This window comes from Acetobacter fallax, assembly GCF_011516735.1.
Classification (GTDB): domain Bacteria; phylum Pseudomonadota; class Alphaproteobacteria; order Acetobacterales; family Acetobacteraceae; genus Acetobacter; species Acetobacter fallax.
The window spans coordinates 1-56,730 of the sequence record NZ_WOSX01000003.1 but is presented as its reverse complement, the minus strand read 5'-3'; the positions used below and the strand labels follow the sequence as shown (position 1 = coordinate 56,730).

At 58.5% G+C, this 56,730-nt stretch carries 55 protein-coding genes; 39 read left to right on the top strand and 16 right to left on the bottom strand.

From position 1 onward, the window contains the following. Positions 1 to 192: 192 nt before the first annotated feature. Positions 193 to 525 (bottom strand): ferredoxin FdxA, encoded by a 333-nt coding sequence (gene fdxA, locus GOB85_RS03050; protein ID WP_173576154.1) that lies wholly within the window; start codon positions 523 to 525, stop codon positions 193 to 195. Between the two features lie 492 nt (positions 526 to 1,017). Then, the gene (locus GOB85_RS03045) at positions 1,018 to 3,597 is read right to left on the bottom strand and encodes a helicase-related protein (RefSeq protein WP_173576153.1); all 2,580 of its coding nucleotides are present in this window, start codon (positions 3,595 to 3,597) and stop codon (positions 1,018 to 1,020) included. Positions 3,598 to 3,736: 139 nt separating this feature from the next. Between GOB85_RS03045 and GOB85_RS03040 the strand changes: the two genes are divergently transcribed. The 5 genes from GOB85_RS03040 to GOB85_RS03020 all read left to right on the top strand — a co-directional run bounded on the left by GOB85_RS03040 (position 3,737) and on the right by GOB85_RS03020 (position 7,931). Continuing rightward, a complete protein-coding gene (locus GOB85_RS03040) occupies positions 3,737 to 5,149 on the top strand; it encodes a leucyl aminopeptidase family protein (protein ID WP_173576152.1) in 1,413 nt (470 codons plus the stop codon). Between the two features lie 153 nt (positions 5,150 to 5,302). Then, positions 5,303 to 5,746 carry a MarR family transcriptional regulator gene (locus GOB85_RS03035; protein WP_173576151.1) on the top strand — a complete coding sequence of 148 codons (444 nt, stop codon included), beginning with the start codon at positions 5,303 to 5,305 and terminating at the stop codon, positions 5,744 to 5,746. A gap of 206 nt (positions 5,747 to 5,952) precedes the next feature. After that, positions 5,953 to 6,849 carry an NAD(P)-dependent oxidoreductase gene (locus GOB85_RS03030; protein WP_173576150.1) on the top strand — a complete coding sequence of 299 codons (897 nt, stop codon included), beginning with the start codon at positions 5,953 to 5,955 and terminating at the stop codon, positions 6,847 to 6,849. A gap of 13 nt (positions 6,850 to 6,862) precedes the next feature. Continuing rightward, entirely contained in the window at positions 6,863 to 7,297 is a 435-nt protein-coding gene (locus GOB85_RS03025) for a DUF4186 family protein (RefSeq protein ID WP_173576149.1), read from the top strand. Between the two features lie 337 nt (positions 7,298 to 7,634). Then, positions 7,635 to 7,931 carry a hypothetical protein gene (locus GOB85_RS03020; RefSeq protein ID WP_173576148.1) on the top strand — a complete coding sequence of 99 codons (297 nt, stop codon included), beginning with the start codon at positions 7,635 to 7,637 and terminating at the stop codon, positions 7,929 to 7,931. A 102-nt stretch (positions 7,932 to 8,033) separates the two neighbouring features. Here the strand turns inward: GOB85_RS03020 and GOB85_RS03015 are convergent, their stop codons facing one another. Next, positions 8,034 to 9,206 (bottom strand): PDZ domain-containing protein, encoded by a 1,173-nt coding sequence (locus tag GOB85_RS03015; protein ID WP_173576147.1) that lies wholly within the window; start codon positions 9,204 to 9,206, stop codon positions 8,034 to 8,036. Between the two features lie 263 nt (positions 9,207 to 9,469). Here GOB85_RS03015 and GOB85_RS03010 point away from each other — a divergent pair, with 263 nt between their 5' ends. Then, a complete protein-coding gene (locus tag GOB85_RS03010) occupies positions 9,470 to 9,913 on the top strand; it encodes a hypothetical protein (RefSeq protein ID WP_173576146.1) in 444 nt (147 codons plus the stop codon). 98 nt (positions 9,914 to 10,011) lie between these two features. On the opposite strand, the gene GOB85_RS03005 is transcribed toward GOB85_RS03010, so the two are convergent. Next, complete coding sequence (locus GOB85_RS03005) at positions 10,012 to 11,064, bottom strand: MraY family glycosyltransferase (protein ID WP_173576145.1); 1,053 nt, start codon at positions 11,062 to 11,064, stop codon at positions 10,012 to 10,014. Here GOB85_RS03005 and GOB85_RS03000 point away from each other — a divergent pair. From GOB85_RS03000 to GOB85_RS02970, 7 genes are all read left to right on the top strand, one after another. Next, on the top strand, positions 11,063 to 11,209 hold the full coding sequence (locus GOB85_RS03000) for a hypothetical protein (protein WP_173576144.1): 147 nt from the start codon (positions 11,063 to 11,065) through the stop codon (positions 11,207 to 11,209). The genes GOB85_RS03005 and GOB85_RS03000 overlap by 2 nt on opposite strands. Beyond that, a complete protein-coding gene (locus GOB85_RS02995) occupies positions 11,209 to 13,230 on the top strand; it encodes a polysaccharide biosynthesis protein (protein WP_173576143.1) in 2,022 nt (673 codons plus the stop codon). The genes GOB85_RS03000 and GOB85_RS02995 overlap by 1 nt, the downstream gene beginning before the upstream one ends. Further along, complete coding sequence (locus tag GOB85_RS02990) at positions 13,227 to 14,366, top strand: DegT/DnrJ/EryC1/StrS family aminotransferase (RefSeq protein ID WP_173576142.1); 1,140 nt, start codon at positions 13,227 to 13,229, stop codon at positions 14,364 to 14,366. Before GOB85_RS02995 ends, GOB85_RS02990 begins: the two co-directional genes overlap by 4 nt. A 14-nt stretch (positions 14,367 to 14,380) precedes the next feature. Next, complete coding sequence (locus tag GOB85_RS02985; protein ID WP_173576141.1) at positions 14,381 to 14,851, top strand: hypothetical protein; 471 nt, start codon at positions 14,381 to 14,383, stop codon at positions 14,849 to 14,851. Then, entirely contained in the window at positions 14,848 to 15,447 is a 600-nt protein-coding gene (locus tag GOB85_RS02980; RefSeq protein WP_338421633.1) for an HAD family hydrolase, read from the top strand. Before GOB85_RS02985 ends, GOB85_RS02980 begins: the two co-directional genes overlap by 4 nt. 486 nt (positions 15,448 to 15,933) lie before the next feature. Further along, positions 15,934 to 17,454 carry a CYTH and CHAD domain-containing protein gene (locus tag GOB85_RS02975; RefSeq protein ID WP_173576140.1) on the top strand — a complete coding sequence of 507 codons (1,521 nt, stop codon included), beginning with the start codon at positions 15,934 to 15,936 and terminating at the stop codon, positions 17,452 to 17,454. 506 nt (positions 17,455 to 17,960) lie between these two features. After that, positions 17,961 to 19,067 (top strand): Rieske 2Fe-2S domain-containing protein, encoded by a 1,107-nt coding sequence (locus GOB85_RS02970; RefSeq protein WP_173576139.1) that lies wholly within the window; start codon positions 17,961 to 17,963, stop codon positions 19,065 to 19,067. 181 nt (positions 19,068 to 19,248) lie between these two features. Here GOB85_RS02970 and GOB85_RS19000 read toward each other — a convergent pair whose 3' ends face one another. The 3 genes from GOB85_RS19000 to GOB85_RS02955 form a co-directional block, all read right to left on the bottom strand. Further along, positions 19,249 to 19,638 carry a hypothetical protein gene (locus GOB85_RS19000; protein ID WP_194298649.1) on the bottom strand — a complete coding sequence of 130 codons (390 nt, stop codon included), beginning with the start codon at positions 19,636 to 19,638 and terminating at the stop codon, positions 19,249 to 19,251. Next, positions 19,635 to 20,591 (bottom strand): VOC family protein, encoded by a 957-nt coding sequence (locus tag GOB85_RS02960; RefSeq protein ID WP_242011252.1) that lies wholly within the window; start codon positions 20,589 to 20,591, stop codon positions 19,635 to 19,637. The genes GOB85_RS19000 and GOB85_RS02960 overlap by 4 nt, the downstream gene beginning before the upstream one ends. A 280-nt stretch (positions 20,592 to 20,871) precedes the next feature. Further along, entirely contained in the window at positions 20,872 to 21,138 is a 267-nt protein-coding gene (locus GOB85_RS02955) for a sulfurtransferase TusA family protein (RefSeq protein ID WP_173576137.1), read from the bottom strand. Positions 21,139 to 21,434: 296 nt separating this feature from the next. Between GOB85_RS02955 and GOB85_RS02950 the strand changes: the two genes are divergently transcribed. The 4 genes from GOB85_RS02950 (at position 21,435) to GOB85_RS02935 (ending at position 24,995) form a co-directional block, all read left to right on the top strand. Continuing rightward, the gene (locus tag GOB85_RS02950; RefSeq protein ID WP_173576244.1) at positions 21,435 to 21,938 is read left to right on the top strand and encodes a Fur family transcriptional regulator; all 504 of its coding nucleotides are present in this window, start codon (positions 21,435 to 21,437) and stop codon (positions 21,936 to 21,938) included. Continuing rightward, positions 21,935 to 22,783 carry a GNAT family N-acetyltransferase gene (locus tag GOB85_RS02945; RefSeq protein WP_173576136.1) on the top strand — a complete coding sequence of 283 codons (849 nt, stop codon included), beginning with the start codon at positions 21,935 to 21,937 and terminating at the stop codon, positions 22,781 to 22,783. The genes GOB85_RS02950 and GOB85_RS02945 overlap by 4 nt, the downstream gene beginning before the upstream one ends. A 35-nt stretch (positions 22,784 to 22,818) precedes the next feature. After that, the gene (gene lnt, locus GOB85_RS02940; protein ID WP_242011251.1) at positions 22,819 to 24,414 is read left to right on the top strand and encodes an apolipoprotein N-acyltransferase; all 1,596 of its coding nucleotides are present in this window, start codon (positions 22,819 to 22,821) and stop codon (positions 24,412 to 24,414) included. A 92-nt stretch (positions 24,415 to 24,506) separates the two neighbouring features. Next, complete coding sequence (locus GOB85_RS02935) at positions 24,507 to 24,995, top strand: helix-turn-helix domain-containing protein (RefSeq protein ID WP_173576135.1); 489 nt, start codon at positions 24,507 to 24,509, stop codon at positions 24,993 to 24,995. A gap of 203 nt (positions 24,996 to 25,198) precedes the next feature. Here GOB85_RS02935 and GOB85_RS02930 read toward each other — a convergent pair whose 3' ends face one another. Next, positions 25,199 to 25,549: a hypothetical protein gene (locus GOB85_RS02930; RefSeq protein ID WP_173576134.1), complete on the bottom strand. Its 351-nt coding sequence runs from the start codon at positions 25,547 to 25,549 to the stop codon at positions 25,199 to 25,201. A gap of 390 nt (positions 25,550 to 25,939) precedes the next feature. On the opposite strand from GOB85_RS02930, the gene ssb reads away from it, so the two are divergent. Beyond that, positions 25,940 to 26,476 (top strand): single-stranded DNA-binding protein, encoded by a 537-nt coding sequence (ssb, locus tag GOB85_RS02925; RefSeq protein WP_173576133.1) that lies wholly within the window; start codon positions 25,940 to 25,942, stop codon positions 26,474 to 26,476. A 69-nt stretch (positions 26,477 to 26,545) separates the two neighbouring features. Here ssb and GOB85_RS02920 read toward each other — a convergent pair whose 3' ends face one another. Then, positions 26,546 to 27,952 carry an autotransporter strand-loop-strand O-heptosyltransferase gene (locus GOB85_RS02920; RefSeq protein ID WP_173576132.1) on the bottom strand — a complete coding sequence of 469 codons (1,407 nt, stop codon included), beginning with the start codon at positions 27,950 to 27,952 and terminating at the stop codon, positions 26,546 to 26,548. Positions 27,953 to 28,240: 288 nt separating this feature from the next. Beyond that, entirely contained in the window at positions 28,241 to 28,933 is a 693-nt protein-coding gene (locus GOB85_RS02915; RefSeq protein ID WP_173576131.1) for a hypothetical protein, read from the bottom strand. A 130-nt stretch (positions 28,934 to 29,063) separates the two neighbouring features. Here GOB85_RS02915 and GOB85_RS02910 point away from each other — a divergent pair, with 130 nt between their 5' ends. Beyond that, positions 29,064 to 29,924 (top strand): EcsC family protein, encoded by an 861-nt coding sequence (locus GOB85_RS02910; RefSeq protein WP_173576130.1) that lies wholly within the window; start codon positions 29,064 to 29,066, stop codon positions 29,922 to 29,924. Between the two features lie 56 nt (positions 29,925 to 29,980). Here GOB85_RS02910 and GOB85_RS02905 read toward each other — a convergent pair whose 3' ends face one another. Together GOB85_RS02905 and GOB85_RS02900 are read right to left on the bottom strand one after the other, a co-directional pair. Beyond that, entirely contained in the window at positions 29,981 to 30,142 is a 162-nt protein-coding gene (locus GOB85_RS02905) for a hypothetical protein (protein ID WP_173576129.1), read from the bottom strand. A gap of 32 nt (positions 30,143 to 30,174) precedes the next feature. Then, positions 30,175 to 31,149, bottom strand: a complete 975-nt coding sequence (locus tag GOB85_RS02900) for a 2-hydroxyacid dehydrogenase (RefSeq protein WP_173576128.1) — start codon at positions 31,147 to 31,149, stop codon at positions 30,175 to 30,177. A 169-nt stretch (positions 31,150 to 31,318) separates the two neighbouring features. Between GOB85_RS02900 and aat the strand changes: the two genes are divergently transcribed. The 3 genes from aat to GOB85_RS02885 all read left to right on the top strand — a co-directional run bounded on the left by aat (position 31,319) and on the right by GOB85_RS02885 (position 33,466). Further along, entirely contained in the window at positions 31,319 to 31,990 is a 672-nt protein-coding gene (gene aat / locus GOB85_RS02895; protein WP_173576127.1) for a leucyl/phenylalanyl-tRNA--protein transferase, read from the top strand. A gap of 140 nt (positions 31,991 to 32,130) precedes the next feature. After that, positions 32,131 to 32,844 carry a DUF4412 domain-containing protein gene (locus GOB85_RS02890; protein ID WP_173576126.1) on the top strand — a complete coding sequence of 238 codons (714 nt, stop codon included), beginning with the start codon at positions 32,131 to 32,133 and terminating at the stop codon, positions 32,842 to 32,844. A 10-nt stretch (positions 32,845 to 32,854) separates the two neighbouring features. Beyond that, entirely contained in the window at positions 32,855 to 33,466 is a 612-nt protein-coding gene (locus GOB85_RS02885; protein WP_242011250.1) for a hypothetical protein, read from the top strand. Between the two features lie 332 nt (positions 33,467 to 33,798). Here the strand turns inward: GOB85_RS02885 and GOB85_RS02880 are convergent, their stop codons facing one another. Next, the gene (locus GOB85_RS02880; protein WP_173576125.1) at positions 33,799 to 34,386 is read right to left on the bottom strand and encodes an SH3 domain-containing protein; all 588 of its coding nucleotides are present in this window, start codon (positions 34,384 to 34,386) and stop codon (positions 33,799 to 33,801) included. 235 nt (positions 34,387 to 34,621) lie between these two features. Here GOB85_RS02880 and GOB85_RS02875 point away from each other — a divergent pair, with 235 nt between their 5' ends. The 6 genes from GOB85_RS02875 to GOB85_RS02850 all read left to right on the top strand — a co-directional run bounded on the left by GOB85_RS02875 (position 34,622) and on the right by GOB85_RS02850 (position 43,099). Continuing rightward, positions 34,622 to 37,942, top strand: a complete 3,321-nt coding sequence (locus tag GOB85_RS02875; RefSeq protein ID WP_173576124.1) for an efflux RND transporter permease subunit — start codon at positions 34,622 to 34,624, stop codon at positions 37,940 to 37,942. 1,106 nt (positions 37,943 to 39,048) lie between these two features. After that, positions 39,049 to 39,528, top strand: a complete 480-nt coding sequence (locus tag GOB85_RS02870) for a MucR family transcriptional regulator (protein WP_173576123.1) — start codon at positions 39,049 to 39,051, stop codon at positions 39,526 to 39,528. 111 nt (positions 39,529 to 39,639) lie between these two features. Then, positions 39,640 to 40,602 carry a signal peptide peptidase SppA gene (gene sppA / locus GOB85_RS02865; RefSeq protein ID WP_173576122.1) on the top strand — a complete coding sequence of 321 codons (963 nt, stop codon included), beginning with the start codon at positions 39,640 to 39,642 and terminating at the stop codon, positions 40,600 to 40,602. Positions 40,603 to 40,622: 20 nt separating this feature from the next. Next, on the top strand, positions 40,623 to 40,919 hold the full coding sequence (gene ihfB / locus GOB85_RS02860; RefSeq protein ID WP_173576121.1) for an integration host factor subunit beta: 297 nt from the start codon (positions 40,623 to 40,625) through the stop codon (positions 40,917 to 40,919). 129 nt (positions 40,920 to 41,048) lie between these two features. Further along, complete coding sequence (locus GOB85_RS02855) at positions 41,049 to 41,420, top strand: hypothetical protein (RefSeq protein ID WP_173576120.1); 372 nt, start codon at positions 41,049 to 41,051, stop codon at positions 41,418 to 41,420. A gap of 200 nt (positions 41,421 to 41,620) precedes the next feature. Continuing rightward, positions 41,621 to 43,099 (top strand): mannose-1-phosphate guanylyltransferase/mannose-6-phosphate isomerase, encoded by a 1,479-nt coding sequence (locus tag GOB85_RS02850; protein ID WP_173576119.1) that lies wholly within the window; start codon positions 41,621 to 41,623, stop codon positions 43,097 to 43,099. A 125-nt stretch (positions 43,100 to 43,224) separates the two neighbouring features. Here the strand turns inward: GOB85_RS02850 and GOB85_RS02845 are convergent, their stop codons facing one another. Together GOB85_RS02845 and trxB are read right to left on the bottom strand one after the other, a co-directional pair. After that, positions 43,225 to 44,109 (bottom strand): LysR substrate-binding domain-containing protein, encoded by an 885-nt coding sequence (locus GOB85_RS02845; RefSeq protein WP_173576241.1) that lies wholly within the window; start codon positions 44,107 to 44,109, stop codon positions 43,225 to 43,227. Positions 44,110 to 44,187: 78 nt separating this feature from the next. Further along, positions 44,188 to 45,156 (bottom strand): thioredoxin-disulfide reductase, encoded by a 969-nt coding sequence (trxB, locus tag GOB85_RS02840; protein WP_173576118.1) that lies wholly within the window; start codon positions 45,154 to 45,156, stop codon positions 44,188 to 44,190. Between the two features lie 217 nt (positions 45,157 to 45,373). Between trxB and GOB85_RS02835 the strand changes: the two genes are divergently transcribed. The 7 genes from GOB85_RS02835 (at position 45,374) to gshB (ending at position 52,494) form a co-directional block, all read left to right on the top strand. Beyond that, the gene (locus GOB85_RS02835) at positions 45,374 to 45,862 is read left to right on the top strand and encodes an Lrp/AsnC family transcriptional regulator (protein ID WP_338421632.1); all 489 of its coding nucleotides are present in this window, start codon (positions 45,374 to 45,376) and stop codon (positions 45,860 to 45,862) included. A gap of 95 nt (positions 45,863 to 45,957) precedes the next feature. Continuing rightward, on the top strand, positions 45,958 to 47,085 hold the full coding sequence (locus GOB85_RS02830) for a glycosyltransferase (RefSeq protein WP_173576116.1): 1,128 nt from the start codon (positions 45,958 to 45,960) through the stop codon (positions 47,083 to 47,085). Between the two features lie 49 nt (positions 47,086 to 47,134). Continuing rightward, positions 47,135 to 48,616: an ArnT family glycosyltransferase gene (locus tag GOB85_RS02825; RefSeq protein WP_338421631.1), complete on the top strand. Its 1,482-nt coding sequence runs from the start codon at positions 47,135 to 47,137 to the stop codon at positions 48,614 to 48,616. Between the two features lie 62 nt (positions 48,617 to 48,678). Then, positions 48,679 to 49,893 carry a flagellar motor protein MotB gene (locus GOB85_RS02820; protein ID WP_173576115.1) on the top strand — a complete coding sequence of 405 codons (1,215 nt, stop codon included), beginning with the start codon at positions 48,679 to 48,681 and terminating at the stop codon, positions 49,891 to 49,893. A gap of 53 nt (positions 49,894 to 49,946) precedes the next feature. Beyond that, entirely contained in the window at positions 49,947 to 50,810 is an 864-nt protein-coding gene (gene motA / locus GOB85_RS02815) for a flagellar motor stator protein MotA (protein WP_173576114.1), read from the top strand. A gap of 26 nt (positions 50,811 to 50,836) precedes the next feature. Then, positions 50,837 to 51,340 carry a transcription elongation factor GreB gene (gene greB / locus GOB85_RS02810; RefSeq protein WP_338421630.1) on the top strand — a complete coding sequence of 168 codons (504 nt, stop codon included), beginning with the start codon at positions 50,837 to 50,839 and terminating at the stop codon, positions 51,338 to 51,340. Positions 51,341 to 51,495: 155 nt separating this feature from the next. Next, positions 51,496 to 52,494, top strand: a complete 999-nt coding sequence (gene gshB / locus GOB85_RS02805) for a glutathione synthase (RefSeq protein ID WP_173576113.1) — start codon at positions 51,496 to 51,498, stop codon at positions 52,492 to 52,494. Here the strand turns inward: gshB and GOB85_RS02800 are convergent. Further along, positions 52,491 to 52,694, bottom strand: coding sequence for a hypothetical protein (locus tag GOB85_RS02800; RefSeq protein ID WP_173576112.1), 204 nt, complete (start codon positions 52,692 to 52,694; stop codon positions 52,491 to 52,493). The genes gshB and GOB85_RS02800 overlap by 4 nt on opposite strands. A gap of 365 nt (positions 52,695 to 53,059) precedes the next feature. Here GOB85_RS02800 and GOB85_RS02795 point away from each other — a divergent pair, with 365 nt between their 5' ends. From GOB85_RS02795 to GOB85_RS02780, 4 genes are all read left to right on the top strand, one after another. Further along, positions 53,060 to 53,812, top strand: a complete 753-nt coding sequence (locus tag GOB85_RS02795; RefSeq protein ID WP_173576111.1) for a class I SAM-dependent methyltransferase — start codon at positions 53,060 to 53,062, stop codon at positions 53,810 to 53,812. Positions 53,813 to 54,030: 218 nt separating this feature from the next. Continuing rightward, positions 54,031 to 55,362: a heme-copper oxidase family protein gene (locus GOB85_RS02790; protein WP_173576110.1), complete on the top strand. Its 1,332-nt coding sequence runs from the start codon at positions 54,031 to 54,033 to the stop codon at positions 55,360 to 55,362. Next, positions 55,359 to 56,315, top strand: coding sequence for a heme o synthase (locus tag GOB85_RS02785; RefSeq protein WP_173576109.1), 957 nt, complete (start codon positions 55,359 to 55,361; stop codon positions 56,313 to 56,315). Before GOB85_RS02790 ends, GOB85_RS02785 begins: the two co-directional genes overlap by 4 nt. Then, positions 56,303 to 56,458: a hypothetical protein gene (locus GOB85_RS02780; RefSeq protein ID WP_173576108.1), complete on the top strand. Its 156-nt coding sequence runs from the start codon at positions 56,303 to 56,305 to the stop codon at positions 56,456 to 56,458. The genes GOB85_RS02785 and GOB85_RS02780 overlap by 13 nt, the downstream gene beginning before the upstream one ends. Positions 56,459 to 56,730 lie beyond the last annotated feature (272 nt).

Here is a 56,730-nt window from a genome sequence, read left to right as displayed (position 1 = left end):
GGACGCTACTTCGTAAGCACTGGTTTACACGCTTTGACGTGGGACAAAGCGTGCTCTGTTCCACGTCAAAAGCACGTCTTTGGAAACCTGTTTATTTTAATGAACAGGGGTGACGGAGTCTGTGATCGTTTCCGGGTGCCAGTGCTCTGAATGCTCTTAGTGCAGAACGAAGAGAATCCGGACGTTGCCGGATTAGTCTTTGTGGGGCTCACTGGAAAGAAGCTCTTTCTTGCCGGGCTTATCTTTCCACTCTTCGGCATCGGCCGGCTGTGTGCCCTTGCGGGTAATATTGGGCCAGGATGTCGAATACTTCGCGTTGATTTCTGCCCAGGCGGCGGCGCGATCGTCACTGTCCGGGAAGATGGCCTCGGCAGGGCATTCCGGCTCACAGACGCCGCAGTCGATGCACTCGTCAGGGTTAATGACGAGGAAATTCTCGCCAGCGTAGAAGCAGTCCACCGGGCAGACTTCCACGCAATCCATGAACTTGCAGCGAATGCAGTTTTCAGTGACCACGTAGGTCATCGGCATCTCCGATCATCAGAAGTTCGACTGGGAGTCGAAATTGAAATTGCGCGGATCGGCTGACCCTTTGCGCATTACCAGGCGCGCAGATATGCGTGCGTTTTCGGGATGAAGCAAGTCATCACGTCGAAGTTCTGATGGACACGTCTGTCGTAGTCTGCCGCTGTATTCAGGTTGGCGCCAAAAGTCAGCGGAGTGCAAGCAGGAGCTATCCGGATTGCCTGTTCTTCATGTGTCAGACTGATCGGCTGGTCGTCGATGATCCTGGAGAAGTGGGAGGTGCGATTTTGAAATAAGGTTTTGCTGAGAGCAGAGAAGCGAGCTTCCTTGGAACCCGGCAAGAAGAACCAGCACGCCCTGCGTTCCGATTGGTTGATGGTACAACAGCTTTTCCGGAGAGCTGTGTCGGGGGGTATGCATAATGGTCTTGCACGCCCTGAAGCGTCAGGGCGCTTTAGCGTGAGCAGGCCAGGAGGCCGGGAACACAAAGCCTCACTGGGGCTGATTGATCGGGATGAGCGTTGCGAGAGCAGCAAATGGACTGTCCGGGCAGTACTCTCTGACAGAGATGGTGGCATCCTTGCGGCGCGGCTTTCGGGACCGGATGCGTGTGAGCATCCAGGCAGGTGATGGCCCGTAAACTTCGGAGGGCAATGGCGGAGGTATCGTGACTCGGAAGCCGAGAGCCTTCAGGACTGCGGGAATATCCTTTGTCCGAACTCCGAGCCAGGGGGCGAAGTCGGCGCGCAAAGCTGTGTCAGTGTGTCGTGCCCGAATGGTGAGCTCGGTGGACAACCGGTCTGCCATATCGATCCTTAACAGAACCGGTCCACAGGGTATCCAGCCGAGGTGAAAGAGTAGCGGGGAGGGAAACGACCCGGCGGGAACGGAGACCGCGCCGGGGTGAGGAAGAACAGGAGGCGGGATATCCTGCGCGACGGCAAGCAGCAGCAGCCGCATTTTTGCCGGTCCGGGTTTGAGCAGAGAGGGAAGGTAAAGTTGCCCGAGCGCGATCCGCACGCCGAGACGGGCCAGCAGCCTGCCAGGAGACATGGTTCCCTGAGGAGTCTGTCCGGCGCCTTCCATGAGTTGATGGATCAGACCGCGGGCACTGCAATCGGCGACAGCTCCGGCTTCGGCGCGGAATAAAGGAGCGAGTTCACGTTTGACAAGGTGCTGGAAAGCGGAACTCAGGCGGGCTTTCACGCGCTCCCGCTGCCTGGTATCGAGCAGGTCGTCACCACGGATCTCAATCGCCGGATGCAGAATGTCGCGACCCGGTCGGAGTCGGGCGATGATGGCATCTTTCCAGCTTATGTCGCCAGTTCCTGTATCAAAGCGGAATGCGGTGTCGGGAGCATCACAACAGGCGCTGACGCGAAAGGGGATTTCTGTGCGCATGGCTCGCCGGGCGGCGCGGGCCAGCGTGGTGCGATCGGACTGGGGAAGGGTCGGATCCATATGGAGTGTGAACCCCTGCATCCGGCCGATGGAATGGCCCTCGACGATGACGTCGCCGTTATGCTGAACGGCGGAAAGCAGAGGAGCACTGTCTTCGTTTTCCAGCAGGCGGATGAGATGGGCGGAACGGCGATCGACGAAACGGGCCGTCAGCCGTTCATGCAGCGCATCGGAGACCTTGTCTTCCACGGCGCGTGTGCGCTCCTGCCAAAGCGGTGCATTGGTGACCCAGTTGTCGCGATTGGCGATATAGGACCAGATGCGGATACCAGCGAGACGCTGCATCAGTGTGTCGACATCGCCATCGGCACGGTCGAAGTGGCGGAGCTGCTCTTCAAGCCATGTTGCCGGCAGGCGACGCTGTTCGACCAGAAGAGTGAAAACGCGGGCGCAGAGCTGGGCATGGCTGCGTTCACCGATTTTGCGGAAATCCGGGATCTGGCAGACATCCCAGAGTTGCCGGGTACGGGTGCGGCCCACCGCGAAGGTTCTGACCTGTGGCTCCTCGACCAGCGCTGCCAGGGTCAGCGCGTCGCTTGTGGGCTCGCTGGCCCGAAGACCACGCAGGGGCGGAGGAAGAGACAGGCTCGCGAGGAGGGCACGGGGAGAGGTGAAATCGAGTGCATCATTGCGCCAGATGAGGCATTCCAGCGGGTCGAACTGATGTGTTTCGACGGCTTCGATGATGGCTTCCGGGATTGGCGGGCAGCGGCCGGTCGTTCCAAAGGTGCCGTCGCGGGTGCCACGGCCGGCGCGGCCTGCGATCTGGGCGACCTCCGCTGCTGTGAGAGATCGACGTCGCATGCCATCGAATTTCGAGAGGCCAGCGAAGGCGACATGAGCAATGTCCATGTTCAGACCCATGCCGATCGCATCGGTGGCGACGAGGTAATCGACTTCGCGATCCTGATAAAGCGCGACCTGAGCATTGCGCGTACGAGGGGACATCTGGCCCATCACGACGGCACAGCCACCCCGGCGGGTGCGGATCAGTTCGGCGATCGCATAAAGTTCGGCAGCGGAGAACGCGACAATGGCTGAACGGGGAGGAAGTTTTTCCAGACGGATGGCGCCGGTAGCAGTCAGGGCTGAAAGACGTGGCCGGGTGTCGATAGTGATGCCCGGGAGAAGCCTTCGGAGCAAAGGGGCAATGGTTTCGGCGCCGAGGAACAGTGTTTCTTCCCGGCCGCGGGCATGGAGGAGGCGGGAGGTAAAAATGTGGCCACGTTCCGGGTCAGCGCAAAGCTGGATCTCGTCAACGGCGAGGAAGGCGACGTTGCGATCGACCGGCATGGCTTCGACGGTGCAGGAAAACCATTTTGCATCCGGGGGAATGATCTTTTCCTCGCCGGTGATGAGGCCGACGCGCCCGGCTCCTTTCTGCGCCACCATGCGTTCGTAATTTTCGCGGGCGAGAAGCCGGAGCGGAAAGCCGATAATGCCGGACGGATGAGCCAGCATCCGTTCGATGGCGTAATGCGTTTTTCCGGTATTCGTCGGCCCCAGCACCGCGTGGAGGTGAGCATCCGCATCCCGGCTGTTCGGGGCGTAGGCACTTCCGGCATCCGCGATAACACGGGGTGCGGTCGTGCGGGCGTGGGACCCTGTCATGAATACATCGTCCGCTGGCCTCACGGGAAATGCAAGTCAGGTTCTGACGTCTCATGGTTGGGGAGACGTTGCCTTGCGAACTGTTCCGGCGCAGCCTTGCATCTGACAGGATGAATGACGTGCAGCGGAGAGAAGGACGATGGCCGTGAAAGGACTGAAATGCATTGCGATCGGGCGGAAAAAAGGCACAGTCAGTGTGATTCATGGCGTTCGGACCTGTGATCAGAAAACGCTTGTGCCTCTGGTCGGCAGCGCGGGCGCACAGTTCGCGGTGAAGACGGGCTTTGCGGCAAGACCGGGTGAACTGGTGGTCGTGCCGGCTGCTGATGGTGGAATCGCGGCGTTGCTCGGGTTGCCGGAAGCGGGGCAGGGGGAGCCGTTTATATTCGGTTCTCTTCCGCGTGCTCTTCCGCAGGGTGTATGGCGATTTGCGTTGCCGCCGGACGTGGACGTCGGGCAGGCTACGCTCGGTTTCGCTCTCGGAGCGTATCGTTTTACGCTCGGGAAAGAGGGGGCTGCTCCGGCGACACTGTATGATCCGGCACCCGATCCACTTGCCGTGGAGACCGCGCGTTCGATCTGGCTTGGGCGCGATCTGATCAACCTGCCTGCGAATCTGCTCGGCCCGTCGGAACTGGCGGACCAGGCGGTGACGACATTGGAGCCGTTTGGCGCGAAAGTGAAGGTGATCAGAGGCGCGGCTCTTGAGAAGGCGTATCCGCTTCTGGCGCATGTCGGCAACGGATCGGACCGAAAACCACGTGTTGTGCTGGCCAGCTGGATGGGGTCGAAAGCGGCAAAAAATGCACCCCTGCTCTCCCTGGTGGGCAAGGGCGTTTGTTTCGACTCTGGTGGTTACGATCTCAAACCGGCTTCCGGCATGTTGCGAATGAAGAAGGATATGGGCGGCGCTGCGACAGTACTGGCGCTCGCCCGTCTTATCATGGCGCAGGATCTGCCGATCCGGTTTGAGATGCGGCTGGGTTGCGTGGAGAACTCCGTATCGGGGGGCGCGATGCGTCCGCTGGACGTCGTTACGGCGCGGAATGGTCTGACCGTGGAGATCGGGAATACGGACGCGGAAGGACGGCTGGTGATGGCGGACCTTCTGACGGAGGCGAGTGAAGCGAAGCCGTCTCTGTTGCTTGATGTTGCAACGCTGACGGGGGCAGCCCGTGTGGCGCTCGGGCCGGATCTTCCCGGGCTGATGTGCAACGATGACGATGTCGCGGCGGCGCTGATCGAAGCGGGACGTGCAGTTTCGGATCCGTTCTGGCGTCTGCCGCTCTGGGATGGATACCGTGACTGGATGCGAAGTTCTGTCGCGGATATTAACAATATCTCATCTAAGCCATTTGCCGGAGCAATAACGGCTGCTTTATTTCTTGACCGTTTTGTCGGATCAGGCGTGCGCTGGGTTCATATCGACAGCTATGCCTGGAACGATCAGACGCGTCCCGGCAGGCCGGAAGGCGGCGAAATCCTTGGGTTGCGGGGAATTTTTGCATTCCTGCCCCAGGCTCTTGATCTGACTGATTTATTAAATTCGTGAGAATAACGATACCGGAAAGCAACTATTCATTTGCTGCGGGTTTAAATCGCTCAGAGACAGGCTATATGAGCTTTCAACAGGAAACGCCGGTTTTTTGACCGGCAGTACATGGGACTTTCGTTTCCGTGTTCGGGAAAAAAGGATACCGGACTTATGGCACAGGCCAGAACAACATCAATCAGGACGGCGGCGACGAAGGCTGCTTCCACCAAAACACAGACAAATACCACTGCGGACGAACTTGTTTCGGTCCTGCGCGACACCATCGTTTCGCTCGTCCGTCGTGATGGCCCCGATCTTTCTTCCCGTCAGCTGGCGGTGTTCCTCACCTGCTATCTGCAGGAAGAAGGGCACACTGTTCGTGGTCTCGCCGCTGAACTGAATGTGTCCAAGCCTGCGATCACGCGTGCGCTGGATCGTCTTGGTGAACTGGATCTGGCGCGTCGTAAGGTTGATCCGCTGGACCGTCGCTCGGTGCTGGTGCAGCGCACGCTGAAAGGTGCTGCATATCTCCGTGAGATTCGTTCGATCATGGGCGAAGCCGGTGCTCCGAAGAAGGCTGAGAAAGAGGTTCGCGCAAGTCGTCGCGCTGCCTGAATCTGATTTTCAGACAGGTTCGAGGAGAGGGTCGCATCGTTCCGATGCGGCCCTTTTCTTTTTTTTGGTGATCTGCGCGTCCCAATAGTGAAGGATGCGTTATGCAACCTTCCACACAATATGCGTGTTGCAAAGTCATGCTCCGGATCGTGGCGCTGTTGAGGCGGCCTGTTTCGGAATAGCCACCACACCGGAAGGACTCTGCAATGAAAATCGGCTTTGTCGGCCTGGGCGCGATGGGGCACCCCATGGCCAGACGTCTTCTTGAAGCGGGTTACGACGTGACGGTCTGGAACCGGACTGCGGGCAAGGCGGACGATCTTGTCGCAAAGGGAGCACATCGTGCGGCAAGCCCTGCGGATGTCGCGGTGGATGCTGATGTTGTGTTTTCGATCCTCTTCGATGATGCCAGCACTGAGCGTGCAACATTCGGATCGGATGGTCTGGCCTCAACACTGAAAGCCGGCGCAGCGCATGTTTGCTGCAGCACGCTGTCTCTCGATCAGGCGCGTCGTCTGCGCGACGGACATGCCAGACATGGACAGGTTTATGTTTCGGCAAATGTTCTTGGCCGGCCTCCGGCAGCTGAGGCAGGCGAACTGTTTGTCATGGTTGCCGGACCGGCTGACAGTTGTGAAAAAATCACGCCTTTGCTGGAGGCCTTCGGGAAGAAGGTCTTTGTGGTCGGAGATGATCCGGTGCAGGCGAATCTGCTCAAGCTATCTCTGAATTTCATGATCATGTCGACGATTGAGCAGATGGCGGAGGTTTTTGCGATCAACGAGAAATCAGGCACTGATCCGCATACTGTTTTCGATATCATGACGGGCAGTTTCTTTGATGCGCCCGTTCATCGGAATTATGGAAAGCTGATGGTGGATCATGCGTATGACAAACCGGGAGCACCATCGGTCACGCTTGGTCTGAAGGATACGGAGATGTTTCTTGCCGCGGGGCATGATTATCGGGTGCCGCTGCCTTATGCGTCGATTGCAAGAGATCGTTTTCTTGCTGCAATCTCGGCAGGAGATGCGAGTCGGGATTTCGTCGTGCTGATGGAACGGGTGCGCCAGGACGCGGGGTTGCGGTCTCCGCGAGACTGAGGGGTGTGTTCCGGTGAGTGAAGGTCCGATACGTGATGTGTCTGCCGGGGTAGATGAGATTCCTGATTCTCTATGGGACAGACTGGCTCATTCATCGTTCCGGGCGAAATTTCATCTTGATGTGAAAGATCGCACCTATCTGGAAACACGTGGTTTCAGGACGGTAACGGAGCATGCCGCCGATTTCGTCGCGACACGGCTGGCGCCGGCGAAACCCGTGCGGGATGGCCGTCAGACACCCTGGTGTGGGCATCCGGTTTTTGTGGCGCAACATGCAACAGGGACATGCTGCCGATCCTGCCTTTATAAATGGCATGGCTTTCCGAAAGGCGTGCCGCTTGACGGAGAGCAGCAGGCTTATGTGGTGACGGTGATCTGCTCCTGGCTGAAGCGGGAGGATAAGGCTGGCGCAGCCGCAGCAGAGGTGCAGGGGATGCTGCCACTTTAGCCTCCGGAACCAGCGAAGACTGTGGCGGGAGATAGCTACGTGAAGCACATCATAAAATCAGAAATATTCTGACTGATCATGAGGCGGTGGATGCATAAATACAGCGACTGAAACTAAAGCAGATATAGTTGCGTTTATTTTTTATAAAAATTTATAATTTATAATAATTACATTTTAAATCTATGTTATGGAAATCAATTACGCATTGCAATCATTAGATTAAGAGATGTTGCGTAACATTAAATTACAGCATGGCATCCATGCTTTGATCCGTGATTGTCGTCAGAGGTGGCAGAAGTATAACATTTTTATAGATTCGTTTCTGGAGTTTATAATTATGAAAAAAGTTTTTCTTTTTCTCGCCGCTCTGTCTGTTTCTGCTCCTGTTATTGCGCATGCGGATGACTCGTCATCTTCTTCTTCCGGACATCATCATCGTCATGGTGAGCATGGCCAGAACGACAGCGACCGCAGCAACGGCGGCTCTGAGCAGGGTAGCGACCGGCGCGGTGAACGCGGTCAGAATGGCGAGAGCGGCCAGGGCGACCGTAGCGAACGGGGTGGTCACCATCGCCATTCTGACCAGAACACCGAAAATGGTCAGAACGGAAACGGTCAGAATTCAGGCAACTGATCAGATCGTAGTTTTGATGCATGAAAACCCGTTCCGGCGATTTCGCCGGAGCGGGTTTTCTTATTTTCAGTAAGAAAAAACATCCGGTTTCACTGCCGGTTTTCAGAGATAAGACTGAAGCTGAAGCGGGATATCTCTGCGTTTGCCATCGCTTTCGATCGTCAGTGGGACGATTGTTCCGGGATCGCCGCGGAGCAGGGGCAGGAGCGCTGCGAAGGTCGTATTCAGAATGCGGTCCCCCGGCCGGATGCCGGCCTGTGCGGCAGGACTCCCGGTTCCGACCTGTAAGACGGTCAGCGTCTCGTCGTGATTGTCGATCCACAGACCTGACATCGGGTACCGGGCTGGCGGCGGTGGCAAAGTATTGCGTCTGACCCACAGGATGCCTTCGCGCGGATCTGCTGACAGAGTGAAGCAGCGGAGAGTCGGCAGGCCGATCAGGCCGTTTTCGTTTTCTGTTGTGCCGGAATAATTTCTTTTTGCAGGCGGCAACAGAAATGTCAGAGGTCGGGAGAATGTCGTGTCGCCGAAGATAAGGCTGTCCGCGCGGACAAGCCGCCCGCCATTCTGTACAGGAACCCAGGGGCGGTCATCTGACCACAGGCCGAATCTGACTGCCTGGTTGTGATTGAGTCGCACGACTGACGGCGATCCGGTGTCCAGCAGGAAGCGGAGAGGCTGCCCATTGAGCGTTGCATCCGCGTAAAGGTACGACGACCACCCTTCCGGGCCTGCCTGCATGATTTCAGAGTGCAGCTTTGTGAACCGGTTGCCGCGATCTGGTCCCCCGTGTCGCCATATGCGCCACTCGCGCGCTTCAAAGTCGAGTTCGCTGCTAAGTGTGGTGAGAAAGCCGGCGGCAAGCGACCCGGCGATGCCATCTCCGAAGCCGAAATTTTTCATGCCTCCGAACAAAACATGGGGCTGCCTCACAATGCCGCCATACCGCACGTCATCTGCGTCATAAACCGGATGTGCGCCGTCATGTCCGCCGGCGGAGAAGCGAGCTTGTCGTGTTTCCCGAAGATTGAGTTTCTGCGCCAGTTCATTACGGATGAGGCTGATGCCCCCGCCTGTATCCAGTGCGAAAAGCTGTGGGTCAGAGTTGTTGATCACCACGAAGAGGGCAACACGGGATCCGGTCAGCGTGATGGGAGCCACGAGGGGCGTTTCGGCGGCAATCGCAGTTCCGGCGTGGCTGGTGAGAAGAGTCGAACCTGTCAGAATCAGACAGTGCCGCCGGGAAAGAAGGGGAGTGTGTGTGGGGCTGTTCAACACTGCGCTCCGTTACAGAAAGCTGCGGGATATCGGGATATCCCATTTTTGATTGAGATTGCTGAGCGAACGTAACAGTCGGAGATGGCTTTTCGCATGTAAAATATCGCCGGTCAGGCTGCTGTGCGCGAGCCACGCAGAGCAGGTCTCTGGCAATGCATGGGAACTGTAACACAGGCATGACGTTCAAATGCCAGATGACGCTGGGGCAGAGTCGCCTGTCAGCCGTTTTTCTACGTTTGTGGAAGACAAGGAATAGTACTATGCGTTTTGCACCGATTGCAGCAGTTGCGGCACTTTCAATGGCGACGTTCGCGGCGCCTGTCATGGCTGCGGAAGCGACGATGGGCACGCCGTCGGGTTCGATCGTGCTGACAGCAAAATCCGCTGATCTCGGCGTTGGCTATACCTGGGGTGACGCCACGCTGACATTTAACCATAAGGCCTACCATTTCTCGGTAAGTGGCGCGCAGATCGCTGCTGTCGGGTTCTCGGAAGTGACGAGTAAAGGGACGGTCTATAATCTGCATAAGGCGTCTGATTTCGCTGGTACTTTTGCCTCAGCGTCCGGTGAGGCGACGCTGGGTAACGGTCTTGGCGGGGCAGTGCTGGAGAATAAGAACGGGGTGCGGATCAAAATCGAGAGCACCGCGAAGGGCGCGCGTCTCGCCGCCAGTGGGCAGGGCCTGACCTTTACCGCGAAATAAGGTTATCGGGAATGTTACGGTAATCTGGCAGATAATGTGATGTTTTCAGCGGGCCGGAAGCAGCAATGCTTCCGGCCCGTTTGTCTGTAGTGGTATGTCTACCAGCGTCCGATCGGGTGTCGCCGCACCCGCCGGAGCACGAACGCGGTCCATACCAGTTGCGGCAGCGCTACCAGCGCCAGGGTGACTGTAACAGACGAGGCTTCGCGCTGCCCCGGGAGTGCGGTCAGTGCGAAAATGCCGCCACCCCAGAGGACGAAGCTCCAGTGAACCAATGAGACGGCAGGCATTGGCACGCCGGCGCGGTAAGCAACCTGGTAGAGATGCCCACGATGTGCCTGAAGGATTGCCTCGCCGGCGAGTGCGCGGCGGATCAGTGTGACCGTGACATCATAGAGCAGACCAGCAATCAGGCACGGAACCAGCAGGGCGGCATGCAGATCGGGGAGGAATGCGACCGGGCCCTGTGTTGCGAGCGAAAGCGCTGCCGCGCCGATGAGCAGCCCGCAGCTCTGGCTGCCGACATCGCCGAGAAAGATTTGGGCGCGGGGGAAGTTATAGGGCAGGAAAGCCAGCAGTCCGAACGCGATCAGGGCGGATGAGAGGCGGAGTGCCTCGCTGTCAGCGGGCCAGAAGGGCAGGGCAAGGCAGAGAAAAGACAGGCAGAGCACGCCGGAAACGAGACCGTTCAACCCGTCCATGAAGTTGACCGCGTTGGTCACGAACACCAGCCAGAAGACCGCCCCGGCCAGGGTGGCGCACAGACCGGGAATGCCGGTGAAGCCGTCGATGGGAAGAGTGGTCAGAGCTATGGTCAGGGCCGCCAGACTCTGCGCGGCGAGTTTGATCAGCGGCGGCCACTGATAGACATCGTCCAGCCAGGACACGACCGCCAGCAATGTGACCGCTCCCCACAGGGCGCCAGCTTCCATGGTCAGCGGCGGCAGGCCGCACACCGCGCGCAGAGGAACGAGAAACAGCAGGAATGCGCCGATAACCCCGACGCCGCCGCCTTTTGGTGTCGGTCTGGTATGCGCGCTGCGGTGGCCCGGCGTGTCGAGCACGGCAATGGCGATCATCCGCCGGATCAGCAGCGCGGATGTGCCGTAGGCGGCGATGAGCAGGAGCAGTGGGAGATAGACGTGAAACATGGCGGGCAGATCGGCCGGAGCAGTCGGGCGTCCGGCTGGTGGCCGGACATCCGGGGGATGGAGCGCGACTCATCCCGGTCGGGATGAAGAAACCGGTGATGGCTTCTTCTGGCCGGCGCTTAGCTGGGCTATAGGACCAGTGTGATGGTCCCGCAACGCCCGGAGGTCGCGCCGAGAAGCACCCGGCTGCGGCCCATGAATCGGATTCTGGTCAACGTGCTGCTTGATGGCAGTGTCGCGGCCATTGCCGCGCCGCTGGCGCGCTGGCTGGCTGCGCCACGCGACGGGCTGCTTCACCCGTTGTGGTTTCTTGCCGGAGGAGCGATCACGCTGATCGTCAGCGGCGTGCCGTTCCGCATGCCGCAACAATACTGGCGTTTCTCGGGAATCTCGGATCTGCTCGGGATCGCTGGCGCCTCTGCCGCGAGCGCGGCGCTGTTTACTCTGGGGCTGCTGGCGACCGGTTATCCGCTGCCGAGTCCTACCTTCCCGGTCATTTACGCAGTAACGCTTGTCGTTCTGCTGGGTGGATTGCGAACGGCTTACCGCCTCACGAACGGTCTGAACCGTCGAGGTGTCGTGCAGCGTAAGGTTGTTCTGGTCGGGGCCGATCAGGTGGCGGATATTTTTCTGCGGGCCATTGATCGTAACCCGGCCTCCGGTGTGCGGGTGACGGGGCTGATCGGGCAGGGAACGCATCAGGCCGGGCGCCGCATCCATAATGTCCCGATCCTTGGTCATGTCACCGATATCGCAGCCCTGCTGGATGGCATGGCACGGCGGAACGCGTTGCCGGAAAATCTGGTCATTACCGATCCGAATTTTCGGGGTGAGGGACTGGGGCGAGTGCTGTCGGCTGCCGAAACGCACGGCATTCAGGTCATGCGGGCACCGGTGCTGACAACACTGACCCCGGCTGAACGTGTCGAGCTTCGTCCTGTGGCGATCGAGGATCTTCTTAACCGGCCACAGGTGCCGCTGGATCGTGCCGGCATGGAGCGTCTGATCCGTGATCAGGTCGTTCTGGTGACAGGAGCGGGCGGGACGATCGGCTCGGAACTGGTGCGGCAGATCGCGGGTTTCAGACCAGAGCATCTGATTCTGCTGGATCATGGCGAGTTCGCGCTGTGGCAGATCGATGTCGAACTGGGTGAAATGGCGCCGGATGTACCGCGCAGTGTGGTGGTTGCTGATATTCGGGATATCGAGCGAATCGACGGGGTATTCGCGCTGTATCGGCCTGCGCTTGTGTTCCATGCGGCAGCGCTCAAGCATGTGCCGATTGTCGAGCAGAATCCCTGTGAGGGACTTCTGACCAATATCGTCGGCACGCGCGTGGTGGCGGATGCGGCAAAGCGTCATGCCGCACGGGCGATGGTGGTGATTTCCACAGATAAGGCTGTCAATCCGTCCAGTCTGATGGGAGCCAGCAAGCGGGCCGCGGAAATGTACTGCCAGGCGCTGGACATCGCGGCCCGGTCTTCCGGTCGCGCGGATGAGATGCGTTGCGTGACGGTGCGGTTCGGTAATGTGCTCGGATCGACGGGTTCGGTCGTGCCTCTGTTCCGGCGTCAGCTTGAGCGGGGCGGTCCGCTGACGGTGACGCATCCTGAGATGCGGCGCTATTTCATGACCGTTCCCGAGGCCGTGGGGCTGGTGCTTCAGGCAAGCGTGCGGGGCGCGGATGCGGCGGGCTTCGTGCGGGACAGGGTGTCTGGCGTGGAACCGGAGCGGTCCGCCGGAACGGATGCGCTTTTGCGGGACGGAGGTATCTTCGTGCTCGACATGGGCGAGCCGGTGAAAATCGTCGATCTGGCCCGCCAGATGATCCGTCTTGCGGGGCTGAGGCCCGATGAAGATGTCGCGATCCGGTTTACGGGGCTGCGTCCGGGTGAGAAACTGTTTGAGGAGTTGTTCCACGGACGCGAGGCGCCGGTGCCGACGGATGCGCCAGGCCTGCTGATCGCGACGCCTCGTGTGGTGGATCAGGCTGAAGTGGGTGGCGTGGTGGACCGGATCGCCGTTCTGGCGCATGCCGGGAATGCGGCGGGAGCCATTGCGGCGCTTAAGGCGCTTGTGCCCGAATTCGATCATAATGCGACCGGGGAAGTGCGGAGCCCTTCCGTGACAGACGCGGCGCAGGACAGGGAGAAACTTGTTTCATGAACACGACGTCCGGCGCCCCCCCGATTGCTTTCCTTGATCTTCCCGCACAGCAGAAGCGGATTGGCGCGAAGCTGAAGCAGCGGGTCGATACGGTGATGGAGCACTGCCGCTTCGTGCTCGGCCCGGAAGTGACGGAACTGGAAGAGAAACTCGCGACGTATGGCGGAGCCGGTCATTGCGTGGGCGTGTCATCCGGCACGGATGCAATCCAGATTGTCATGATGGCCGAAAATATCGGGCCGGGCGACGCGGTGTTCCTGCCGTCTTTCACGTATACCGCCACGGCGGAGGTGCCGCTGCTGCTGGGTGCGACGCCGGTTTTCGTCGATGTCGATCCGGAGACGTATCAGATTGATCCGGTGAATCTGCGGGAGCGGATCGAAAAAGTCCGCAAGGAAGGAAAACTGAAGCCGCGTGCCATTGTTGGTGTGGATCTTTTTGGTCTGCCCGCGCCATGGGAAGTGCTGCGCCAGATCGCGGCGGAGTATGAACTGTTCCTGATGGATGACTGCGCTCAGGCCTTTGGCGGATCGTATCAGGGGCATAAGCTCGGCCATGAGGCTGTGGCGACAACACTCTCATTCTTTCCGTCCAAGCCGCTGGGTGGTTATGGCGACGGCGGGGCGATCCTCACCGACGATGCCGACCGGGCTGAGCTTTATCGCTCTCTGCGCTCACATGGTGAAGGAAAGACACGCTATGAGGTGCTGCGGACGGGCATGAACGGGCGTCTCGACACGCTTCAGGCGGCTGTGCTGCTGGCGAAGCTGGAGGGTTTTGAAAAAGAACTTATTCGCCGCGATGAGATTGCTCAGGCGTACACCGCCGGACTGGAGGATATCGTCATCCCGCCCGCTGATGTGGAAGACTGCCAGAGTGCCTGGGCGATTTATTCGATCCTTCTGAAGGATTCGGACGAACGTACGACAACGCAGGGGCGGCTGAAGGCGGCGGGCGTTCCATCCGCGATTTACTATCCGTTGCCGCTGCACAAACAGCCGGCTTATCGCAGCCACCACGATGGCGTGGCGCTGCCGGTTTCGGAATCACTGGCTGAGCGTATTCTGGCGCTGCCTATCCACCCCGAACTGACTGACGCGGAGGTCGCCCGCGTGATCGCCGCTGTCCGAGGCTGAAGGACCTGACGACTATGAGAAAGGAAACGGCGTTTATTCTCGCCTTCCTGACTTTCACCATTGGCACTTCTCTTGTCATCTGGATGTTTGCACTGCCCAACTTTGTCGCGGTTTCGTTCCCGCATGTGACTGGCGGAAAGATTGCTGTCGGTCCGATGCGGCACGAGCGGGTGCTCACACAGCAGGAGATTGCGACCTTGAATGACTGGTTGCAGCATCACCAGAGCGGCTGGGGGCCGCTGAGCACGACGCCGCCTTCCAGTGGCGATGCGCGCATGGAGCTGACGGCGGAGAAGGATGGTAAGCCTGATCCGATCGTACTGACGCTCTGGACCGGGATCAGTGCTGCCGACTGGAACAAGACTGTGTTTGTGGAAACGCCGGACGGATCGAAGGTTCGTACTGAGACATTCCGCGGCAAGCAGTTTGACGTTCTGCGTGAGATGGTCGACGGACACAGCTATCAGCGCTCGGCCTTTCCGTGATCAGTATCCCTGCTGATACCGAGGCGCTGATTTTCGACTGCGATGGCACGCTGGTCGATACGCTGCCGCTTTATCTCAGAGCCTGGCAGGCTGCGCTTCGGGAAGTCGGCGGGATTGAGGTTGATGCTGCCTGGTTCAGAGAGCGGGGTGGTTATGCCGAGCAGATGTTGCTTGCGGATGTTGAAAAATCCTTCGGTATCACGCTGAACCGGCCTGCCATCATTGCTGCCACGCGCCGGCGCGTCCGGGAGACGATTGAGGGCGTGCGTTGCAATGTGCCGGTCATCACTGTTGTGCGCGAGTGGGCAGGACGGGTGCCTCTGGCCGTTGCCTCCAGCGGGTCACGCGAGGTGGTGGAGGCATCGCTTGCGGCGATCGGTCTGCTCGACGTGTTTTCCGTAATCGTCACGATTGAGGACGTGGAACACCCGAAACCGGCGCCGGACATTTATCTGCTCGCGGCCCGGAAACTGGGGGTCGATCCTGCGCATTGTGTCGTGTTTGAGGACAGTCATGAAGGGCTGAAGGCCGCCCGCGCGGCGGGGATGACGGCTGAAGATGTGCGTCCCTGTTCGGAGTTTCGCGTCGCGTCATGAATGACGGGACCGGGGAGACCCGCTGCTCCTGCTGCGGAGCCGCGCTGTCGTGTCTCGGTTCTGAGGCATGCTGGTGTATGACACGGCCGGCAGTGTTGCCCGTGCCGAAAGCGGGGAAGGCAGAATGTCTGTGTCCGGTCTGCCTGGATCGGGCTGTTGCGGAGAAAGCTGGCGGTGATTCTGGCCGGTCTCTGCCCTGAATATTTCCAAAGCAATTTTCTCTGAACACATCGGGAAATAAGCCTGTCGTTGCCGGGGAACGGGCGAGTCCGGATGATTGTTTAGCCGGTAACTTCAGTGTGTACATGAAACAGGCCTGAGGTTGCTGTCTCATTGTCACGGAGGTGTCATTCCTGTCTGGCCGGATTTCGTTGACTGACGCCCGGTCCCGGTGATGGGCTGGAATATCACCGGATTGTGCTGTTCCGGCCGGGTGAACTGAATTTGCCTGCATAAGATTCCGAGAAATGGATCGCAAGGAAAGGCATGATGGCTGAAAAAACTACGATCCCGCCGCAGGAAATCGAGTTGAAGCTGGTCTTTCCGCCGGACGCCAGAGCCCTGATCGACCGGCATCCTGTTTTTCAGGGCGCATCGGTCAGCGAACAGCATCTCGTTACCACGTATTACGATACATCCGATCTCATCCTGCACAGGACGGGATTTTCCCTGCGTGTGAGACAGCACGGCCGGAAACGTATGCAGACGCTGAAATCAGGGTCCATTGATGGTGGTGTGGCTGCTCGCCGGCATGAATGGGAATGGCCGGTCAGAAGCAGTCAGCCCGATCTGGCTCTGCTTGCAAAAACGCCCGCTGCGGCTCTGGAGCCAGTTCTGGCGGGGAACGTGAAGCCGGTCGTGGTGACCGATATCCGGAGGACTGTGCTTCTTCTGAAACACGATGAGGCTCTGGTTGAAGTCGCTATTGACGAAGGCGTGGTTCGTGCGGCCGGAAAGACGTTACCGATCAGGGAAATCGAACTGGAACTTAAAGACGGACCCATTCTTCCGCTCTGCCGGCTTGCTCTTCGGCTTCAGGCCGCTCTGCCGCTGAGAATCGGCGTGGAGAGTAAAGCCGAACGAGGCTATCGCATGCTGCGAGGTGAGGGGCCGGTTGCGGTCGAGGCATCAATACCTGCTCTGCCTCGCCGGGTAATGACCGGTGATGGGTTTCGGATGATCATTCGCGCGGGACTTGAAGGACTGATCCGCAATCAGCCCGCTGCGGAAGCCGGAGATGTGGAAGGGATCCATCAGATGCGGGTCGCCATCCGGAAGTTGCGCTCGGCGCTGCAACTGTTCGAGCCGTATCTGGAGGCTCACACTATCGGTCCGTTTGAAGACGAACTGCAAAGACTGGGGCGGGTGCTGGGTGAAGCCCGGGATCGGGATGTGTTCTGTATGGAGACACTGCCAGCGGTTTTTTCAACACCGGATTCGAATGACTGGCGTCTCCTTCTGGACAGGGTCGCAACGGAAAGCAGGGATGCCGCCCATCAGGCCGTGCAGCGTGAACTTGCCGGTCCCGCCCTGACGGCGCTGGCGCTGGGGCTGATGGCGTGGGCTGAAGATCGCCCGCTGAGTGCTGATGAGGACGTTGCCCTGACGCTGCTCGCAGCTATCGCGCCGGCACCGCTAGACCGTTTTTTCCGAAAAGTAAATCGGCGTGGCCGCAGGATCGATCCGGCGTCTCCGGAAACGCTGCATGATCTCCGCAAATCTCTCAAAAAACTTCGTTACGGAGCGGATTATTTTGCCAGTCTGTTCCCGGGCAGACGGGTCAGACCTTATCTGAAGCGTTGCAAGATTTTGCAGCGGGCTCTGGGAGAGATCAACGACGCTGCTGTAGCTCTGACGCTTGCTGATGAGTTTAGTGACAGCCATGTCGATCTTGCGCCGGCCTGCGGTGCCGTTGCCCGCTGGAGTGACAGAAAAACCAGGAAGGCGTTGCGGAAATTTCCACAGTCCTGGAAGGATTTTCAGGACGTCACGCCTTTCTGGCGATGAGAGGATTTCTCCGGGTCTGAATTTTTGCAGTATTTATGGCGGGATGATGGTCTGAGACCATCAGCGGTTTCGCGGCTTGCCCAAAGGATATAAAAAGCTCTGTTGTCGTTCAGTGTTGATCTGTGATTTTTCAAAGGGCTGGCGAAAAACCGGGCTCTGCCCGAACCCGGCAGGGACCGCAGGCCCCTGCACCCCGATTTGTTTAATTAAATGGTTTCCAAAGGTCTGCGACCTTTGGTGGGTTCCAGGTCAAAGCCCTGAGACGGGCCAGTACGCAACGCTGACAGAGCCATATAAAAAGGGTTCTCTCGTCGCAGACAGAAAATAAGACTGAATTTACTTTATAAGATAACGATGAATACGGTATCTTTCTGATGGCGATGTATTTCGAAATGTAAATACCAGCCTGCTATGATGAAATTTTCCACTTTTCCCTGATCGGTTCAGGTCTTGTTTACCCTGATACTTCAGGACGGATTGTGTTCAGGCGAAAGAGAACCGTATCCGTGGCGCCATATCCATTTTCCGCAGGTGATAAATCCTTTCCTCAGCGACAGTGGTATATTGCCGCCTGGAGCCAGGAAGTAGTTTCCGCGCCGCTTATGCGGAAACTGCTCGGTCACGAGATCGTCCTCTACCGAACGGCGGCAGGGCAGGTGACGGCAGTATCCGGCCTTTGTCCGCATCGGCGGATGCCTCTCGCATCAGCGCAAATCGTCGATGATCAACTCATCTGCCCATATCACGGAGCGGCGTTCGACGCGGAAGACCGCTGTGCGTCGCTGCCGTTTCAGTCAAAAATTCCCGGGGCGATGCGCCTGAAATCATTCGTGGTGGAGGAACGGGCACCGTTTATATGGATCTGGGGCGGAGATCCGGCGAGCGCGGATATGACGTGTCTGCCCGACACGACATCGCTGACAGCGCCTGGCGGGAATATGGTGCTGTCCGGCTTCGGGCTGAAGCATGTCCGGGCCCGATCGCAGCTCCTGCTTGAGAACCTTTTTGACAAGTCACATATCAGTTTTACTCATCCGGTGACACTGGGCATCCGCACGACCTCTGACGGGCCACAGCAGTCACCGGAAGTCATTGATCGTCACAATTATCTGGCTTTTCATCATTTATCGCCAATGCGGGCACCCGACGCGACCATGCGGGCATTTTTCCCCGATATCGGGCCATTTATGCGTGTTGAGTATCGCGCGGAACTGTTCGGGGTCGGGCTGGTGAACGCGGCGGGGACTGAGTGCATTTCGTGCGACGGGAATGGTGCATGTCTGACCGTGGCAGGACGTATGAACTTTCTTCACGGCATTACACCTGAGACGGACAGGACCACGCACTACTTCATGGCTGTGTCACGTGACTTTGCGCCTGAAAATGAAGACTACACTGCCCTCCTGGGGGAGCGGAATCGCCTTGTCGCTGATGAGGACATCAAAGTCCTGGAAGCAATAGAGCCATATCTCGACACGGCAGATGCGCGGGACGAACCGAATTTCGTAACAGATGCAGCGGCTATTCGTGTCCGTCGCCGCATTGAAAAATTGTTGCGGGCGGAGGCTCTGGTCCCCCTGACAGACCTGCCGACCCCTGCGGAAACGGTCTGACACGTCGCGCTTTTCGCAGCAGCCTGTCTGAACCGGAATGCACTGTGTTCCGGTGAAACGGAAAAGTATGCCCGATCAGGCAGATGATGATGCTTCGGCAGGCCGCACCGAAACATCATCAGAGAATGCGCACCATGCATGCTTAGCATGGCCCGCGAAATAGTGACTGCGATTTTAACGGTCAGTGACCGCGCCCGCCGCCTCCGCCACCATGACCTCCCCCTCCGCCATGACCTCCACCACCAGCGTGACCGCCGCCCGGTCCCCCTCCACCTGGTCGTCCACCGCCACCGCCCGGTCCGCCTCCGCCTGGTCGTCCACCACCGCCGCCCGGTCGTCCGCCACCACCCGGTCCGCCACCGCGTGGACCACCGCGCCAGCCGCGATAAGGGCCGACGCCATATCCTGGTCCCCAGCCGCCCCAGCCGCCATTCCAGCCGCTGTTATAACCGTAATAACTGCCGCCGTAGTTACCATACCCGTAGCCGTCATCGTAAGCGCAGCCCGCAAGTAGTGAGGTGATACCAAGAGCGGCTGCGAAAAGGAGTTTGCCGGGACGAAATACACTCATTTTGCTTCTCCGGCGGCTGTCGGCATGTGCCATTCCATGATCCCGAACACTGCGCCGGCCGGGTCGGAGACAATGGCGATCATGCAGTTGTTGTGGTCCAGATGCGGCTCCACCAGCACCTTACCGCCAAGCTGCGGAACTTTTTCCGCTGCGGCACCGACACTGTCGACCTGAACGAAACTCATCCATCGTGCCGGGGCATTCGCCGGAAGGCGTGGCGGAAGCGGATTGACTGTCGCGCGGGCATATCCCTGCGATTCGAGCGCATAACGCAGGGGGCTGGACGGGTCCTGGCTGGTCTGGACCTCATAGCCAAACAGTTTCTGATAGAAACCCGCGGCATTGGCAGGGATGCCGGTCAGCAGCGCACTCCAGATCCACTCGCCCTGCGCTGTGGGCGTATCGGAATCAGCCGGATCACCGCTTTCGGAATGAATGACGGCAAAGACGCCGCCTTGCGGGTCCGCTATGAGCGTTTCCCGGCCAAGACCGGGAATGTCACGAGGTCTGAAAAGAATTTTTCCACCCCAGCTTTGTGCCGTCTGTGCCAGTGCGTCGGGGTCCGTCGCGGAGATGAAAGGAAGCCAGAGTGGCTCGTGCCGGGCCGCATCGCCGGACGGGAGCGGATGCTCGATAAACCCTGCCACATTACGGCCACCAGCCATGGCCTGAGCATAGTGACCACGTGAAACGGGAATGTCTTTGAAGGTCCAGCCGAGCAGCGTGCCGTAGAATGTTTTGGCCTGCGCGAGATCGGGGGTCGTCAGCTGGGCATAGACAATTTTGCCAGGGAGAACGGACTTCGTCGACGGAGCCGACAGGGGCAGAAACGCGTCGGCCGCCCGTGCATGAGGGACTACGGCCAGGGAGGTTCCGAGCAGGAGGGCGATCGCGGCGCGATGCAGACTCCGGAGGCGGGGGGCGATCCCCGATGACGATGAAGAAAACGGCAAGGTAAGCTCTCCTGTGGAACAAGGCGCCCAGAGATTCACGTGCGGATCATCACGCCATATTGCGGGAAGGCATACAAGTCGGGGTCTGGAATGGCGATACAGGGTTATCACGCCTGAAACGGGTGCCGGTTCCGGTGGCGCATATGGTGATGACGGCTCAGTGAGACGGAGAGGCATCAACCACGCTTCATCGCGGTCGTGCTTCCTGAGTTCTCCGGTCACAAAACAGAGAGCATGTCAGCCCGGTCGCCGGGATGTCACGCCACTGCATCTTCTGGCCTCACGCTTTGAGAATCAGCAGAACCGCCCTGTCATCTGTCATCTTTTCCTGGGAGAGGATGATGTGCCCCAGGGCTTCTGCTGAACGACGGACATTGCGCAGCGGTTCGGCCCCGCGCAGCGTGACATGCAACAGATCGCCTGTCTCCAGAGCATCGAGCGCGAGGCGCGTCCGCACAAATGTCATCGGACAGATTTCGCCAGTGATGTCGAGCCATCTGGCAGGGGCTGACTGATTGCCGGAGGCGTATGGAACTGCGTTCGTCATGGCCGTAAACTGGTCCCGGCCGGCAGCCGGTGCAAGCGCTGTCAGGCCACAATGCAGGCTCTGTTCGCGCAGATGGGAAAGGCGATCGTGTCAGTCGATGTTTCCTTTATGAACTGAATGAGGCACACTGGCTGTAGCTTTTGTCTGTCTGGCATCGCGGTGTCGCTTTTATGCGAGACTGTGGGACAGCAGCTTTAAAGTGGACAGGTTCTGGATCAATCAGCTACGCGGAAGCGCATGTTCGTGAATACACAGGCAGCAGGAAGCGTGCTGTGACTCCGCCTCAGAATACCGCCCTGGCCCGTGCTGGTCGTTCCGCGAATGCCGCGGACACGTCCGAGTCACGGATCGGTCTTTTGTGTGTGGAGCGCGGTCTCAAAATGACAGGGCAGCGGCGCGTGATCGCACGGGTGCTGTCAGACGCAGAAGATCACCCGGATGTTGAAGAACTCTATCGCCGGGCATCGGAACTCGATCCGCGCATTTCGGTGGCGACAGTGTATCGCACTGTCCGTCTGCTGGAAGAGAAAGGGATTCTCGAACGGCGGGATTTCGGCGGGGGGCGGGCCCGCTATGAGGCCAGCGAACATGGCCGGCATTATCATCTGATTGATGTCGAGACCGGCAAGGTCACCGAATTTGAAGACGATGAGCACGAGGCCCTGATGCGCCGCATTGCCGAGCGTCTTGGCTTTGAACTGGTGTCCATGCGTCTGGAACTGTTCGGTCGCAGGCTAAAGGAGCCCGACACGTCCTCTGCGGCAAAAAAGGCTAAGCGCGGTAAGGGAAGCGTGAAATGAGCGCTGAAAAACCGCAGCGGGCAACGCTTTCCACGCTTGAGTTGCAGCGCGATGGTTTTCCGGAACTGCGAGGTGGTAATCTCGGGGTGCGGATCGCGTCCACTCCGGCGGAGATCGAGGCTGCGCAGGCGCTGCGGTATCGTGTGTTCTTCGAGGAAATGGGTGCACATCCGGATGTGGAGGCTAAGCGCCTCAGGCGTGATGTCGATGAGTTCGACCAGTATGCTGACCATCTGCTGGTTATCGACCACGCCATTTCATCTGGCCCGGAAGGGGTAGTCGGAACCTATCGGCTCATGCAGGGTGAAGCGGCCGGAATACTGGGCCGGTTTTACAGCGAGAGTGAATTCGATCTTTCGCCGCTGAAGAAGTTTCCTGGCAGACTGCTCGAAGTGGGACGGTCCTGCGTGGATGCACGCTATCGTGGCCGGGCTGCGATGCAGTTGCTGTGGCGCGGAATCGCGTCCTACATTTTCCTCTATCAGATCGACGTTCTGTTTGGCTGTGCGAGCCTGCCAGGCACCAATCCGGACGACGTTGCAGAGGAACTGACCTATCTTTACCATAACCATCTGGCGCCTCCGGCGCTGAGGGTGAAAGCGTTGCCGGAACGACGCGTGGACATGCTGCGCTGCGATCCGCTGAGTCTGGACCGCCGCCGTGTGCTGACGCGTCTGCCGCCGCTCATCAAAGGCTATCTCCGGCTCGGTGGTTATGTTGGCGACGGCGCCGTCGTGGATCAGGGCTTCAACACGACCGATGTGGCTGTTCTGGTCAAAAGCGAATTGCTGGCCGACAAATATTATCGCCACTACGAGCGTCGTCTGCGTGACGCACTCGACTGAGCGCGACGTTATTTTTCCTGAAAATGGGTAAGGGTATGGGGACCGTCGCTGCGCGTGAGCAGGCGGATGAAGATGCGCATGAGATGCCGCGTCCGGCCTGGTGGCGTCGTGCCGCTTATGCGCTGAAATCACTCGGGGGTCCGCTTGCCGCCGGTGCGCTTGCCGCGCTTGGTTTTCCGCCGCTGCATCTTCTGCCGGTTTTGCCCATCGCCTTTTTCATTCTCATGCGGTCTGTGGATCGCGCGCCGACGATGAAGCAGGCGGCAGCAGTGGGTTTTGCGTTCGGCCTTGGACTGCACACCGTGGGCCTCTACTGGCTGATCAATGCGGTTCTGATCCGTGCCAGCGATTTCTGGTGGTTTGTACCATTCCCATCGATTGGCTGCGGACTGATCCTCGCGCCTTTCGCTGCGGTTCCGGCCGCGTTCTGCCGGCTGGCGCCTGCTGGCTGGCGACGCGGCGTTCTGTTCGCCGGACTGTGGACGCTCTGCGATATGGGGCGCCTGTTTCTGTTTAGCGGATTTACATGGAATCCTCTTGGCAGTGACTGGGCTTTCCACGGTCTGGCGGGGGATATTCTGATCCAGCCCGTTGCCTGGATCGGGGTTGATGGTCTGACCTTGCTGACGGTGCTTCTCGCTGTTCTTCTTCCGCTCGGTCGGCGTTTTGTTCTTCCGTGTCTGGCTGTTCTGGTCGTCTGGATCGCCGCCGGCACCGCACGCTTTTACGGGGTGGCTCATGACGGGGCCCGCACCGGGAGCGTGCAGCAGCCGGTTGTCGTGCTGGTGCAGGGTAATGTGGCTGAGAAGGAAAAAATCAGCCGGACCGATATTCAGACAGTGTTCGATCGTTATCTTCGACTGACGCAGCGCGGCGTGGCGGATGGTCTGACGCTGGCGGCAAAGGTGCCGGGTGCGGCCCCGCCTGTGGTCTATGTCTGGCCTGAGACAGCTTATCCCGGCGTGCTGGAGGAGGATGGGCTAACCCGGACCATGATCGCGCACACCGCTGAAGGGGCCACCGAGGGTATCATCGGGACGTTAGGCGTCGGGCCGGACGGACACTGGCGCAATTCGGTTGTGGCGATTGATGGCGGCGGCCGTTTCCTTGGGCGCTACGACAAGGCACGGCTGGTGCCGTTCGGAGAGTATCAGCCACCGTTTCTGCCGCTGCAGATTGTTCCTGGCGGGGGAATGACGCCCGGACCCGGTTCGATGAGCTGGCATCTGCCGGGGCTTGCCGCTGTGGGGCCACTGATTTGCTACGAGGTGATTTTTTCCGGTCATGTCGTGGACAGACATGATCGTCCGGACTGGCTGGTCAATGTGACCAACGATGCGTGGTATGGCAACAGTGCCGGTCCTCGTCAGCATCTCGCCGCCGTGCGTCTGCGTGCCGTGGAGGAAGGACTGCCGATCGCCCGCGCGGCCAATACCGGTGTCACCATTGTTTATGACGCACGTGGTCACGATATGGGGAGACTTGGCTGGGGCGTGGAAGGGACGCTGGTGCGGACCATGCCGCCGCCTTTGCCGGCGCCTCTGTTTGCGCGTTACGGACAGGCAATTCCGGCGGTTCTCTGCCTGCTTTCTGTGGTTGTGGCTCTGACCAGACGCAGACGTCTTTCCTAAAATAGATATCTGGTTAACAAACTCAGCTTCAGGTTGTATGTTAACTCTTAGTTACCAGTCGGGCAGTCCGAGGGGTATGACAGGAGCGACACATGGCTGACGAAGAGAGCGGGAGCCGTATCCACGATCTTGATGTCCATGTGGGAGCGCGTATCCGTCTGCGCCGCACGATGCTCGGGATGTCGCAGGAAAAGCTCGGTGAGGCGATTGGCCTGACCTTTCAGCAGATCCAGAAATATGAGCGGGGGACCAATCGTGTCAGCGCATCCCGGTTGTATGACATTGCCAGAGTGCTCGACGTTCCGATTGGCTTTTTTTATGATGACATGCCGCTTGATCCGGCCACTCTGCCCCCGGTTTCGCCTCAGGTTGTGACCGGTTTCGCCGAGGCTCAGCAGAGTTTTGGCGGTCCTCCCATGACTGCGGCGCCTACAGCGGCGACGGCCTCGGTGGATGCCAGTGTGCTGACCCGACGTGAGACACTGGATCTTGTGCGGGCTTATTATCGCATCCCCGATACAGGCGTGCGTAAGCGTGTGCTGGATCTGATCCGGTCGATGGCACCGGCGGACGGAACCTGAACGTTCCCGGCTCTCTCATATCCACCTTTGTTGAGGCTGACACACCGGAAGAGAGATCCGGGGCTCTGTTTCGCACCCCGCCCAAAGGTCGGTGACCTTTGCAATCAGGTTTGTCTCTCGACAGATCACGGTGAAGGGAGCCACGTTCCGTTTCGGGACCGGCCAGAGTTTGGGCTTTCTTCCCGGTAGCGGGAAAATGGCTCTCAGGGAGCAGGCGGAGGCGGTACGGGCATCCAGTGTGTTGGCGCGGCGCGCGGCGCAGTCATCCAGGCCCGATCCTGACCGTCCCATTTGTCCAGCCAGACATAATCCCCTCGTCCCGGCATATGGTGAAAAAGCAGGACCGCGCTTCCGTCACGTGGTGCTGATTCGATCGGACGCCAGATGTGCGCTACGAATTCACTCAGTGCGAGCTGCATGCGGGTGCGGTAATGGGTCTGTGCTCTCGGGTCGAGATCATACCACGACGCATCACAGTAATTGTAATACGCTCTTGCCGCGCTTTCGAGCTGTTCGTCGGAGATGAGGTGGCGGGTATCAGGGCGCTGCGACATGGCAGTCCTACTTTCCTGGATGCGATCCGCAGCGACGGAAAAAGTCCGTTTCTGGTCTGGGGCCGGCTTAATAAGGCGAGAGCATCCGGATCAGAAAGCCGCCATGCACCGGGTTCGCTGTCCGGCATTCACCTGAGTCATAAGGCTGGATATGGCAGGGGCATTCAAGACCCGCAACGTATGATGGTGAATTTATATGAGCGGGACATTCTGACGCGCGGAGCGGCAGATCGGGCCGGCCGATGCGACAGGTGAACTGGCCGTGAGGCAGGGAGTGGGTAAATGACCCTCCCGGATTATACGGCAACTGACATGGAAAGATGACGGCGAAGTGCTATTGGGAGTACACGCGGGCGTGTGTACGTCACTGGAATCGGAACGGGGGCATCGATGGCTGGTAGTGTCAATAAAGTTATCCTGGTCGGAAATTTAGGTAAGGACCCGGAAATCCGTTCAAGTCAGAGCGGTCAGAAAATTGCGTCATTCTCTGTCGCGACAAGCGAAACCTGGAATGACCGCGCGTCGGGCGAGAAAAAAGAGCGGACCGAATGGCACCGGGTTGTGGTGTTCAATGACCGGCTTGCCGATGTCGTGGAGCGCTTCGTGAAAAAGGGCCGGAAGGTTTATCTGGAAGGCACGTTGCAGACGCGCAAATGGACGGATCAGTCTGGCCAGGAGCGTTACACGACGGAGGTCGTTCTCGATCGCTTCCGTGGCGAGCTGGTGCTGCTGGATGGGCGTGGCGGCGGATCGGACGGTGGTGAAAGCGGCGGTTACGGCGGCGGTGCTCCGGCCGGGGGCGGATATGGCGGCGGAGCATCGGCCTCGCGTCAGATCGGCGGGCCGCGCGGCGGAGCCCCGGCGTCACCCGCCGGCGGCTGGGATACTCCGGGTGGCAGTGATCTCGATGATGAGATTCCGTTCTGACATCAGACGAAAACTTTGCGCTCTTAAAAGGCCCGGTCAGATGGAAATATCTGGCCGGGCTTTGTTTTTTCAGGCGTGCTGATGCTTTGCGCTTTTGTGTCGCTTTCCGGGCTTTGCCGCATCCGGCGCTTCAGCTTCGGTCCGGGATGCTTTCGGAAGACGAAATCCGGGGATTGTGCGCAGCACGCGCTTCACATTTTCGACTGTAATCAGACGGGTGCACTCAAACTGCCGGGGGGTGCCGGCATGGCGTGGACACCACAGAAAATCCTTGTGATCGAAGCGGTGCGTGGGGTCGTTCCAGCAGGAATTGCAGGAGTGCCAGTTCACGATACGCCAGGGCGTGTGAAATTCATTGGTCGGGTGTGTGAAGCCTGAGATCATCACGACCTTGCAGCCGGCAGCCCAGGCCAGCCACGACAGACCACTCGACAGCCCGATGAAGAACTCCGCATGACGCAGCCAGCGGACGCGTTCAGTCAGCGGACGGTTTCCTGTCTGGTCTTCAGCGCCATGCGGGATCTGGTTCCAGACAATGCCCGTGCCATGGACAGGCTTCTGGTCGATGCAGATGACACGATAGCCGCACTCATTCAGAAACGCGATAATCTGGCGCCAGCCATCCGGATTGTTCCAGTATTTGCACTGCGAACTGCTTTGCGTGGCAATGCACACGTAAGGCTCTTCAACGGGACGCGACGGGTCCTCATCCGGTGCCATGACTGGCGGTTGTTCTGTCGGGTCCACGCCGAGGATGTAACCCGCTGTCCGGTGCAGACCAACCAGACGAAAATCAGTAGGTTGCCAGATGGCCGCCGCGTCATCAAAGAACAGCCCGAGGGTGTAGGTGGCATAGAATGTCTTCATCACCTCTTCATTGGCGACATCTTCCGGTGTCATGAACCGGATGTGCGGATAGACGCTTTCGAAGAGAGGAATGACCACTTTCGACATGGCACAGGTCAGGCGGCAGCCATGCACTTCGGCAAAGCGGGCCACATAAGGAAACCACCCCATCGTGTCGCCGAGCGTGCCCACCGGGACCTGAATCAGCACATCGCGGTCGCGACAGTCGAACTCGTGCGAAAAGACCGTTCCGGCGGCATCGAACACTTCAATGCCGAAACGGACGTAAAACCGTTTGGCGCTGTTGACCGTGGCCTTGCGAGCTTTTGTTTCGAAAAGAATGTTGCCTGTGTCGAGATCCCGTAGCCTGATGGTCCAGGCGCCTTCGGGAAGCTGCACACGACATCCGAGATTAAAGTCAAAGCGGATGCCAGCGGACGCAGCCTGTGTGGGGATCGGAGATGGAGAAACGAACGGGCCTTTTTCGGTCGGTGAGTCGCTCTGTTTCTGCTCAGCTCCGGCGCCCGCTTCATCGGGCGTGATTTTGCCGGGTTCGGCCGCGGAGAAAATGGAAGGTGTCTCATCAATCGTCAGTGCCGTAACTGGCCCGGAATCCTGTGTGTCAGACATGCCGCTCTGATTATCCGTTCATATCATGCGATGACCCAGCTGTGCCGTGCCCGGAACGGCAGGGTGTAAGAAGCTGTTTCAGGAGCCTTCTGCTGGCGATCCAACGCGGGTTTTCCATGCTCCGATGCTCACGGTCCGCATGACCGCTTCGCTTCGGCGCTCAAAAACATACGCCGACCGCGCCCGTCAGGGGCGCTCTCGCTCAGCCGAAGAGTTTCTGAAACAGCCTCTGAAATCGACCGATTCAAATAAACTCAGGGTCAGAAGCCGGATTGTGCAGTCTGGTAATTACGGTTGTCCCGCAGCTCCCCAGGCGCCTGTCGCATCCCGTCCCTTTCCCGGCTGCCCACCATAATTCTCATAAGTGAACGAAGCGTTGTAGGGCGGCGTAACGGGGGCCACGACTCTTACAGGTACGCCGAAAATATCGAACTGCCGGGCGGTCGAACTGGCTAACCTTGGCACCTGCTGGGCTTCGGTAGCGCCGATTCTCTCGCGGGAAGGTCTGCTGGCGAGCACGGTGTCAGAATGGGCCGCCAGGGTGACGTCAAAATCTTCCACCGGTTTGTACCCATCAGGCAGTGGCGGTGCGGTTTCCTGTGATTCCAGTGACTGCGGCGCATCCGACCGGGTTGTGGCGGGCGCAGCGGCACCGCTGCGCCCGCTACGGGCAGAGTGGCGGATATGGCTGGTACGGCCATGCACAGGATCCGACAGAGCACTCTGGCTGAGAGAGTTATCTGTCGGCTGAAGTGAAGCGTCGGGTGCCGCATGGGCTGCTGCCGGGAGCAGGGCACATCCAATGAGCAGACTGACGCCAAGAGCGGTGGTGGCTGCAATGCCGGGTAGTGTTTTTTTCATGGATCGACCCGCTGTGCTCATTGATGGGGCATGGGCGCCTGGAGCCACGAACGCGGGCCGGAGGCAGGTGGGACAACGCGCCGCGACCGGGCGTGCCGTAGCTGGTGAAGTGTAAACCATGTCGGCCTCCTTACGCGTTCCATAACAGAGTCGAATGCGCAACGCTTGCGGTCAATGAGCGTTTCCGCGAACCTGTTATGGTCTGGCGCGCTATCAGACCAGAAGCAGAGTGACACAGGACGACAGCATAATGACTCTAAGCACGGGAAGCGCGCTCGCTCCACTGGCTCTCACAAACGGGCAGATTATGGAGCTTGAGCGTGCGCTGAATCAGGTTGAGGCGGGACGCGGCGTTCTCGTCCGGCTTGCGGATCTGATGGGCGGGGCCGTTGGTCATGCAACACGACTCGGTCTGCGTGGCCTTGGGATGACACCTTCGGTGCAGGACAAGCTGCGGGGAGTCGCCGAGACCGCGATTACACGAGCATTTGACGTTGCGGTGCTGGGACTTGCGAAGCCCGGCAACCCGCCGCCAGTGCTGGCGGCGGGTGAAGAGCGTGCTGCCACTTCAAAAGTCCGTGACCGGGCGTTGCAGGCTGCTGTGGCCGTCTCCGGAGCCGTTGGCGGGTTTGCCGGAGTTGTCGGACTGGCGCCCGATGTCGGCTTCACCACGCTGACGATCATGCGTGAGATTGCCCGCATTGCGCGGGAAGAGGGGGAGGATCTTTCAGACCCGGATGCACGACGGGCCTGTCTGGAGGTTTTCGCGCTGAAGGCGTTCCCGAATATTGGTGAGGGACGTGAAAGCGAACTGGGCTATTTCTCGGCCCGCACAGTGCTGCGTGGACGGCCAGTGGTGATGCTGATTTCCGAGGTTGCGTCACATTACGGCCTGGCACTCGGACATAAGATTTCGTTGCAGCTTATGCCTGTGGCCGGAGCTCTTTGCGGAGCATCGCTGAATGCGGCTTTCCTCGCCCATTATCAGGCGCTTGCCCGGGCTCATTTTACCATTCGGCGGCTTGAGCGGGAGCATGGACCGGTCGTAAGAGATACCGCAGTAGCGCTTCGGGAGCAGGCGGTGGCGCGGGCTGGCACAAACGCGGCCTGAACCCCTTTCGGCGAAGCCGGGCAAAAACCCCGGACTTCCCCGTCGGAGATGTCTCATCAGTCCGATATGACTTCGTGAATGGTGATCCACGAAGAAAGCAGCCCGAGAACTGTGTAGATCACGGCCACGACGAATGCTGCTGGCGCATAATGTGGGGTCACCAGCGAGACAACCATTGCGAGGGCAATGCCGCTGAGTGAGGCTGCGAGCATATGCATCCGGTAAGGTCTCCTTTTGCGTGGTGTGGTGGTTATGCTTTCACCGGGGTGAGCAGAGGCTTGCCGCTCACCTCGGCCACGACGTTATCGAGCGCAAGCATTCCCATGGCAGTCCGTGTTTCGATTGTGGCGCTGCCGACATGCGGAGTCATGAACACGTTGGGTTCGGCGAGCAGGCGCGGATCAGGATTCGGTTCATTGCGACAGACATCAAGCCCGGCACCGAAGAGCTGACCGCTGTTCAGCGCGTCGAGAAGCGCGTCTTCATCGACAAGGATGCCACGAGCCGCATTGACGAAAATCGCGCCTTTCGGAAGCAGGGCAAGTGTTTCGGCGTTGATCAGCGAGGCAGAGTCCGGATTGCCGGGCAGATGCAGCGTCAGAATCTGACAGAGCGGCAGCATGTCAGACAGATTTTCAAACCATGTCGCGCCATGTTCGTCCTGTGGATCGAGACGGCGGCGGTTATGATAAAGCACTTTCATGTCGAAGCCCTTTGCACGCTTCGCCACCGCCTGGCCGATGCGGCCCATCCCGATGATGCCCAGTGTCTTGCCGCTCACCTGAACGCCGAGGAGTTCGTCCATCGCCAGGGTATGGCCCCAGCCGTTCCGCATGATTTCGGTATAGGCTTTGACGCGCCGGGAAGCGGCGATGATCAGCATCATTGCGAGATCGGCATTGCAGTCGGTCAGCACGTCCGGCGTGTTGGTGACAGCGATGCCGCGATCAAGGATCGCCTTCACGTCAAGATGGTCGAGACCGACACTCACAGTGGCTACGATGCGCACGCTTTCGGGAATACGCGCCACATCCGCGCCTTTGATCGCCGCGTGATGTGTAACAAGAAGCCCCTCGGCTTTCGTCTCTGCCGCAAGCCGGAAGACTTCATCCGTGGAAAGAGGTGTCTCTGGCACCGGAGGTGCGTCGAACGCGGCGGCGATGCGATCTTCGACGGGTTGCGGCAGGCGTACACTGCGAATGATACGGGGACGGTTTGCAGGCATTGAAAGCTCCGGTCTGAAAAGAAGATGTCGGGGCACTGCGACCATCATAGGCAGCGGCTCTTCAACGTCGCAACGGATGGCAGTGTCAGATGTTGCCGGTAAGGTAATATTCTGTCGCAAACCGGAGCGTCGGACGTTACAGTCATGGTAATCACGATCAGGAATATTGATGGCCGCCGATATGGTGCTGACGCCGGACATGATGCTGCGGGCTTATTCCATAGGTCTTTTCCCGATGGCGAGCGAAACGCATCCCGGTCGCCTCGACTGGTATGATCCGGATCCGCGTGGTGTGATGCCGCTCTACGGCTTTCACTTACATCGCCGGCTTGCCCGTACTGCTCTGAACGGGACATTTGATATTACGGTGGACACGGCGTTCGAAGAGACGATGCGGGCCTGCGCCGCTCCCGCGCCAGGGCGTGAAACCACGTGGATCAATGAAAAAATCATCTCGTTGTTCTGTGCGCTGCATGAAGAGGGGTTCGCCCATAGCGTGGAAACGCGCCGTGACGGGAAGCTGATTGGCGGACTGTATGGCGTTGCCCTCGGAGGCGCATTTTTTGGCGAAAGCATGTTCAGCCGGGAAGCGGATACGTCCAAAGTTGCCCTGGTGCATCTTGTCGCACGGCTGAGACTGGGAGGTTTTGTTCTTCTGGATACGCAGTTTGGTACATCGCATCTCGCGGGGTTTGGTGGGATTGAGATCCCGGCGACGGAATATAAAAATGCTCTGGCCCGGGCGATTACGGTGAAGGGGCGATGGGCTGCTGTGGAGGCCGGGGAGGTTATCGCTGAAATCAGGCGAATGCGGGAAGAGAGCCGCACCGCGTCCGCCTGACAGGTTGTTATCCCCAGGGGCGTCGCTCAGCTCTTTGTTTTCGCGGCTCTTTTTGACGGATCAATGTTTCCATCTGGTCGGGAACTGCTCTAACGATAGAGCGATTAAGATGAATTGCAGTCCGGATGGGAGCCTCACCGATGTTCAGAAATACGCTGCCCGGGGCGACGTCTGTCGCGAAATATGCGCGCCGCATTCTTGCTTCCTCTGCCATTATGGGAGCGCTTCTGTCACCGGTTGCCTATGCGGAGGGCGATCATCCGCCGCTGATGCCGACGCGGGATGCTGTTGTCACGTATACCGTGCAGCCGGATGGCGCTCCGCAGAGTGAGCAGGTGAAGGTGTGGTTTGCCTCAGAGGGGGCACGCATGCGGATTGACGCACCCGACGGGGCTGCGTCCACTATTCTCAACCGCACGGCACAGAGCGTGACCATTGTGCTGCATAAACAGCGCGTCTTCACCCGACTCACAGATCGCGGCGCCGTTCGCAATCCGTTTCTGCTGGATGTGTCGATGCAATATACGAAGAGTGGTCATGCTACGATCGCAGGAGTCGACTGCACACGCTGGACCGTGGCCTCGGAGAGAGGCCGGGCCAATGCCTGCGTGACCGATAACGGCCTGATCCTCAGTGAGGATGGTGTGGATTCAGACGGGCTGAAAGGCCAGTTGACCGCGCTGTCTGTCAGCTACGAGACAATTCCCTCATCGGAATTCGAACCTCCTGCCGGTTATCAGGAAGTTCAGCGTCATCGCGTGAGTCAGGGACATGCGCTGACCGGCCCTGTTCCGGGTCCTGACAATGCGGCTGCGCCGGCGTTACCGCCAGTGGCACCAGCATCTGCGCCCTGAGACTGAGTTTATGAGAAATCATAAGAAACTGCGTCCGGCTGGCACGATTTTGCTGGCGGGATTGTGGTGCGGAACGGGCTTTACGATCGGGGCCAGAGCAGATGAAACGGCCGCGGCTGCTTTGTCCGGGCCGTATGTCACGCCTTCCGTGGATGTCGATGTGCAGTATGAAATGCCGTCTCCGGATGGCGGATCGCCAGTGCATCAGGAGATGCGCTGGCAGGTCGTATCCCTTCGGCAGCGTGTCGACCCGGAAAACTCGGTTATTTATATGATCACGTCCTGGCAGGATCACACGCTGACTGTTGTGGACACACTTAAGCACAGGATCAGCCGGATGCCCGTGCCCGGTGCCGCTCTGACCCCGCCCGGAAAGGTGGCCCCAGGTCCGTTCCAGCGTCTCGGAACAGATTTTGTTGCCGGTCAGTACTGCGTCAACTGGCGCACAACAGATCAGGACGGGCGCCAGAGCGATGCCTGCTACACCGATGACGGGATCATGGTGCGTGCCACACAGCAGGGCAGGGTAATGGTGCGCGCGGTTTCTGTGACGCGCGGACCGCAAAGTGATGCGGTCTTTGCGGTTCCGGCCGATTATGCAGCGGTGGCTCCGGCACATTAGAGGAGCTTTTCCGGGCCTTCAGAGCACGCCATCAGGATGGGATATGAAAATGCAGTGTGCGGACAATACTAAGTGCCGCACCTCCGATCCTGTCGTCTGGAAAATGATAGCCCGGACAATACGGACAAAATTGAAAACAAATGCCGGCAGGCAGGCCAGTGAGCCAGCGATGGGATTAACGGCGCAGACTGTGTAGGTAAAACCAGAAAATACAGCAGCATAATCGCCGGGAAACGAAGACCCGTGGTTCAGCGTTCCAGGTCGTATCGGGAGACTGAACTGTAACAGGCGGCTGATTACTCCTGCGCCGAATGGTGTCTCACACCTGACATTTACCGCCCCGGACCACCACTACCGCCACCACGCTGACCACCATCCGGTCCAGGGCGTCGGCCACCTCCCGGGCCGCCGGGACCTCCACGCTGGTTTCTGTCACGTCCCCCAGGACCAGGGCCAGTCTGTCCACCACCCCATCTGTCACGATCGGAGAACCAGGGTTCTCCCCGGTAATGGTTGCCCCAGTAAGAGCCGAAAGCAAATGGAACGAGTGGCAGACCCGCCATCGGGCCATACTGCGTCAGCGGTCCCGTCATGCCGTTCCACGAAAGCTGGATCGCGGGTCCGGGAGCCCAGCCGCGGAGCGGCCCGGCACCCACGTCACACCAGCTCCATCCGTCGAGACAACCGTAGGTTACGACCTGCATGCCCGGAGGCATGGTGCCAACGAGCGGATAGCCCACGCCCGGTCCGGAATAAAGATAGGCGCCCTGCGGCACGAAAGCAGGCCGCTGCGCAACGGCGCTCTCCGGATGAGCGGCCAGGATCACGAGGGATGTCATGGCGATCAGTGCCGGAAAGCGGAGCACGCGCAGCGTGTCCGGACGCGTTGCTGACGGGGCCTTACTGGTGGATCGTGTCATGCATGTGTCCCATTGGCTTATATGGACCCGGTCAGGGTATGACCGGAGATATCATTCTTGCCGCGGAATGCGGCGGAACAATGAAGGGCATTTCGTTTCTGCCGTATAACGGGCATGCCTTCCATGTTAAGACAATGCGGAGTCAAAACGTCCACGCCAGACAGTCTGGCGCGGCAAGGAGAGATGGCGCTTCCGTGAAAGGCTGCATTGACTGCGTGACCGGAGATCTGGCCGGGTGAATCTGTGCCGTGTGTTTATTCTCAGGCCGGTTGCAACCATCCTGATCGCCGTTGCCTTCGTGTTCGCGGGCGCTCTTTCTTACCGGCTGATGCCCGTGGCGGATCTGCCGAATATCTCCGTGCCGGTCATCTATGTGATCGCCAGCCAGCAGGGCAGTTCACCGCAGCAGATGGCCAGTTCGGTGACAACGCCGCTGGAACGGCATCTGGGGACGATCGCCGGGCTGACGCAGATGACGTCCGATTCGACGGATACCTCCGCGTTTATCCTGCTGTTCTTTGACGATGATCGTGACATTGATGGTGCTGCGCGTGATGTGCAGGCGGCGTTGCAGGCCGCACGGCAGGATATGCCGCACACACTGATCTCAAACCCGCAATATTATAAAGCCAACCCCAGCGATAACCCGATCATCGTGGCCGCGCTCACCTCTGACACGCGGCCACTGACCAGCCTGCGAGATTTCGCCGAAACCCGGCTGCTTCCTCAGCTCGCAGGCATTCGGGGCGTTGGCTGGGTTCAGCCCGAGGGAACTGCAAAGCCTTCCGTGCGCGTGGAGATCAATCCCTACGCACTTTATAAATATGGCATCGGATATGAGGATATCCGTTCCGCTCTCGCCTCCGCGAATGCCAACACGCCCAAGGGCTTCATCGATGCAGGCGATCAGCGGATGCTGCTTGCAACCAATGATCAGGCGCGGAAAGCGGAGCAGTATCGCGGCCTGATCGTAGGGTATCGCAACGGACGGCCTGTACGGCTGACCGATGTCGCGGATGTACGGGACGGCCCGCAGAACGAGCGACAGGCGGCATGGTATAACGAACATTCGGCCGTTCTGGCGATCATCCGTCCCCAGCCGGGCGCGAATGTCATTGAGGTCACCGATCAGATCAAGGCTCACGCACCGCGTCTGCAGAGCGTGCTGCCAGGAGACGTGAAGCTGACGCTGGCCGCCGACATGTCACGCAGTATCCGTGCCGCGCTGGCTGACACGCAGCTTACGCTGATGATCTCACTGATCCTCGTGGTGCTCGTGGTGCTGGCCTTTCTCCGGTCCCTTCGTTCGACACTGATTCCGGCCATTACTGTTCCGGTGTCGCTCGCCGGATCGCTGGGCGTCATGCATATGCTCGGCTTTTCTCTGGACACGCTTTCCCTGATGGCGCTGACGATTGCGACAGGGTTTGTCGTTGATGATGCAATCGTCGTTGTGGAGAACATCGCCCGCCATATGGAAGATGGCATGAACCGCATGGACGCAGCCATTCTGGGATCCCGGGAAATTTCCTTTACTGTGCTGTCGATCACGATCTCACTGATCGCCGTGTTCATGCCCCTGCTGCTGCTGTCGGGAACCGCCGGAAAGATTTTCTACGAATTCGCGATGACGCTCTCGACGGCGGTGACGATCTCATTCCTGCTTTCGATGTCACTCACGCCGATGATGTGCGCCTATCTGCTGGAGGTTCATCATGGTGGGCCGGTGGACAAGGGAAGCGGCTTCGCCCGTCTGGCGCATAAAGGGTTCGATGCGATCGAGAGCGGACTCAACGGTATGCTGCGCCTTTACATGCGTTCGCTTGACCGCACACTGCGTTATCGCTGGCTGGTAATGGCCTCTTTGCCGCTCAGTGTTGTCGTGACCGTCGCTGTCATCATCTTCATGCCCAAGACAATCCTGCCGGCGGAAGACATCGCTTTGCTGTCGGGGTTTATCAGCGCGGATCAGACAAGTTCTTTTGCCGGTGTTTCGGAAAAAACAAAGAAGGTTGTCGATGCGATGATGGCGGACCATCAGGTCACGTCTGTTGTCGCGTTTACCGGTGATGATGCCGCCAATGAGTCCGAAGCTTTCGCCACTCTGACAGACAAGGCGACACGCCGCGACACACCGGAGACGATTGCTGCGCGAATTCAGAAACGCGTGGAGAATATCGCCGGTCTGGACGCGCATGTTTCCAATTCAGGCGATGTTAATGGCGGTGGCGGCCGTCAGCACAAAGGCAACTATACTTACGTCTTTGAAAGCGACAGCGCGGAGGCGATCGACACCTGGGTGCCCCGACTGGAGGAGGCGTTACGTCACAGCACCGTTCTGAGTGATGTCAGCACGAATGTTCATAACACCGGGTCGGCATTACATGTGGATATTCAGCGCGATACCGCAGCCCGGTATCTGATCACGCCGCAGCTGATCGGCAATGCGCTGTTTGATGCCTACGGACAGCGTACGGCATCCAGTATTTCGACGTCTCTGACGACGTATTACGTCATAATGGAAGTTGCGAAACAGTACCGGGAGACTCCGGATGTCCTGAACGCCATGTGGGTTTCCACTGCGGGTGGTACGGCGGGCGGCGGCACGGTTTCGAACTCGATCCGTGTGACGTTGCCGGATAAAACGGAATCGAAAGCTGCGGCTTTGAGCCAGCAGTCCTTTCGCAATCAGATCGCCAACCGGCTGGCTGGCGGTGCAGGAGCTTCGAGCGGGTCGGCAGTGTCGTCCTCCTCTGAGACGATGGTGCCGTTGATTTCTGTGGCGGATCTGAACCATCGGCCAACGTCTCTGACTGTCAGCCATGAGAATGGGTTTGTTTCGGGGTCGATCTCTTTCAATCTGCCGCCGGGCAAGGGAATTAACGACGCTGAGGCCGAGATCAGGCGCGTGGGAATTACCATCCACATGCCCGATACGGTACGCGGTGGATTTTCAGGCAGAGCAGCTGATTTCAGCAAAGCAATGATTAACGAGTTGCTGGTCTTTGTTGCCGCGCTGGCCACGATGTATGTGACACTCGGTATTCTCTATGAGAGCTATATCCATCCGCTGACTATTCTCTCAACATTGCCGTCAGCGGCGGTCGGAGCCGTGCTGGCTCTGTGGATATCCGGGCAGTCCTTCTCCCTGATCGCTATGATCGGCGTTATCCTGCTGATTGGTATCGTCAAGAAAAACGCTATTCTGATGATCGATTTTGCTTTGCATGCTGAGCGTGAGAGTGGAATGACGCCTGAAGAGGCCATTCGCGAAGCCTGTCTCAAACGCTTTCGGCCCATTCTGATGACGACCCTTGCTGCGGCTCTGGGCGCGGTGCCACTTGTGATCGGCAATGGCTACGGGGCGGAACTGCGTCGTCCGCTGGGCATCGCTGTCGTTGGTGGTCTGGCGATGAGTCAGTTGCTGACGCTCTATTCCACGCCGGTTGTATACCTGTTCATGGAATCAACCCGGCAATGGATCATGCAGGCCAGAAGGCGTGTCACCGGAAAGTTCTTTACACGCAGCAGATCCGTTCCGGAATCCGGAGGGTAATGGCCGGCCGGCCGGCCGGGACTGCATTTTGACGGACAGGGAGCGCTGTATTGGGCTGTTTATTGTTACAGACGTGTCAGAATTGCTTTTGTCCCGGTTTGTCTTGCATCCCGTTCCATGTTTCTATTGATGAACGACGTGACCGGGGACTGTTCTCCGTGTCGTGACGTGCTGAAAGACAAAGGACGAATGTTATGAGCAAGGATTGCTGTAAGACAGAAGGTGGCTGTGCCCCGAAAAAAGGTTGCTGCAGCCTGAAAAAGGTTGTCGGACTTGTCGTTTTTGCTGGCATTGCCGGCTTTCTGTGGAAGAAATTCAAAAAATCCTGAGCCACGGGTTCGCGATTCTTTGATTGCTGTCTCCTGCCTGCGCTGTTTTTTGACTCCGCTGGCAGGAACAGAATCGGGTTTTTAACTGACTTCCCTGCTGAGTTGAGCCTGTTCTGAATAAAATTTAATCGTGAAACACATATTGCATCACGGATACTCTGGAGTGCCCTGATGACCGGGCCGATCTGACAGCTGAAAGCCTTACATTTTTCAGTCGTTTATAAAAAAACCTTTACGTTATTAATGTGTTAGTCAAAATAGAGTGACTTTGGATTTTTGCGGTAAAGATTGTTTCCCGCCTTATTGTGAAATAAAAGGCCTGCTCTGTTTTTATATCGTTCCGGAGCACAAAAGGTTTAAGAAATACAGCGGAATGGCTTGTTGCGACTGTGCTGTATGCAACAGAAGTGTGTGATTTCAGTGAGTGCGTTTGTCAGGCCTGTACAGACTTCTTGTGAATTTCTGTTTTCAGAAAAATTGAGATAACGGTCATCTCATTTTGCCTGAGATGGTGATTTTATTCTTTCTCTTTTTATGCTGCATCCAGTGTATTTTAGTCGATATGATCATGTTTATTTGTGATTTTCTGTTATTTTTTTTGAACATATCGTTATGAATTCTCCTGACCTTGAAGAAGTTTTGCCGGAAAACGCCTTCGCGAGGTATTGCGTTAAAAGCTTCGAGTGATTATTTGTGCTGACGCAGCATTCTCAGCCCGCTAAAAGTTCTGAGTGGCTAATGATTGCGTTGTATCGTTAAAATGTAACGGAGTTTATCATGAGTGAGAGCAAGCCCGTTTCGCCGCTTCTTGAACTGACAGCAGAAATTGTTTCTGCGCATGTGGCGAACAATTCTTTTGCAGCCGATGGTATTCCGGCTCTGATCCGCGATGTCTATGCCGCGCTTGAATCCGCCGGTCAGGCCGCGCCGGAGCCCGAGAAGCTTCAGCCAGCTGTGCCGATCAAACGTTCGGTTTTCCCGGATTATATCGTGTGTCTGGAAGACGGTAAAAAGCTGAAAATGCTGAAGCGTCATCTTCAGAGTGCTTATGGCATGACGCCGGAGCAATATCGTGAGCGGTGGGGTCTGCCGTCAGATTATCCGATGGTTGCTCCGAATTACGCTGAGCGTCGTTCGACGCTGGCGCGTGAAATCGGGCTCGGCCGGAAGATCAGTGCAACCGCTGCGCCAGTTCATGACGCAGATGAGGGCGGCAATAATGGCCGGCGTCGTGGTCGCAAGAGTCAGTCTTCCTGACCGGAATAAACTGACACGATGTGTGGCGCGTCTTTAATTATGATGCGTCACAAACGGGGTGTTGCAATCGAACACTCCGCGCGCTCTGAGCGCCGATATGGATAAATATGCATGAGTTCTGGCGTTGATGATGCTGTTGTCGAGGCAGAACTGAAGCGCAGACTGCGCCGGTGGCGAGCCGGATCGGTAGCGCTTTTCGCTTTCGCTCTTTTTGTGACCGGGGCCGTCAGTCATAGATCCGGCGCCTGGAATCATGCTTCCGTGACTGGTCCTCACCTGGTCAGACTTAAAGTGACCGGTGTCATCGGATCTGACGTTTCCCGATGGACGAAAGCGCTTTCCAAAGCGGAGAAAGAGCCGTCCGTCAAAGGATTGCTGCTCGATATCGACAGTCCGGGTGGCTCAGTCACAGGCGGCGAGGAACTTCACGATGCGATTGAGCGCTTCGCGAAATCGAAGCCCGTCGTCACAACGATGAGTGGTGTCGGCGCTTCCGCCGGCTACATGATCGCGCTTCCGTCAAAACGTATTTTTGCCGAACGCAGTACTCTGACGGGTTCCATCGGTGTCATCATGGAAAGCCCGGACGTGTCGGGGCTTCTTGGTAAAATTGGCGTAAATGTGGACGAACTCGTCTCCGGCCCGCTCAAGGGACAGCCATCCATGGTGAAACCGATCTCTCCGGAAGGCCGGGTCATGCTTCAGGGAGTTGTCAGCAATCTCTTTGATCAGTTCGTGGCGATGGTCGTTGCAGGCCGGCATATGCCAGAAGATAAAGTCCGCTCTCTTGCTGACGGTCGTCCCTATACGGGACAGCAGGCGGTCGCTCTTGGACTGATCGACAGTCTGGGAAATCGTGACGATGCCCGTGACTGGCTTGCAAAAACCTGTGGCCTGAAAGCCGAGCCGGATGTCGTGACGATCGGTCAGGCCGTTCGGCGCTTCTCTTTCCGCCGACGTCTGATCGGGCTGTTTGGCGGCGCCGTGATGTCATGGTCCGGCCTTAATCTTGACGAATTTTTGCCACAGGATTCCGAACGTCTTGACGGCGCTGTTTCGATCTGGAAACCTTAGTCTCCAGCGAGGGGGCGGCAATGACCAGATCGGAACTCGTGGCTGAAATTGCGGCCGCCAATCCGCATCTGCTCGTCAGGGATGTGGAACTGATTGTTCACACGATTTTTGATGAGCTGACACAGGCGCTCGCCCGGGGAGACCGGGTTGAGTTGCGTGGTTTTGGTGCGTTCACTGTAAAAAAACGAGACGCACGGGCCGGGCGTAATCCGCGAACCGGAGATTCCGTCGCGGTTGACGAAAAAGTGGTACCTTTCTTCAAAGCAGGCAAAGAACTCCGCGAACGAGTCAATAATACGGATCCAGGGAACGAATAGTCCGCATCCTGAAATACCCTGTCGGCGGTTTCCGGTTTTTCTTGAAGAGTGCCGTTAGCCTGTTTAAAATGTTGCCGGGCGCTAACCAGCGTGACCATTCGCAGGAAGGCGTCCCGGGCAATTCAATACATGGTCCTGTCTCACGGTGCTTCGGAACAAAGTGGTGGCCTGTGTGTCTGGCCATCGCGTCCGGAGTGCATCGTTTTTCTCCGGACGATGCTTGTTCGCCGTATCGCTGTTTTTCTCGTTGCGGCATGTCTTTGCTTCCAGTGTCAGTACGGCAGCGCCCGCACGGTTCATCACGCCAGATCAGTGACGCGGCATCACCATTACATGCTGCACGGCTGCCTGTCCGCCGGACCGGTAATTGTCACGCATGGCCGCAAGCTCCGTTCCATCGGACGAGGGGGCAAGCTTCTCGCTCCGGTCGGTCGGGCTGTCTATTACACCGATGCGCGGCATTACTGTATGCCGGGGAAGCATACGCGGCGTCGGGGGTAACATTTTCTTTCCGATCTGTGTGTTTCCGATTTGTCAGTTCCACTCGCGAAGAGCACAGTTTCTGCTAGACTGATTTCTCCAGGGAAGCCGCATGACATGCGGAATCGCTGGTCAATTCTTGAGGACGGGGTCTTCAGGCTGTCATTCTGTCGCGGGTTGGCCGTCGGAATGAGAGCGCCCCGCGCGGAACAGGGACCGACATGGCTATTTTTACTGAACAGGATCACGCGGAGCATACCGCGATACCAGCAGATCGCACTGCCGCCACGATCGTTCCTGTCATTTTGTCAGGTGGTTCAGGGACGCGGTTATGGCCGATGTCACGGGCCAGCTACCCGAAGCAGCTCTGGCCTTTGCTGAGCGACAAATCTTTGTTGCAGGAGACAGCCCTTCGGGCTCGCAAACTCTCTCAGGCTGCTCCCGTGATTGTCTGCAATGAGGAACACCGGTTTCTGATCGCAGAGCAACTCCGGGAAGCGGGGATCGACGCTCCAAGGATTCTGCTTGAACCGGTCGGGCGGAATTCCGCCCCGGCCATTGCCGCCGCTGCTCTTCTCGTGGCGGAGACTCAGCCCGATGCTATCCTGTGGCTTATGGCTGCCGATGCGGCAATGCTGAAACTCGAGGCCCTTCCTGCGGCATTGCAGAGCGCTGTCGCCGGCGCTGAGCACGGTATGGTCGTGACATTCGGGATGAAGCCGACCCGGCCAGAAACGGGTTACGGTTATATTGAGGTCGGATCGGCACTCCCTGATGTTGAGGGCGCGTTTCGCGTCAGGGCATTCCGTGAAAAGCCGGATGCCAGACAGGCCGAAGAGTTTCTGGAAGCCGGCGATTATCTCTGGAATTCCGGCATGTTTGTGTTCCGTGCTGACGCGCTGATTCGTGAAATGGATGAGCACGCCCCGGATGTGATGTCCGGAGTGAGAGCCGCTTTTGCTGCCCGTCGCGGTGATCTGTTTTTTGAGCGTCTCGGCGCTGAAGAATTCAGGAGTGTTCCCGATATCTCCATTGATTATGCGGTTGCTGAGCGCAGCAGTAATGTTGCCGTTGTGCCCGCCGATCTTGGGTGGTCCGATGTCGGGAGCTGGGATGCTCTGTGGGACATCAGCCCGAAAGATGCGGAGGGAAATGTCGGCATTGGTGATGTGCTGATTGAAGACGCGAAAAACTGTTATGTGCGCTCAGATAAATATCTGACAGCAGTGGCGGGCATTGAAGATATTGTTGTGGTCGCAACGGACGATGCTGTTCTCGTGACTCATCGTGACCGCGCCCAGGACGTCAAGAAGATCGTTGATCGTCTGAAGCAGCAGAAGCGGCCTGAAGCCGCGACACATAACCGTTGTTACCGCCCATGGGGTTTTTACGAGAGCCTTATCCAGAACGACCGGTTCCAGGTGAAGCGGATCGTTGTTCAGCCAGGCGAGAAACTTTCTCTGCAGAAGCATTTCCATCGTGCCGAACACTGGGTGGTCGTGGGAGGAGTCGCTCTTGTCACGCGTGATGATGACAAGGTCCTCGTGCGGGAGAATGAAAGCATTTATCTGCCACTGGGATGCATCCATCGCATGGAAAATCCCGGAAAGATTCCGTTGACTCTCATTGAGGTACAGACGGGGTCTTATCTTGGTGAGGACGACATCGTTCGTATCGAGGATACTTATAACCGGACGTAAGTCGTAGAGGCGCGGGGAAAACCCGCGCCTCCATACTGTTTCTCCGGCGGTAAATACAAAAAACGCCCGCGACGTCTGATAAGAGACGTCGCGGGCGTTTTTTACGGAAAGCCTGTTGAGGGAGATTAACCCCGCAGACCGAGTTCCGTCGTCAGGAAATCGCGGAAAACCGCGACACGCTTCGAACTGCGCAGTTCTTCCGGATAGACAAAGAATGCTTCCACCAGAGGCGGCTCGACATTCGGCAGCACTTTAACCAGATCGGGATATTCGGAAACCGCATAACCGGGTACCGAACCGATGCCGAGGCCAGCCTGTATGGCATCCGCCATGGCGACCATGCTGTTGACTTCAAGCCGCGCCGCGCGTCGGTTGCCTTCAGGCAGACCGGCTTCCAGCAACCAGTTCACATGTGGAACAGGTGGGTGATAGCCACCGAAGGCCACCAGATTATGGGCACTGAGATCTTCCAGTGTGGCCGGCTGACCATGCTGTTCAATGTAACGAGGTGACGCAAATACCGCGAGAGGGAAATCCGCCAGATGCCGCTGAATCAGATCCGGCTGTCGTGGCGCGTGCATACGGACCGCGACATCGGCTTCACGCATACCAAGGTCGAGATCATTATCCTCAAGGATCAGCGTAATAGCGATCTCGGGGTTCTGGTCCATGAAACGATGCAGCCGCGGCATAAGCCAGCAACTGCCGAATCCTGTGGTGGTTGTGACACGCAGACGGCCAGCAGCCTTTTCCTTGCTCTCAGTGAGCAAAGTCTGCGTCATTTCAAGTTTCGAGAAAACTTCACGAACCGTCTGATTCAGCGTCTCGCCCTGCTCGGTCAGAATCAGACCTCGGGCATGACGATGAAACAAAGGAACCTGAAGCACGTCTTCAAGCGCCGAAATCTGGCGCGATACAGCTGACTGGCTGAGGTTCAGAACATCACCGGCATGGGTGAAGGAACCAGCTTCGGCAACCGCATGGAATATCCTGAGCTTGTCCCAGTCCACCCCAATCTCCCTGATCGTAGTAGCCACGCCATCCGGTATGGCGTCCTATGCGTGTGGTGCAAGAATTGTTGAGCAAGGTCAAGTATTCTGACTTGACTCTGCAACAATTCCGCTAAGATGCCGCTCCGCGTCCAGCGCAGCCATGCAGCCTGTGCCAGCTGCAGTGACGGCCTGACGATATATTTTGTCCTGCACATCGCCAGCCGCAAAAACCCCGGGCACCGAGGTGCGCGTCGTTCCCGGCTCGGTCATGATGTAACCTTCAGCATCCAGCATCAGCTGATCATGAAAAAGCCCCGTATTCGGCGAATGTCCGATGGCGATGAAGACGCCATCGACCGGCAGTGTGCTCGTCGTTTCGTTCAGAATGTTGCAGAGCTGAAGGCCGGTGACGGTCGGCGGCGTGCCCTGGCTGAGAATGTCCGCGACGACCGAGTTCCATACGACCGAGACTTTCGGGTTGGCGAGGAGCCGGTCCTGTAAAATCTTTTCAGCCCGCAGGGAATCGCGACGATGGATCAGTGTGACATGTGCGGCGTGATGCGTAAGATAAAGAGCCTCTTCCACGGCTGTATTGCCGCCTCCGATAACCGCGACGTTTTTGCCCCGGAAGAAGAAACCATCGCAGGTCGCGCAGGCCGAAACGCCCGCGCCCTGTAGCCGCTTTTCGCTCGGCAGGCCCAGCCACCTTGCCTGCGCTCCTGTCGCGATGACAACGGAGCGGGCAATCCAGGTGTCACCACCATCCAGTGTCACCCGGAAAGGCGAGCCGTGACGGAAATCCACTTCAGTCACAAGGTCATGCAGGATGGTGGTGCCGACATGCTCCGCCTGTGCGGCCATCTGCTCCATGAGCCAGGGCCCCTGAATCGCCTGCGCGAAACCGGGATAATTTTCTACATCCGTGGTGATCATGAGCTGGCCACCCGGCTGCATTCCTGCGACGAGAACGGGCCTGAGGTTTGCGCGTGCAGCATAGATCGCTGCGGTATATCCCGCTGGCCCTGCGCCAATGATCAGAAGGTCGGTCGTCATCGTCTTGCTCATCGTACCCTGGGTCCGTCTCTGGAGCGCGGCCAGCGCGCCGTAAGGCTCGAATCGAGCAGCTGGCGTCGCTCCGATATGGCGCTCCTGCCGGAGTGGGGCAACCCGTCCACCATTTTTCCGGCTGGCCCGGAGCCGTGCCGCAATGCTTCGGGCAGACTTTGCACAGCGGGGCCGCTTCGTCCTATATCCACCCCGAACCGGGCATGGAGAGGGCAGGGTGGCCGCAGCGGAACTCGATGCAGTGGATCGGCGGATCATTGCTGAACTGCAGGCAGACGGACGCATGACCAATGTCGAACTTGCCCGCCGTGTGGGAGTTTCCGCACCGCCCTGTCTGAGGCGTGTCCGTCGTCTGGAAGAACTTGGTGTCATCACAGGATACCGGGCGGAGACCGATCTGCAGGCGCTGGGCTGGTCTGCCACGCTCTTCGCGCTGATCGGCCTCGACAGTCAGAAAGAGACGGTTCTGACAGGTTTCGAAGCGATGGTCGCCTCCTGGCCCGAGGTTCAGGAATGTCACATGATTCGTGGCGGCGGAGACTTTCTCGTCCGGCTGGTTGCGCGCGATACGGCACATGAAAACCTGCTCACCCGCCGTCTGACGGAAGCGCCGCATGTCGCACGCGTGCAGACGCTGCAAACCATTCGTACAAGTCTCTCGCGGCTGCCTCCGCCTGAACTGCGCGCTGAAAGTGAAGAAAAATAGTCATGCCTGCCACTGGATTTCAGAGCGCAGATCCCGACAATATGCCGATTTTCAGGACGAACGGCCACAGGAGTGGCTGCGAAGCAGGAGACACCATGAGTCGGGCGAATGCCGCAGTTCTGAGTGAAGCACGGGCCGGCTGCCCGGAAATCACGATCGTCGTGCCCTGTTACAGGGAGGCGGCCAATGTACGCCCGCTTGTCGAAGCGCTGACCCTGGCCCTGGCCGGTCGGAGCTGGGAAGTCGTCTTCGTGGATGACAATTCTCCCGACGGGACCATCGACCAGATCCGGGCCATCGCTGAGGTTAACTGGAGGGTGAGGGGAATCAGCAGGGTCGGCCGACGCGGTCTGTCATCTGCCGTTATCGAAGGGGCTCTTTCTTCCTCGGCACAGATTATAGCCGTGATGGATGGTGATCTTCAGCATGACGAAACGCAGCTCGGCGCTCTGATCGACGCTGTCGGCGATGGTGGATGTGACATCGCGATCGGCAGCCGTCACGTCGAAGGAGGGGACAACAGCGGCCTCGCCAACGCCTGGCGTCACGCTCTCTCCGATGGTGGCATCCGTCTCGCTCAGATGATGCTGCCGGTGCGTGTCGGGGACCCGATGAGTGGCTTCTTCGCTCTGCGCCGGGAGTTTTTTGACGCGACAGCGCCTCACCTCTCCGGGCAGGGATTCAAGATTCTCATGGATCTCATCCTCTCCGCGCCGGAGCCGGTACGTGTGAAGGAAATTCCCTGCATGTTCCGTCCGCGTGTTGCCGGAGAGAGTAAACTCGACGTGCTGGTTCTGCTCCAGTTCGCCGGACTGATGCTGGACAAGCTGTTTCACGGCTGGCTGCCAGTCCGCTTCCTGGCCTTTGCCACCGTAGGGGCAATCGGTGTCACGGTGAACATCGCGATCATGAATATCATGCATCTTGCCGGAGCGGATTTCGAGGCGGCTCAGGCGACAGGCACCCTGGTCGCCATTCTCACGAATTTCTGGCTCGACAACACGCTGACATACCGGGATCGCCGTTTGCGTGGTGCGCAGCTTTATGGCGGCCTGATCATATTCCTGCTGGTCTCTTCTCTGGGGGCATGGGCCAATATTGGTATTGCGCAACTCTTCCGTGCTGACGGGCAGGGGTGGGGGAACGCGAGCGCCGCCGGCGCCGTGATCGGTGTCGTGTGGAACTATGCCGTCTCCTCCACGCTGATCTGGCGCCCAAGGTGATCTGCCTCCCGTACTGCGAAACATCGCCGCTGATCCATCCGGGCTGCCTGTGTCCCTGAGCGGGCTGTCGGCCCGGCATTCTGCTCTGCTGGCTCTTGCGGGTATTACGATTATTCGTCTCGTGGCCGCCGGTTTTCTGCCTGTCACACCCGACGAAGCCTATTACTGGACCTGGTCCCGCCATCTTCAGGCCAGTTACCTCGATCATCCCCCGATGGTTGCTCTCTGGATCCGTCTCGGCACAGCTCTGTTTGGTAATAACGGCTTCGGAATCCGCGTTTCCGGTCCTCTCGCTGCCGCAGTCGGAACGTTACTGACCGCTTCTGCCACCCGCGACTTTATGACTACCCGCATCGGGCGGACCAGAGTGGTTTCTGATGATCTGGCGCCCCCCATCATCGCGGGGGTGCTGCTCAATGCGACGCTTGCGGTCGGGCTGGGTGCGGTCATGATGACCCCCGACACGCCACTGCTGTTCTTCGTAGCGATTTTTCTCGCGGCGCTCGGGCGGCTCAGCGTGACGGGAAACGGATTCTGGTGGTTTGTCCTCGGGGCTGCAGCCGGGCTGGGTTTTGATAGTAAATATACCATGCTGCTGCCGGTCGCGGGGGTTGGTGCGTGGTGCCTGCTGTCCCGTCCTGGCCGGGCCTGGCTGAAAACCGCCTGGCCCTGGGGCGCAGTTCTTCTGGCGGCCGCGCTGACCATTCCGGTTTTCTGGTGGAATGAAACCCACGGCTGGGTCAGTTTCATCCGGCAGGGCGGCCGCGCCGCCGACTGGAAGCCAGCCCGGGCAGTGCAGTTTCTGGGTGAACTGCTCGGTGGACAGATCGGGTTGATGACGCCCGGAATTTTTCTTCTTTGTAGCAGAGCACTTCTGAAGTCCGTTCGCAGCCACGAAAAGACCGACCGCCTCCTTCTGGCAGTGATCGTTGTGCCGTTGCTGGTTTTCTTCCAGCATGCTCTGGGAGACCGCGTTCAGGCAAACTGGCCAGTACTGATCTATCCTCCGCTGGTTGTTCTGACAGCTCTTTCGCACCCCCGCTGGTGGCGTCCGGCCTCGGTTTTTGGGCTGGTGCTCGGCGCGCTGGTTCTTTTGCAGGCAATGATCGGGATTCTGCCACTCAACAGGCATTTTGATATCACGCTGCGTCAGGGCGGTGGCTGGTCAGCCTTTGCCCGGGAGGTGCGTGAGAAGACGCAGGGCGTCGCGTTCATTGCATCGGATGATTATGGCCTGGCCTCGGAACTGGCGCTGCGCCTGGATAATGTACCCGTTCTTGGTGGAGAATCCCGCTGGCGGCTGGTCGGGTTGCCTGCTTTTCTCTGTGATTCCGGAGAGGGCGTATTGATTCGCAATGCCCGGCGAAGCTTTCCGTCTGACAGTGCATGGTCAGGAATCGCATCGCCCGGGCTGGCGATTACGCGCGCAAGGTACGGGCAGGAAGCGGAACGCTATGTACTTTATATGGTGCGATGTCCGCTTCCGGCCGCCGTTTTGCAGGATTTGCGGCAACTTCCGGCCGCTCACTGACCTGTTGTTAAGCCTGTTTTAAGCCGCTCCGGCCAGCATGGTGCCCGGGGTCGGAGAGGCGCATGGCGAAAAACGGGGACAACAAGGCGAAGATCGTCGTCATTCGTCGCAATAGTGGCGGGGGCAGCGCACATCACGGTGGTGCATGGAAGATCGCGTACGCGGATTTCGTGACCGCCATGATGGCGTTCTTTCTGGTGATGTGGCTGATCAACGCCACGACCGAGCAACGCCGCCGCGGTATCGCCAATTTTTTCAATCCGATGTCATCGGATGGTGCCGCCACGGCCCATATGATGGCTGAGCCCAGCGCCTCAACCGTTTCCGGTAATGGCTCTGTTCAGGGGGCGAAAAATTCGGCGGGATCGCGAACGGCAGATCTGCTGCCGACATCCGACAGCATACTGAAGAAGAGCGATGAAGCCGCTACCGTACCTCGCGGTCTTGCGCCGGGTAATGGTGGCGTTCCCGCCAGATCGGGTGGTTTTGGTCCGGATGTTGGCGTGGTGATGGGAAGAGATATCGCCGGTGCGGGTCAGATCCTGAAGCAGTCCGGCACGATACGGGCACCCGTTCCGTCTTTTCCGGACAGAAGTATTGGTATGGTGACTCCTGCACCTGCGGCGATCCCCCGGATCGTGCCGATAGGTGGTGAGAAAAATGGCGTCACCACGTCTGTGGGTGACGGGCAGGATGCAGCGCAGCAGGAGCAGGAAGATCTGGAGAGCGATGCCCGGCAGATGAAAGCGGCTCTGGCACAGGACCCCGTCGGTGCCCAGGCCGCGCAGCAACTGGCTGTTCATGTGACGCCTGAGGGATTGCAGATCGAAATTTCCGAGACTGAAAAGAAGCCGATGTTCGATTCCGGTTCGGCCCGTCTGAACGTGCGCGCGGCTCATCTCCTCGGTGTCATCGCTCCGTATCTGACAGCGATGCCGCAAACGCTGTCGATCTACGGCTATACGGATGGAGCGATTTTCAGAACCAGTCAGTCATCAAACTGGACATTGTCAGGTGCCCGTGCCGATTCGGCGCGAAGTGTGCTGACGCAGAACGGATTCCCGGAGCGTCGACTGGTCGAAGTGGCAGGTCGTGCCGACCGGGAACTGGCACTGCCTGATGACCCCGGCGCCGCTGCAAACCGTCGTATCGTACTGGTCCTGCATCGTGAGCACGATGTCCAGCTGCCCGGTGCAGGCCCTGCAGCCGATACGACACCGTCCACGTCCGGCAATCCTGCATCCGATAGCCCGGCCCAGCCTGGCGCTCCGCCGTGACGGGAATACGAACCGGCATAACGCCATATTACTTTGAGACGAGGACAAACTGAATGTTGGTAATCGGCGGGCTGGGTTTCCTGCTGCTCTGTGTTTTCGGCTCTTTCGTGGCGTCGGGCGGTGCGATTGTGCCGCTTATGATGTCCATGCCTTTCGAGCTGATCACCATTCTTGGCGCTGGTATTGGCACCTTTCTCATGGCGAACTCCATGAGTGATCTGAAACATGTTCCTGCTGCGTTCAGGGCGGCACTCAAAGGGCCGTCTTACGGACGTGCGGACTATCTCGATCTGCTTAAACTGCTGTTTACGTTTACGCGAATGGCCCAGAGTCACGGGACGATGGCGCTTGAAAGTCACATCGAGACGCCAATGGAGAGTACGGTTTTCGCGGATCACAAAAAAATCCGGGATAACAACCGGGTGCGAAATCTGATCTGTGATTACCTTCGTATGATCAGCATGAATATGGACGACCCGTTTCAGTTCGACGAGGTCATGACGCGGGAACTCGCTAAAAATCTCAAGGAAGACACGCATGTTGCCCACGGCATGCAGTCACTGTCTGACGCCCTGCCTGCCCTTGGAATCGTTGCGGCGGTGCTCGGCGTGATCAAGACGATGGGCTCGATCAGCAAGCCGCCCGAGGTGCTCGGAGAAATGATCGCAGGCGCGCTTTCGGGGACCTTTCTGGGCGTTCTTCTGGCTTACGGCATGGTTGGTCCGTTTGCTGCCCGCATACAGAGTGTGGTGGAAGAGGACGCGGCCTATTACGATCTGATCCGTGTTGTGCTCGTCGCGTTTCTGCAGGGCAATGCGCCGCAGGTCAGCGTGGAGATTGGCCGTAAGGATATTCCGGTACCATTGATGCCCAGCTTTGCGGAGGTTGATGAAGCGATCAGCGCCGCACTTGTCTGAAGGCAGACGACAGGGATGGTTAAAGAGTGGTTGCTGAGACCAGTGCGGGCGATCTCGTTCGTTACATCACGCCGGGAGGATTGCTGCTCATGCGGCAGGAGCTTTCGCGGCTGCTGAGAGAGGATCGCCCGGCTGTGGTTGAGATCGTGTCCTGGGCGGCTGGAAATGGCGACCGCTCCGAGAATGGCGACTATATTTACGGTAAAAAGCGTCTGCGTGAGATCGACCGACGCATCCGTTTTCTGACAAAGCGGGTCGAAAACGCGATTGAAGTTGATCCGGCGACACAGGCGAAGCGCAACAGAGTGTTTTTTGGTGCAACCGTTATCTATGTCGATGAGAGTGACCGGGAAACGAGCGTCACTATCGTAGGCGCTGACGAGGCCGTCTCTGACCGCGGGGAAATCACTCTTCTGGCTCCTGTAGCCCGCGCCCTGCTTGGGCATGCGGTGGGAGATGAGATCATACTCCGCACACCGCGCGGCCCGGAGCAGATTGAGGTTCTGAGCATTTCATATCCCTCTCCTTAGCAGAGTCTCCGGACAGAGATCTGATGGATGCCGGCGATATATCTGATGGGAACCAGATCGCTCTGAGAGCCTGAGGCAATCCTGCGTGTTCGCAGGTCACTTTCCTGGCCGGATGAATTTGCTTTAAGACAAAAACAGCAGAAATGGAGCAGATCATGACCAGCGGGCTGGATGTCGCAGTACAGATGGACCCTCTCGAAGGGGTCGACATTGATGGAGATTCTTCCTTCGCGATGATGCTCGAAGCGCAGGCGCGCGGAAGCAGTCTGTTCGTTTACGGCGTGGAGTCGCTCGCTCTGACGGAAGGCACGCAGGGGCAGGGAAAAAAATTCTCCAACCGGCTTACGGCACTGGTTCGGCCTGTGCGCGTGCAGCGGCAGAAAGGCAATCATGCCATCTTCGGTGAGGCGGTTCGTCGTGATCTCGGAGAAATGGACGTGATTCTGATGCGTCAGGATCCTCCTTTCGACATGGCCTATATTACCGCCACGCACATGCTTGAGCACGTTCATGGTGTCGGCCCGGGAAAAGCGCTTGTGGTCAATGACCCGCGCTTTGTGCGGGACTCACCTGAGAAATTGCTGGTCACACACTATCCGGAACTGATGCCTCCTACTCTTGTCACATGGGACGTGCAGGAAATCCGTGCCTTCCGTCAGAAATGGAAAGACATCATCGTTAAGCCACTGTTCGGTAATGGCGGCAGCGGTGTGTTCCGCATCCGGGAAGACGATCAGAATCTGAGCGCTCTTCTGGAGATGCATTTTGCCCGCTCCCGTGAGCCGCTGATGATCCAGCGCTACGAACCGGCTGTCAGAGCCGGAGATAAGCGTATTATCCTTGCGGACGGTACGCCCATCGGGGCGATCAATCGCGTTCCGGCTGAAGGCGAGGCGCGCTCGAACATGCATGTTGGCGGTGTCGCAAAGAAAGTCGATCTGACACCACGTGACCGTGAAATCTGTGAAGCAATCGGGCCTATGCTGAAAGAGCGCGGACTGGTTTTTGTCGGGATCGATGTCATCGGGGACTGGCTGACCGAAATCAACGTCACCTCTCCGACCGGGCTTCAGGAACTGGCCCGCTTCGAAGGAACCAATCCCGCAGGAGTGCTCTGGGATTGCATTGAAGAACGGCTGGCCGTCCTCGCTTAAGTCTGCTCAGTCTCAGCCGGCGGGGCCTGGGAGGCATTTTGCTGGCCGGTCTCCTGCTCCGCGCCCTGTGCTCGGCGTTGTCTTAATTTGTCAAAAATATCAAAACGACAATCGATCCAGGTATGAATCTGCTGTCGCCAGTAGAAAGCAAATATGCCCGACCAGATGAAAAAACTCAGTACAATAAGAAACAGAATCACGACGTCACTCCTGTCGGTGCGGCATTACCTCCGGTTCGTGCAGATACTGCCTGAGCACCGGCCCGGCCACGATTCCCGGAGAAAAGCTCTGTCATCCAGCCAGCACCGCATCATCATTCAAGGGATGTATTGAGGAAGTTAAATACTCCCTGGCTCCGTAAATCTCCCTGGTGGTGTCTTATTGTAGGGGATTACGGCGTGTGAAAGAAGGCGGGAGAGACATGCTACAGACTTTGTCGTTCTGCTGCTGTATGGCAATGTCGCGTCCCGGCGATATGGAACGAAACCCGTTTCTGTGGCGTCTTGACCGTGTCTTGAGTTTTCAACCTCTTGTGAAACCTGGTAACGCCGGGCAGATAGGGCGCATGAGCGAAGTCTTGCAAGGTGTCCGCGACGATTCCGCGGAAGATGTTTCCCGGTCTGAAGAGGTGCACGGTCCGCGTGTTGCCCTCGATGCCGATGCGGTAAAGGCAGCCTATAGGCGCTGGGCCGGCGTGTATGATGCCGTGTTTGGCAGCGTATCGGCTTTCGGGCGACGGCGGGCAGTCTCTGCGGTCAATCGTCTTCCAGGTAACCGCGTGCTGGAAGTCGGGGTCGGTACCGGGCTGGCCCTGCCGCATTACACCGCGAATAAACGCATCACCGGTATTGATCTGTCATCTGATATGCTTGAGCGCGCCCGTGAACGTGTGCGTCGCGACAGGCTGGTCAATGTTGACGCGCTGCTTGAAATGGATGCGGAAGATACCCGCTTCGCGGATGCCTCCTTCGATATCGCCGTAGCCATGTTTGTCGCCTCGGTCGTCCCGCATCCACGTCTTTTGCTGGCAGAACTCAAGCGCGTCGTAAAGCCAGGTGGCCACATCCTTTTCGTGAATCATTTTCTCGCGCCGAACGGTGTGCGTGGTGCGATTGAGCGTAGCATGGCGCGTGCGTCTCATTCGCTGGGCTGGCACCCTGATTTTGCGATGGAGGCCCTGCTTCCCCCCGATGATCTGGCGCGGGCCCGTGTCGAGCCGGTTCCGCCAGCCGGTCTCTTTACTCTGGTTACTCTCACACGTGACGCAGAGTCTTCCGCCAGTGCATCCGCTGTTGCACCGGAAGAACAGGTCGCCTGATAGTAAACTCTGGTGCCCGAAGGCGCCGCCGGGGCGCGTCGTAAGCAATGCAGAGCTGTGGCCCCGCGTTCCCATCATGCTTTTGACTTTCGTGAAATTCCGGTAAGACTTGGCTGAAGGATCCTGTTTTGGGCCGGCGCCCGTTCTGATGGTCGCCTGATTTCCGCCGCCCGGTTCGGCGGCCCGTCAAACGAAAGACGCATGCGACGATGCCTGTAATGACGCAAGCTCCGGATACTCCGAACCGCGCCGAAAGTGCTTCGTTCACAGCACCTGTTCCGGCTATATCCACAGCGTCACTCAGCCTGGCCGTAGCGGTGGGAAGCATCGCGGGTATTTCCGGTATCCTGCAGGAAGCCGGGGTTCTCTCCGACGGTCTCACCCGGCAGATGGCCTGGTTTCATCCGGTGGCCATGCTTCTGTTCGTTGCTGTTCCGGCCTTTCTCGGTGGTTTCGGGCGACTCTTTCTGGCCCGTGATCTCGCTGATCCGATGCTTGAGAATGGTGGTCTTGCACGCCTTTCACGTCTGGATGCGGCCTCTCTTTCTCTGCTGCTGCTCTCACTTCTGACCTTTATCGCTGGTGGGGGAGCGGCGTCACTTGTCGCGACAGGGCTGTTGCTCTGGAGTGCGGGTGCCATTCTGCTTGCAACCTCGACGGTCACAACCATTCTGGACAGCCGCGCCCGGTCCGGTTGCGTCGTTTCGCGCGGGCAGGTCAGATCCGGTGCGGTGCCTCCATTTTCGCTGTTCACGTGGACACAGCTTTTTGCTGCGACCAGCCTGCTTTTTGTGGCGCCGGTACTTGCTGCTTCCGCAACACACGCATTTTTCGGTCAGGCTGGTATCGAAAATGTGCTTCCATCTTTTTCCATGCCGGTCACGCTCATTGTTCTGGTTGCGGCTTTTGGTCTCGCTGCTCGGATCTTTGACAGCGTGGCCCCTCTGAGCAGCCGTATCCGTCTGACCGCCGCCGCAATAGCCGGTCTTGCTTCTGATGGCGGGGCTGTAATCTGGGCTCGTGGCCTGTTTGCGCATCAGCCGCAATTCCTGATCACTCTGGCCGGAACGGGCCTCGCTGCCGCAATGTCTCTCATATTTGCCGGGCTGTGGGTGCGGGCACTGTGGCATCAGACCGTTTCGGTGAGGACGCGTGCCGGCGTGCCCGTGCTGTGGGCTTCGGCGTTTTTCGTGCTTCTTGCAGCAGGATGGGGCGTGCAGATGAGCAGCGGGCAGGGCCTGCATGCTGCTGTGCTGAGCGGCGCTGTGTTCGTGCTGTTCGGTGCTTTTTACAACTGGCTGGAGACGGCCTCCGAAGGTCGTTACTCTGTTGGGCTCGCCCGCCTCCAGTTCGGACTGCTTTTTGCCGGAGCGATCCTGTCCGCTGCCGGTGGTTTATCTGCCCGCGGTCCGGTGCAGATGACCGGTGACGTCGCGATGGCTGGTTCTCTGGCGATTTTCGTGGCGGTCATCGCCGGAGCTATGAAGCGGCATCGCCATGAGATCAGGCATCAGAATCCGGCTCTGTCCGGTTCAGCGGGGACACGATGAGCGGTGCAGCAGTCACGGAACGGGCTCCACGCCCACGGTTTGAGGCCGCTCGCGTCGGCACCCGTGCCGGTGACTGGGTGCAGCTTCTCAAGCCGCGTGTCATTTCTCTGGTGGTATTCACGGGTGCCGCGGGTCTGATTGTCGCTCCCGGCCCGGTTAATCCGATCATTGCCGCTGTCAGTATTCTTTGCATCTGTCTTGCTTCCGGTGCCGCCGGTGCGATCAATATGTGGTACGATCGTGACATCGACATCGTTATGCAGCGCACCGCCACGCGCCCCATTCCAGGCGGTCGCATTCCGCCGGATGAAGCACTGGCATACGGTATTGGTCTTTCGGTTTTGTCGGTCGCGCTCATGTGGCTGGCCACCAACACGCTGGCCGCCGGTATTCTGGCGTTTTCCATTTTCTTCTACGCAGTCATTTATACGATGTGGCTCAAGCGCTCGACGCCGCAGAATATTGTCATCGGTGGTGCTGCCGGCGCTTTCCCGCCGATGATTGGCTGGGCCGCCGCCACGGGCTCGCTCGCTGTGTTGCCCATTGTGATGTTCGCGATCGTCTTTCTATGGACGCCGCCGCATTTCTGGTCGTTGTCGCTTTACGCCTGCAAGGATTACGGTCGGGCCGGTATCCCCATGCTCCCCGTTGTACGCGGCGCCCGCTACACGCGCTGGAATATTTTTGTCTACACGCTGATTCTTCTCGCTGTGTCGCTGGTGCCGTCCTTTCTGCATCTCTGCGGAGCGCTTTACACAGTTACAGCGCTGACTCTCGGCCTCGGCTTTGTTGCCTGCGCGATCAGGGTGTTGCTTGAGAAACAGGACGCTGGCGGCATCAGCCTGAATGGTGACAAAGCGGCCCGTCTCTCATTCCGCTTCTCGCTCGCTTATCTGTTTCTGCTGTTTTGTGGTCTGCTTGCGGATCATGGATTGACCTGGTGGCTGTCATGATCGTTGCGGAAAATTCGACTGAGCTTACATCCCTGGAGCAAATTGAACTGGCGCGGCGGCAACGTGGCCGTGTGCTGGGGCTGGTGGGATTCACCCTGGCCATGGCGCTGGTGATTTACGCTGTGGCGCTTGTTCAGATCTGAGTAAGGTGAGGGTGCCGGCCCGAACCCGGCAGGGACCGTCACGCGAAGGCGTGCTGCGCACGACGGCCCCTGTACCCCGATTGATGAATAATAAAATGGTTTCCAAAGGTCTGTGACCTTTGGTGGGTTCCAGGGCAAAGCCCTGGGAAGGAGCCAGCACTTAGAGCCTGATGATTTTGGGCTGAATCGGAATATGGGTACCCAGATTGGCTGAAATCTGATTCAACCATCTGGCTGGATTGGAGGCCAGCATGGATGGCGCGTCCTTATTC

Bases quoted from the DNA above. Each gene is read 5' to 3' on its own strand.
- GOB85_RS02990 (WP_173576142.1), top strand. From the start codon at position 13,227: ATGAACACGACGTCCGGCGCCCCCCCGATTGCTTTCCTTGATCTTCCC.
- GOB85_RS03005 (WP_173576145.1), bottom strand. From the start codon at position 11,064: ATGTTTCACGTCTATCTCCCACTGCTCCTGCTCATCGCCGCCTACGGC.
- GOB85_RS03045 (WP_173576153.1), bottom strand. From the start codon at position 3,597: ATGACAGGGTCCCACGCCCGCACGACCGCACCCCGTGTTATCGCGGAT.
- GOB85_RS03000 (WP_173576144.1), top strand. From the start codon at position 11,063: ATGGCGGGCAGATCGGCCGGAGCAGTCGGGCGTCCGGCTGGTGGCCGG.
- GOB85_RS03020 (WP_173576148.1), top strand. From the start codon at position 7,635: ATGAAAAAAGTTTTTCTTTTTCTCGCCGCTCTGTCTGTTTCTGCTCCT.
- GOB85_RS03030 (WP_173576150.1), top strand. From the start codon at position 5,953: ATGAAAATCGGCTTTGTCGGCCTGGGCGCGATGGGGCACCCCATGGCC.
- GOB85_RS02935 (WP_173576135.1), top strand. From the start codon at position 24,507: ATGGCTGACGAAGAGAGCGGGAGCCGTATCCACGATCTTGATGTCCAT.
- lnt (WP_242011251.1), top strand. From the start codon at position 22,819: ATGGGGACCGTCGCTGCGCGTGAGCAGGCGGATGAAGATGCGCATGAG.
- GOB85_RS02820 (WP_173576115.1), top strand. From the start codon at position 48,679: ATGGCGAAAAACGGGGACAACAAGGCGAAGATCGTCGTCATTCGTCGC.
- aat (WP_173576127.1), top strand. From the start codon at position 31,319: ATGGCCGCCGATATGGTGCTGACGCCGGACATGATGCTGCGGGCTTAT.
- GOB85_RS02870 (WP_173576123.1), top strand. From the start codon at position 39,049: ATGAGTGAGAGCAAGCCCGTTTCGCCGCTTCTTGAACTGACAGCAGAA.
- ssb (WP_173576133.1), top strand. From the start codon at position 25,940: ATGGCTGGTAGTGTCAATAAAGTTATCCTGGTCGGAAATTTAGGTAAG.
- GOB85_RS02995 (WP_173576143.1), top strand. From the start codon at position 11,209: ATGGTCCCGCAACGCCCGGAGGTCGCGCCGAGAAGCACCCGGCTGCGG.
- fdxA (WP_173576154.1), bottom strand. From the start codon at position 525: ATGACCTACGTGGTCACTGAAAACTGCATTCGCTGCAAGTTCATGGAT.
- GOB85_RS03035 (WP_173576151.1), top strand. From the start codon at position 5,303: ATGGCACAGGCCAGAACAACATCAATCAGGACGGCGGCGACGAAGGCT.
- GOB85_RS02785 (WP_173576109.1), top strand. From the start codon at position 55,359: ATGAGCGGTGCAGCAGTCACGGAACGGGCTCCACGCCCACGGTTTGAG.
- GOB85_RS02830 (WP_173576116.1), top strand. From the start codon at position 45,958: ATGAGTCGGGCGAATGCCGCAGTTCTGAGTGAAGCACGGGCCGGCTGC.
- GOB85_RS02885 (WP_242011250.1), top strand. From the start codon at position 32,855: ATGAGAAATCATAAGAAACTGCGTCCGGCTGGCACGATTTTGCTGGCG.
- GOB85_RS02850 (WP_173576119.1), top strand. From the start codon at position 41,621: ATGGCTATTTTTACTGAACAGGATCACGCGGAGCATACCGCGATACCA.
- trxB (WP_173576118.1), bottom strand. From the start codon at position 45,156: ATGAGCAAGACGATGACGACCGACCTTCTGATCATTGGCGCAGGGCCA.
- GOB85_RS02905 (WP_173576129.1), bottom strand. From the start codon at position 30,142: ATGCATATGCTCGCAGCCTCACTCAGCGGCATTGCCCTCGCAATGGTT.
- GOB85_RS02920 (WP_173576132.1), bottom strand. From the start codon at position 27,952: ATGTCTGACACACAGGATTCCGGGCCAGTTACGGCACTGACGATTGAT.
- GOB85_RS02855 (WP_173576120.1), top strand. From the start codon at position 41,049: ATGGTCCTGTCTCACGGTGCTTCGGAACAAAGTGGTGGCCTGTGTGTC.
- GOB85_RS02975 (WP_173576140.1), top strand. From the start codon at position 15,934: ATGATGGCTGAAAAAACTACGATCCCGCCGCAGGAAATCGAGTTGAAG.
- GOB85_RS02900 (WP_173576128.1), bottom strand. From the start codon at position 31,149: ATGCCTGCAAACCGTCCCCGTATCATTCGCAGTGTACGCCTGCCGCAA.
- GOB85_RS03010 (WP_173576146.1), top strand. From the start codon at position 9,470: ATGCGTTTTGCACCGATTGCAGCAGTTGCGGCACTTTCAATGGCGACG.
- GOB85_RS03040 (WP_173576152.1), top strand. From the start codon at position 3,737: ATGGCCGTGAAAGGACTGAAATGCATTGCGATCGGGCGGAAAAAAGGC.
- GOB85_RS02880 (WP_173576125.1), bottom strand. From the start codon at position 34,386: ATGACACGATCCACCAGTAAGGCCCCGTCAGCAACGCGTCCGGACACG.
- GOB85_RS02985 (WP_173576141.1), top strand. From the start codon at position 14,381: ATGAGAAAGGAAACGGCGTTTATTCTCGCCTTCCTGACTTTCACCATT.
- GOB85_RS02915 (WP_173576131.1), bottom strand. From the start codon at position 28,933: ATGGTTTACACTTCACCAGCTACGGCACGCCCGGTCGCGGCGCGTTGT.
- GOB85_RS19000 (WP_194298649.1), bottom strand. From the start codon at position 19,638: ATGAGTGTATTTCGTCCCGGCAAACTCCTTTTCGCAGCCGCTCTTGGT.
- motA (WP_173576114.1), top strand. From the start codon at position 49,947: ATGTTGGTAATCGGCGGGCTGGGTTTCCTGCTGCTCTGTGTTTTCGGC.
- GOB85_RS02890 (WP_173576126.1), top strand. From the start codon at position 32,131: ATGTTCAGAAATACGCTGCCCGGGGCGACGTCTGTCGCGAAATATGCG.
- GOB85_RS02955 (WP_173576137.1), bottom strand. From the start codon at position 21,138: ATGACGAACGCAGTTCCATACGCCTCCGGCAATCAGTCAGCCCCTGCC.
- GOB85_RS02790 (WP_173576110.1), top strand. From the start codon at position 54,031: ATGACGCAAGCTCCGGATACTCCGAACCGCGCCGAAAGTGCTTCGTTC.
- GOB85_RS02945 (WP_173576136.1), top strand. From the start codon at position 21,935: ATGAGCGCTGAAAAACCGCAGCGGGCAACGCTTTCCACGCTTGAGTTG.
- GOB85_RS02910 (WP_173576130.1), top strand. From the start codon at position 29,064: ATGACTCTAAGCACGGGAAGCGCGCTCGCTCCACTGGCTCTCACAAAC.
- GOB85_RS02795 (WP_173576111.1), top strand. From the start codon at position 53,060: ATGAGCGAAGTCTTGCAAGGTGTCCGCGACGATTCCGCGGAAGATGTT.
- ihfB (WP_173576121.1), top strand. From the start codon at position 40,623: ATGACCAGATCGGAACTCGTGGCTGAAATTGCGGCCGCCAATCCGCAT.
- sppA (WP_173576122.1), top strand. From the start codon at position 39,640: ATGAGTTCTGGCGTTGATGATGCTGTTGTCGAGGCAGAACTGAAGCGC.
- gshB (WP_173576113.1), top strand. From the start codon at position 51,496: ATGACCAGCGGGCTGGATGTCGCAGTACAGATGGACCCTCTCGAAGGG.
- GOB85_RS02930 (WP_173576134.1), bottom strand. From the start codon at position 25,549: ATGTCGCAGCGCCCTGATACCCGCCACCTCATCTCCGACGAACAGCTC.